General features: G+C 46.6%; 59 protein-coding genes and 12 tRNA genes (1 of these 71 only partly in view). 56 read left to right on the forward strand and 15 right to left on the reverse strand.

All coding sequences use genetic code 11. From position 1 onward, the window contains the following. The first annotated feature begins 5 nt into the window (after window positions 1–5). From BP97_RS0109330 to BP97_RS0109385, 12 genes are all read left to right on the forward strand, one after another. Window positions 6–81, forward strand: a tRNA-Thr gene (locus BP97_RS0109330). A gap of 14 nt (window positions 82–95) precedes the next feature. Beyond that, window positions 96–172, forward strand: a tRNA-Asp gene (locus BP97_RS0109335). Window positions 173–218: 46 nt separating this feature from the next. Beyond that, window positions 219–294, forward strand: a tRNA-Phe gene (locus tag BP97_RS0109340). 35 nt (window positions 295–329) lie between these two features. Beyond that, window positions 330–414 (forward strand) — tRNA-Tyr (locus BP97_RS0109345). A 5-nt stretch (window positions 415–419) separates the two neighbouring features. Then, window positions 420–493, forward strand: a tRNA-Trp gene (locus BP97_RS0109350). Window positions 494–506: 13 nt separating this feature from the next. Continuing rightward, window positions 507–582, forward strand: a tRNA-His gene (locus BP97_RS0109355). A gap of 16 nt (window positions 583–598) precedes the next feature. Beyond that, window positions 599–670 (forward strand) — tRNA-Gln (locus BP97_RS0109360). Window positions 671–680: 10 nt separating this feature from the next. Then, window positions 681–755, forward strand: a tRNA-Gly gene (locus BP97_RS0109365). A 9-nt stretch (window positions 756–764) separates the two neighbouring features. Beyond that, window positions 765–838 (forward strand) — tRNA-Cys (locus BP97_RS0109370). Window positions 839–845: 7 nt separating this feature from the next. Further along, window positions 846–934, forward strand: a tRNA-Leu gene (locus tag BP97_RS0109375). 21 nt (window positions 935–955) lie between these two features. Then, window positions 956–1,032, forward strand: a tRNA-Arg gene (locus BP97_RS0109380). A gap of 5 nt (window positions 1,033–1,037) precedes the next feature. Next, window positions 1,038–1,117 (forward strand) — tRNA-Leu (locus BP97_RS0109385). A gap of 106 nt (window positions 1,118–1,223) precedes the next feature. Here the strand turns inward: BP97_RS0109385 and BP97_RS35755 are convergent. Continuing rightward, window positions 1,224–1,451, reverse strand: a complete 228-nt coding sequence (locus tag BP97_RS35755; RefSeq protein ID WP_036745678.1) for a hypothetical protein — start codon at window positions 1,449–1,451, stop codon at window positions 1,224–1,226. Window positions 1,452–1,587: 136 nt separating this feature from the next. On the opposite strand from BP97_RS35755, the gene BP97_RS0109395 reads away from it, so the two are divergent. Next, window positions 1,588–1,875, forward strand: a complete 288-nt coding sequence (locus tag BP97_RS0109395) for an alpha/beta-type small acid-soluble spore protein (RefSeq protein ID WP_028548864.1) — start codon at window positions 1,588–1,590, stop codon at window positions 1,873–1,875. Between the two features lie 100 nt (window positions 1,876–1,975). Here the strand turns inward: BP97_RS0109395 and BP97_RS39615 are convergent, their stop codons facing one another. The 3 genes from BP97_RS39615 to glpX form a co-directional block, all read right to left on the reverse strand. Then, window positions 1,976–3,028 carry a polysaccharide deacetylase family protein gene (locus tag BP97_RS39615; RefSeq protein WP_081823998.1) on the reverse strand — a complete coding sequence of 351 codons (1,053 nt, stop codon included), beginning with the start codon at window positions 3,026–3,028 and terminating at the stop codon, window positions 1,976–1,978. 78 nt (window positions 3,029–3,106) lie between these two features. Next, window positions 3,107–3,925 (reverse strand): sulfite exporter TauE/SafE family protein, encoded by an 819-nt coding sequence (locus BP97_RS0109405; RefSeq protein ID WP_028548866.1) that lies wholly within the window; start codon window positions 3,923–3,925, stop codon window positions 3,107–3,109. Window positions 3,926–4,001: 76 nt separating this feature from the next. Next, window positions 4,002–4,973, reverse strand: a complete 972-nt coding sequence (glpX, locus tag BP97_RS0109410; RefSeq protein WP_028548867.1) for a class II fructose-bisphosphatase — start codon at window positions 4,971–4,973, stop codon at window positions 4,002–4,004. A 241-nt stretch (window positions 4,974–5,214) separates the two neighbouring features. Here glpX and BP97_RS0109415 point away from each other — a divergent pair, with 241 nt between their 5' ends. The 3 genes from BP97_RS0109415 (at window position 5,215) to BP97_RS0109425 (ending at window position 8,258) form a co-directional block, all read left to right on the forward strand. Next, window positions 5,215–5,868 carry a transcriptional regulator CcpN gene (locus tag BP97_RS0109415; protein ID WP_028548868.1) on the forward strand — a complete coding sequence of 218 codons (654 nt, stop codon included), beginning with the start codon at window positions 5,215–5,217 and terminating at the stop codon, window positions 5,866–5,868. Between the two features lie 53 nt (window positions 5,869–5,921). After that, the gene (locus BP97_RS0109420) at window positions 5,922–6,728 is read left to right on the forward strand and encodes a pyruvate, water dikinase regulatory protein (protein ID WP_028548869.1); all 807 of its coding nucleotides are present in this window, start codon (window positions 5,922–5,924) and stop codon (window positions 6,726–6,728) included. A 222-nt stretch (window positions 6,729–6,950) separates the two neighbouring features. After that, window positions 6,951–8,258, forward strand: coding sequence for a molybdopterin-dependent oxidoreductase (locus BP97_RS0109425; RefSeq protein ID WP_028548870.1), 1,308 nt, complete (start codon window positions 6,951–6,953; stop codon window positions 8,256–8,258). A 6-nt stretch (window positions 8,259–8,264) separates the two neighbouring features. Here BP97_RS0109425 and BP97_RS35765 read toward each other — a convergent pair whose 3' ends face one another. Further along, on the reverse strand, window positions 8,265–9,407 hold the full coding sequence (locus BP97_RS35765; protein WP_197035440.1) for a GerAB/ArcD/ProY family transporter: 1,143 nt from the start codon (window positions 9,405–9,407) through the stop codon (window positions 8,265–8,267). A 169-nt stretch (window positions 9,408–9,576) separates the two neighbouring features. Here BP97_RS35765 and BP97_RS0109435 point away from each other — a divergent pair, with 169 nt between their 5' ends. The 4 genes from BP97_RS0109435 to BP97_RS0109450 all read left to right on the forward strand — a co-directional run bounded on the left by BP97_RS0109435 (window position 9,577) and on the right by BP97_RS0109450 (window position 13,255). Further along, window positions 9,577–10,221, forward strand: a complete 645-nt coding sequence (locus BP97_RS0109435) for an MOSC domain-containing protein (RefSeq protein ID WP_036745679.1) — start codon at window positions 9,577–9,579, stop codon at window positions 10,219–10,221. A gap of 36 nt (window positions 10,222–10,257) precedes the next feature. After that, window positions 10,258–10,887, forward strand: a complete 630-nt coding sequence (locus tag BP97_RS35770) for a molybdenum cofactor guanylyltransferase (RefSeq protein WP_051620478.1) — start codon at window positions 10,258–10,260, stop codon at window positions 10,885–10,887. Between the two features lie 117 nt (window positions 10,888–11,004). Beyond that, the gene (gene moaA, locus BP97_RS0109445; RefSeq protein ID WP_028548872.1) at window positions 11,005–12,009 is read left to right on the forward strand and encodes a GTP 3',8-cyclase MoaA; all 1,005 of its coding nucleotides are present in this window, start codon (window positions 11,005–11,007) and stop codon (window positions 12,007–12,009) included. Window positions 12,010–12,016: 7 nt separating this feature from the next. Then, on the forward strand, window positions 12,017–13,255 hold the full coding sequence (locus tag BP97_RS0109450; RefSeq protein WP_028548873.1) for a molybdopterin molybdotransferase MoeA: 1,239 nt from the start codon (window positions 12,017–12,019) through the stop codon (window positions 13,253–13,255). Window positions 13,256–13,378: 123 nt separating this feature from the next. Here BP97_RS0109450 and BP97_RS39620 read toward each other — a convergent pair whose 3' ends face one another. After that, entirely contained in the window at window positions 13,379–13,471 is a 93-nt protein-coding gene (locus tag BP97_RS39620) for a sporulation protein YjcZ (RefSeq protein WP_079915073.1), read from the reverse strand. Window positions 13,472–13,854: 383 nt separating this feature from the next. Between BP97_RS39620 and BP97_RS0109460 the strand changes: the two genes are divergently transcribed. Together BP97_RS0109460 and BP97_RS0109465 are read left to right on the forward strand one after the other, a co-directional pair. Further along, on the forward strand, window positions 13,855–15,132 hold the full coding sequence (locus BP97_RS0109460; RefSeq protein WP_028548874.1) for an ATP-binding protein: 1,278 nt from the start codon (window positions 13,855–13,857) through the stop codon (window positions 15,130–15,132). Continuing rightward, a complete protein-coding gene (locus BP97_RS0109465) occupies window positions 15,129–16,319 on the forward strand; it encodes a GNAT family N-acetyltransferase (protein ID WP_036745680.1) in 1,191 nt (396 codons plus the stop codon). The genes BP97_RS0109460 and BP97_RS0109465 overlap by 4 nt, the downstream gene beginning before the upstream one ends. Here the strand turns inward: BP97_RS0109465 and BP97_RS0109470 are convergent. Beyond that, window positions 16,285–16,779 (reverse strand): hypothetical protein, encoded by a 495-nt coding sequence (locus tag BP97_RS0109470; RefSeq protein ID WP_028548876.1) that lies wholly within the window; start codon window positions 16,777–16,779, stop codon window positions 16,285–16,287. The genes BP97_RS0109465 and BP97_RS0109470 overlap by 35 nt on opposite strands. Window positions 16,780–17,010: 231 nt before the next feature. Between BP97_RS0109470 and BP97_RS0109475 the strand changes: the two genes are divergently transcribed. The 7 genes from BP97_RS0109475 (at window position 17,011) to BP97_RS0109505 (ending at window position 21,924) form a co-directional block, all read left to right on the forward strand. Further along, window positions 17,011–17,313: a LiaF transmembrane domain-containing protein gene (locus tag BP97_RS0109475; RefSeq protein WP_028548877.1), complete on the forward strand. Its 303-nt coding sequence runs from the start codon at window positions 17,011–17,013 to the stop codon at window positions 17,311–17,313. A gap of 61 nt (window positions 17,314–17,374) precedes the next feature. Then, window positions 17,375–18,064 (forward strand): PspA/IM30 family protein, encoded by a 690-nt coding sequence (locus BP97_RS0109480; RefSeq protein ID WP_028548878.1) that lies wholly within the window; start codon window positions 17,375–17,377, stop codon window positions 18,062–18,064. Further along, window positions 18,061–18,594, forward strand: a complete 534-nt coding sequence (locus tag BP97_RS0109485; RefSeq protein ID WP_028548879.1) for a PspC domain-containing protein — start codon at window positions 18,061–18,063, stop codon at window positions 18,592–18,594. Before BP97_RS0109480 ends, BP97_RS0109485 begins: the two co-directional genes overlap by 4 nt. Before the next feature lie 2 nt (window positions 18,595–18,596). Next, window positions 18,597–19,307 carry a PspA/IM30 family protein gene (locus BP97_RS0109490; RefSeq protein WP_028548880.1) on the forward strand — a complete coding sequence of 237 codons (711 nt, stop codon included), beginning with the start codon at window positions 18,597–18,599 and terminating at the stop codon, window positions 19,305–19,307. Between the two features lie 159 nt (window positions 19,308–19,466). After that, window positions 19,467–20,132, forward strand: a complete 666-nt coding sequence (liaF, locus tag BP97_RS0109495; RefSeq protein WP_028548881.1) for a cell wall-active antibiotics response protein LiaF — start codon at window positions 19,467–19,469, stop codon at window positions 20,130–20,132. A gap of 69 nt (window positions 20,133–20,201) precedes the next feature. After that, window positions 20,202–21,296 (forward strand): sensor histidine kinase, encoded by a 1,095-nt coding sequence (locus BP97_RS0109500; RefSeq protein WP_028548882.1) that lies wholly within the window; start codon window positions 20,202–20,204, stop codon window positions 21,294–21,296. After that, the gene (locus tag BP97_RS0109505; protein ID WP_028548883.1) at window positions 21,274–21,924 is read left to right on the forward strand and encodes a response regulator; all 651 of its coding nucleotides are present in this window, start codon (window positions 21,274–21,276) and stop codon (window positions 21,922–21,924) included. Before BP97_RS0109500 ends, BP97_RS0109505 begins: the two co-directional genes overlap by 23 nt. Here BP97_RS0109505 and BP97_RS0109510 read toward each other — a convergent pair. Further along, complete coding sequence (locus BP97_RS0109510) at window positions 21,902–22,498, reverse strand: TetR/AcrR family transcriptional regulator (protein WP_028548884.1); 597 nt, start codon at window positions 22,496–22,498, stop codon at window positions 21,902–21,904. The two genes, BP97_RS0109505 and BP97_RS0109510, sit on opposite strands and share 23 nt — an antisense overlap. A gap of 771 nt (window positions 22,499–23,269) precedes the next feature. Between BP97_RS0109510 and BP97_RS0109515 the strand changes: the two genes are divergently transcribed. After that, the gene (locus tag BP97_RS0109515) at window positions 23,270–23,539 is read left to right on the forward strand and encodes a hypothetical protein (RefSeq protein WP_028548885.1); all 270 of its coding nucleotides are present in this window, start codon (window positions 23,270–23,272) and stop codon (window positions 23,537–23,539) included. Window positions 23,540–23,548: 9 nt separating this feature from the next. Here the strand turns inward: BP97_RS0109515 and BP97_RS0109520 are convergent, their stop codons facing one another. Further along, complete coding sequence (locus tag BP97_RS0109520; RefSeq protein WP_028548886.1) at window positions 23,549–24,271, reverse strand: hypothetical protein; 723 nt, start codon at window positions 24,269–24,271, stop codon at window positions 23,549–23,551. A gap of 292 nt (window positions 24,272–24,563) precedes the next feature. Between BP97_RS0109520 and BP97_RS0109530 the strand changes: the two genes are divergently transcribed. Continuing rightward, window positions 24,564–25,019, forward strand: coding sequence for a GNAT family N-acetyltransferase (locus BP97_RS0109530; protein ID WP_028548887.1), 456 nt, complete (start codon window positions 24,564–24,566; stop codon window positions 25,017–25,019). A 260-nt stretch (window positions 25,020–25,279) separates the two neighbouring features. Here BP97_RS0109530 and BP97_RS0109535 read toward each other — a convergent pair whose 3' ends face one another. After that, window positions 25,280–25,618 (reverse strand): hypothetical protein, encoded by a 339-nt coding sequence (locus tag BP97_RS0109535; protein WP_028548888.1) that lies wholly within the window; start codon window positions 25,616–25,618, stop codon window positions 25,280–25,282. A 201-nt stretch (window positions 25,619–25,819) separates the two neighbouring features. Here BP97_RS0109535 and zwf point away from each other — a divergent pair, with 201 nt between their 5' ends. From zwf to BP97_RS0109560, 5 genes are all read left to right on the forward strand, one after another. Next, complete coding sequence (gene zwf / locus BP97_RS0109540; RefSeq protein WP_028548889.1) at window positions 25,820–27,340, forward strand: glucose-6-phosphate dehydrogenase; 1,521 nt, start codon at window positions 25,820–25,822, stop codon at window positions 27,338–27,340. Between the two features lie 240 nt (window positions 27,341–27,580). Next, window positions 27,581–28,645, forward strand: a complete 1,065-nt coding sequence (locus BP97_RS0109545) for a metallophosphoesterase family protein (RefSeq protein ID WP_028548890.1) — start codon at window positions 27,581–27,583, stop codon at window positions 28,643–28,645. A 31-nt stretch (window positions 28,646–28,676) separates the two neighbouring features. Continuing rightward, window positions 28,677–30,254, forward strand: coding sequence for a peptide chain release factor 3 (locus BP97_RS0109550; RefSeq protein ID WP_442952360.1), 1,578 nt, complete (start codon window positions 28,677–28,679; stop codon window positions 30,252–30,254). A gap of 53 nt (window positions 30,255–30,307) precedes the next feature. Then, entirely contained in the window at window positions 30,308–30,805 is a 498-nt protein-coding gene (locus BP97_RS0109555) for a CcdC protein domain-containing protein (RefSeq protein WP_028548892.1), read from the forward strand. 276 nt (window positions 30,806–31,081) lie between these two features. Continuing rightward, window positions 31,082–31,846 carry a YheC/YheD family protein gene (locus tag BP97_RS0109560; RefSeq protein WP_028548893.1) on the forward strand — a complete coding sequence of 255 codons (765 nt, stop codon included), beginning with the start codon at window positions 31,082–31,084 and terminating at the stop codon, window positions 31,844–31,846. Window positions 31,847–31,949: 103 nt separating this feature from the next. Here the strand turns inward: BP97_RS0109560 and BP97_RS0109565 are convergent, their stop codons facing one another. Beyond that, a complete protein-coding gene (locus BP97_RS0109565) occupies window positions 31,950–33,428 on the reverse strand; it encodes a sensor histidine kinase (RefSeq protein WP_028548894.1) in 1,479 nt (492 codons plus the stop codon). Window positions 33,429–33,430: 2 nt separating this feature from the next. Next, window positions 33,431–34,144: a response regulator transcription factor gene (locus BP97_RS0109570; protein WP_028548895.1), complete on the reverse strand. Its 714-nt coding sequence runs from the start codon at window positions 34,142–34,144 to the stop codon at window positions 33,431–33,433. 254 nt (window positions 34,145–34,398) lie between these two features. Here BP97_RS0109570 and BP97_RS0109575 point away from each other — a divergent pair, with 254 nt between their 5' ends. The 4 genes from BP97_RS0109575 to BP97_RS0109590 all read left to right on the forward strand — a co-directional run bounded on the left by BP97_RS0109575 (window position 34,399) and on the right by BP97_RS0109590 (window position 38,605). After that, complete coding sequence (locus BP97_RS0109575; protein ID WP_028548896.1) at window positions 34,399–35,421, forward strand: LacI family DNA-binding transcriptional regulator; 1,023 nt, start codon at window positions 34,399–34,401, stop codon at window positions 35,419–35,421. A gap of 122 nt (window positions 35,422–35,543) precedes the next feature. Then, window positions 35,544–36,704 carry a Gfo/Idh/MocA family protein gene (locus BP97_RS0109580; protein WP_028548897.1) on the forward strand — a complete coding sequence of 387 codons (1,161 nt, stop codon included), beginning with the start codon at window positions 35,544–35,546 and terminating at the stop codon, window positions 36,702–36,704. Between the two features lie 18 nt (window positions 36,705–36,722). Next, window positions 36,723–37,448, forward strand: coding sequence for a ThuA domain-containing protein (locus tag BP97_RS0109585; RefSeq protein ID WP_028548898.1), 726 nt, complete (start codon window positions 36,723–36,725; stop codon window positions 37,446–37,448). A 53-nt stretch (window positions 37,449–37,501) separates the two neighbouring features. Next, on the forward strand, window positions 37,502–38,605 hold the full coding sequence (locus BP97_RS0109590) for a Gfo/Idh/MocA family protein (RefSeq protein ID WP_028548899.1): 1,104 nt from the start codon (window positions 37,502–37,504) through the stop codon (window positions 38,603–38,605). Between the two features lie 149 nt (window positions 38,606–38,754). Here BP97_RS0109590 and sspI read toward each other — a convergent pair whose 3' ends face one another. Then, entirely contained in the window at window positions 38,755–38,958 is a 204-nt protein-coding gene (gene sspI, locus BP97_RS0109595; protein WP_028548900.1) for a small acid-soluble spore protein SspI, read from the reverse strand. Window positions 38,959–39,113: 155 nt separating this feature from the next. Between sspI and BP97_RS0109600 the strand changes: the two genes are divergently transcribed. From BP97_RS0109600 to BP97_RS0109635, 8 genes are all read left to right on the forward strand, one after another. Further along, complete coding sequence (locus BP97_RS0109600) at window positions 39,114–39,773, forward strand: potassium channel family protein (RefSeq protein WP_028548901.1); 660 nt, start codon at window positions 39,114–39,116, stop codon at window positions 39,771–39,773. 9 nt (window positions 39,774–39,782) lie between these two features. After that, entirely contained in the window at window positions 39,783–40,601 is an 819-nt protein-coding gene (locus BP97_RS0109605; protein ID WP_028548902.1) for a TrmH family RNA methyltransferase, read from the forward strand. Between the two features lie 437 nt (window positions 40,602–41,038). Continuing rightward, window positions 41,039–41,335, forward strand: a complete 297-nt coding sequence (locus tag BP97_RS0109610) for a hypothetical protein (protein ID WP_028548903.1) — start codon at window positions 41,039–41,041, stop codon at window positions 41,333–41,335. A gap of 230 nt (window positions 41,336–41,565) precedes the next feature. Continuing rightward, a complete protein-coding gene (locus BP97_RS35775) occupies window positions 41,566–42,168 on the forward strand; it encodes a serine O-acetyltransferase (RefSeq protein ID WP_036745681.1) in 603 nt (200 codons plus the stop codon). A gap of 416 nt (window positions 42,169–42,584) precedes the next feature. Next, window positions 42,585–43,559: an ABC transporter permease gene (locus tag BP97_RS0109620; RefSeq protein ID WP_197035441.1), complete on the forward strand. Its 975-nt coding sequence runs from the start codon at window positions 42,585–42,587 to the stop codon at window positions 43,557–43,559. Window positions 43,560–43,574: 15 nt separating this feature from the next. Continuing rightward, window positions 43,575–44,441: a carbohydrate ABC transporter permease gene (locus BP97_RS0109625; protein ID WP_028548905.1), complete on the forward strand. Its 867-nt coding sequence runs from the start codon at window positions 43,575–43,577 to the stop codon at window positions 44,439–44,441. Window positions 44,442–44,495: 54 nt separating this feature from the next. Then, window positions 44,496–46,046 carry an extracellular solute-binding protein gene (locus BP97_RS0109630; protein ID WP_036745682.1) on the forward strand — a complete coding sequence of 517 codons (1,551 nt, stop codon included), beginning with the start codon at window positions 44,496–44,498 and terminating at the stop codon, window positions 46,044–46,046. 36 nt (window positions 46,047–46,082) lie between these two features. Next, a complete protein-coding gene (locus tag BP97_RS0109635; protein WP_028548907.1) occupies window positions 46,083–47,009 on the forward strand; it encodes a TauD/TfdA dioxygenase family protein in 927 nt (308 codons plus the stop codon). Window positions 47,010–47,050: 41 nt separating this feature from the next. On the opposite strand, the gene BP97_RS0109640 is transcribed toward BP97_RS0109635, so the two are convergent. Further along, on the reverse strand, window positions 47,051–47,497 hold the full coding sequence (locus BP97_RS0109640) for a hypothetical protein (RefSeq protein ID WP_028548908.1): 447 nt from the start codon (window positions 47,495–47,497) through the stop codon (window positions 47,051–47,053). Between the two features lie 319 nt (window positions 47,498–47,816). On the opposite strand from BP97_RS0109640, the gene BP97_RS0109645 reads away from it, so the two are divergent. The 5 genes from BP97_RS0109645 (at window position 47,817) to BP97_RS0109665 (ending at window position 54,309) form a co-directional block, all read left to right on the forward strand. After that, complete coding sequence (locus BP97_RS0109645; protein ID WP_028548909.1) at window positions 47,817–48,839, forward strand: response regulator transcription factor; 1,023 nt, start codon at window positions 47,817–47,819, stop codon at window positions 48,837–48,839. Beyond that, the gene (locus BP97_RS35780; protein ID WP_036745683.1) at window positions 48,839–50,650 is read left to right on the forward strand and encodes a cache domain-containing sensor histidine kinase; all 1,812 of its coding nucleotides are present in this window, start codon (window positions 48,839–48,841) and stop codon (window positions 50,648–50,650) included. Before BP97_RS0109645 ends, BP97_RS35780 begins: the two co-directional genes overlap by 1 nt. 100 nt (window positions 50,651–50,750) lie before the next feature. Next, the gene (locus tag BP97_RS0109655) at window positions 50,751–51,725 is read left to right on the forward strand and encodes an ABC transporter permease (RefSeq protein WP_081823999.1); all 975 of its coding nucleotides are present in this window, start codon (window positions 50,751–50,753) and stop codon (window positions 51,723–51,725) included. A gap of 15 nt (window positions 51,726–51,740) precedes the next feature. Continuing rightward, window positions 51,741–52,634, forward strand: coding sequence for a carbohydrate ABC transporter permease (locus tag BP97_RS0109660; protein WP_028548911.1), 894 nt, complete (start codon window positions 51,741–51,743; stop codon window positions 52,632–52,634). 19 nt (window positions 52,635–52,653) lie between these two features. After that, window positions 52,654–54,309, forward strand: a complete 1,656-nt coding sequence (locus BP97_RS0109665) for an ABC transporter substrate-binding protein (RefSeq protein ID WP_028548912.1) — start codon at window positions 52,654–52,656, stop codon at window positions 54,307–54,309. A gap of 53 nt (window positions 54,310–54,362) precedes the next feature. Here the strand turns inward: BP97_RS0109665 and BP97_RS0109670 are convergent, their stop codons facing one another. Then, entirely contained in the window at window positions 54,363–55,100 is a 738-nt protein-coding gene (locus tag BP97_RS0109670; protein ID WP_028548913.1) for a hypothetical protein, read from the reverse strand. A 552-nt stretch (window positions 55,101–55,652) separates the two neighbouring features. Between BP97_RS0109670 and BP97_RS35785 the strand changes: the two genes are divergently transcribed. The 3 genes from BP97_RS35785 to BP97_RS0109690 all read left to right on the forward strand — a co-directional run. Further along, window positions 55,653–55,844 (forward strand): hypothetical protein, encoded by a 192-nt coding sequence (locus BP97_RS35785; protein WP_036745684.1) that lies wholly within the window; start codon window positions 55,653–55,655, stop codon window positions 55,842–55,844. 50 nt (window positions 55,845–55,894) lie between these two features. Beyond that, window positions 55,895–56,146, forward strand: a complete 252-nt coding sequence (locus BP97_RS0109685; RefSeq protein WP_028548915.1) for a YolD-like family protein — start codon at window positions 55,895–55,897, stop codon at window positions 56,144–56,146. Between the two features lie 167 nt (window positions 56,147–56,313). Further along, window positions 56,314–56,370: the beginning of a hypothetical protein gene (locus BP97_RS0109690; protein ID WP_028548916.1), read on the forward strand. Its footprint extends 237 nt past the window's final position; 57 of the gene's 294 nt are visible here — the first part of the coding sequence; its start codon is at window positions 56,314–56,316; the stop codon falls past the right edge of the window.

The raw sequence follows: 56,370 nt of genomic DNA on the forward strand, positions 1-56,370 counted from the left end.
AATATGCCGTTGTAGCTCAATTGGTAGAGCAACTGACTTGTAATCAGTAGGTTGGGGGTTCAAGTCCTCTCGACGGCACCATGTTTGTCTAATGCGGAGCCGTGGTGTAGAGGCCTAACATGCCTGCCTGTCACGCAGGAGACCGCGGGTTCGAATCCCGTCGGCTCCGCCATTTCTTTAATAGAAATGAACGGAATTGGACAAGATATAGCTTATAAGGCTCGGTAGCTCAGTCGGTAGAGCAGAGGACTGAAAATCCTCGTGTCGGCGGTTCGATTCCGTCCCGAGCCACCATAGGCGTACTGCTAATGCAGAGGGGCCAAACATATGGAGGCTTAGTGAAGTGGCTAAACACGGCAGACTGTAAATCTGCTCTCATCGAGTTCGGTGGTTCGAATCCATCAGCCTCCACCATTTATAGGGGCATAGTTTAAAGGTAGAACAAAGGTCTCCAAAACCTTTGGTGTGGGTTCGATTCCTGCTGCCCCTGCCAATTAAATACTGTGGCGGTCGTGGCGAAGGGGTTAACGCACTGGTCTGTGGCTCCAGCATTCGTGGGTTCAAGTCCCATCGATCGCCCCATTATTTTTTCAATTATTGGGGATTAGCCAAGCGGTAAGGCAACGGACTTTGACTCCGTCATGCCTAGGTTCGAATCCTAGATCCCCAGTTTATTATATGCGGAAGTGGCTCAGCGGTAGAGCATCGCCTTGCCAAGGCGAGGGTCGCGGGTTCGATTCCCGTCTTCCGCTCCAAATTAATTAGGCGCCATAGCCAAGTGGTAAGGCAGAGCTCTGCAAAAGCTTTACCCCCAGTTCGAGTCTGGGTGGCGCCTCCATCTTTACGCCGGAGTGGCGGAATCGGCAGACGCACAGGACTTAAAATCCTGCGGTAGGTGACTACCGTACCAGTTCAAGTCTGGTCTTCGGCACCAGTTAATTACAAATCAATATTTGCGCCCTTAGCTCAGCTGGATAGAGCGTTTGACTACGAATCAAAAGGTCGGGAGTTCGAATCTCTCAGGGCGCGCCATACTAGCCGGTGTGGCGGAATTGGCAGACGCGCGCGACTCAAAATCGTGAGGGAAACCGTGGGGGTTCGAGTCCCTTCACCGGCATATAAAAAAACCATTAGATAACATATCTAATGGTTTTTTTATATGTTCTATTCAAAGTAAGATGCAGAGCAGAAAGCAGCTTAAAAGACGAAACTCTGTATGCTAATCACAGCCGTGCAAAATATTGATTTAGAGAATCCAATATTTCTGCACAGTATGCTGTTTCCTCTTCCGTATCCGATTTTGATTCGGAATGCTCATCCTTTTGAATTTGTTCAAACCGTTGAACGAGCGCATCGGTTACGAATTCCGCGCTCACGCCATAATGCTTAATAATGGCAAAGAGACCATCCAGGTTGGTGTGATTATCAATAATTTCAGATAAATGACTCATGATTCTGGTACCTCCTCAAAGCTTTGGATTCAGCTTAATTATTGTTGACGGTAAATCAATGTTTTATGTAAGTATAGGACCGGTTGTTTAGGCTTATTCTATACTTATACTTCCATGAAGAGAAAGGAGCACTGTCATGGCAAGAAGAAGGAGCAGCAGCAGGCTGCTAGTCCCTAGTGCCTCTCAGGGGATGGAGCAGTTTAAAGGGGAAGTCATGAAGTCGCAAGGTTTTGCCGTCAATATGAACAAGCCGGATGATGTTAAATACGAGGTGGCCAAGACGCTAGGCATTCCGCTCACGTCCAATGGAAACGGACATTTATCAACGGAGCAGGCAGGGAAGATTGGTGGTAGAATAGGCGGATCCATGGTCAAAGAGATGATAAGGATGGCACAGCAAAAGCTGTTGGAAGATCGAAAGTAGCCGCTTTGATGGACCACTAAGTACCGCTATATAGTAAGCGGATTAAAGAGAAGCCTTCGTTACCCCTTCTGGGCTAATGAAGGCTTTTTTCTTCATATGTCTATAGCTGCTTGGATACTTTAAGAAGCTCAGGTAAAGTGACTAATCGATATCCCTTGGACTGCAATGACTCGATAATGGTTGGTAGTGCGGCTACAGTCCCGGTCAAATTCTGGTTTGGTCCTCCGCCGGAATGCTGTAAAATAATCGAGCCTGCCCCTGCGTGGTTCAGAATATTTGCTGTGACTTCTGCTTGACTAAGCTGCTTCCAATCCCGCGAATCAACGTTCCAATTAACAATTGTATAGTGGTGCTTGGACGCCCATAGCAATTGGCTTTCCGTTATTTCTCCGTAAGGCGGGCGAATCAGCCTGGGGGTATAACCGATGGTGCCATTTATTACTTTTTGTGTTTTAGCAATTTGTGACTGGAACTGTTCATCTGATAGTTTGGTTAGTAAGGCATGGTTATAAGTATGATTCCCGATAACATGTCCTTCCCTATGCATCCGTTTGACAACAGATGGATGCGCTTCAGCAAGGCGACCTACAACAAAAAAGGTTGCTTTAACATTATATTTTTTCAAAATATCTAATACTTGCAGTGTGTACTGTGTATCAGGGGCATCGTCAAAAGTCAGCGCAATTTGTTTGGAGCTGGTGGACCCTTTTAGCAGCAGCAGGTCAGGGTATTTTTTTACAAGCTGGCTTAAGGTGAGACGTTTGGCTGCCGTTGATTTTTTGGAAGCGGTTGAAGCAGGCGTGCCCTCTGTCGGCTTGGAAAGCTTTTTTTCCGCCTTACGAACGGATGTTGAAGGTGCTTGCACATTTAAATGCTGGTTGCTTGGTTGTTGAATTTGTGGAGAAGGCTGTGCCTCCGGTGTAGGAGAAGGCGTGATAGCTGCAGTGGTCGGTGGCCTAGTCGCTTGGGATGGCGCAGTAACTACTGGAGATTTTGGAGTACTGAGCTTATCCGACTGCTTAGACTCGTTCTGCAGCTCCGTGGTATGTACGAACGGGGTTGGAGCAGAGCGTTCCGGCTGATGCGTGCATCCGGCTAAGCTCAAGGAAGCAATAGAAATGCATAAGGTTATTTTGACAACATCTGGTCTCATACGATCTCCCCCTTGCACAAAGATGCTTTTAGTGTTGGCGAAAGGGGGAGGGATTATCCTACATTAAGAAATGACATACTACCCGGCCGCAACACCTTCCCAAATCATTTTGATTGCAACGATGAAGAAGGTAATACGAAGGATCCAGAGCAGCTTTTTGCTGCTAAGCTTGCTTGCAATTTTGGCGCCAAGCCAGCCTCCCACCAGGGCACTAGGGGCAAGTCCAAGCACCATCCATCCGTCAATTTCCCCCAAGCTGAGGTGGGTAAAGGAACCCATAATGGATGATAAGAAAATAACAAACATGGAGGTGGCTGTAGCAATATGAGGAGGATACCGGAAAATGATCACCATAGCTGGCACAAACAGAGAACCTCCGCCGATGCCAAACAAACCTGATATGAAACCGACAGCCAGTCCAATGATCAGTGCAGGAATGATTCCGTAGCCGTATTCGTGAGTTTTCCCTTGTGCATCGATAAACGATCTTTGAATGGCCCACTGGATGTTCAAAGGCTTCATATAGTCGCGCAGCACAAGCAGTATCGCCATAATAAACATAAAGATGCCGAAGCTGAGCTGGAATGATTTTGCGTTAACGAATTGGGTCGTATAAGATCCAAGCATTGCTCCAGGTCCACAAGTGATGAAATAAATCCAGCCGCTTTTGAAATCAACCCGTTTTTGTTTGAAAAAGGTGAGTGTAGAGGATAAAGCAGTGAAGATGAGAACAGCCAATGAGGTACCGACAGCGGTAGCGACGGAGATTTCTTGGCCAACAAAAATAGGACCCAAGTAGACAAGGGCAGGTACGATGATGACGCCCCCACCCAAGCCTACAAGACTCCCAAATGTCGCCGCAAGCAAGCCTACAGCTGTGTAAAATAAAATTGACATCCTAAAAACCTTCTCCCGTGATGTGTTGTGTACGACCATTGTATCACAGGAGAGAAAAGGATCTATATATTGCTGGTTATAACGAAGTTAAAATCTGAGGTTTATTAGGTAAATAATGAATGGAGCGAATGAATCGTACGGTTTTGGTCTGTGCCCGCATAACAATAGAATGGGTCTCTGCGCGCTGATTGGCCAAATACTGCACACCACCTAAAAATTCCCCTGGGGTAATGCCAGTTGCGGCAAAAATAACATCCTCTGTTCCAATCATATCCTTCATGCTTAATAGCTTTAAAGGATCATCCATCCCCATATTCAGGCAGCGGTTGAACTCTTCATCGTTGGAAGGCATGAGTCGTCCTTGCAGTTCGCCGCCGAGGCAGGAAAGTGCAGCGGCAGCTAATACTCCTTCTGGAGCTCCGCCAGAGCCGACGTAGAGATCAATACCCGATTCGGACAGTGCAGGAGCCATCGCGCCGGCAACATCCCCGTCACTTAATAATTTGATACGCACACCGACACGGCGCAGCGTTTGAATCATTTCTTGATGGCGTTCGCGGTCTAGAATCATGACGGTCAAATTGCTTAGAGGCTTATCCAGGATCTGTGCAGCTTTTTGCAGAGTTACTTCAAGAGGATCATTTAGATGTAGTTTTCCTGCTAATGCAGGGCCTACAGCCAGTTTTTCCATATACATATCAGGAGCATGCAATAAGCACCCTTTGTTAGCAATAGCAATGACGGCAAGTGCGTTGTTCAGTCCTTTTGCGACCAGCTCTGTGCCTTCCAAGGGATCGACAGCAACGTCTACTTCTGGACCTTGTCCGTTACCAACCTGCTCGCCGATATACAGCATAGGGGCTTCATCCATTTCCCCTTCTCCTATAACCACTGTACCTTGAACGGAAACGGAATCAAACATGGTCCTCATAGCAGAAGTGGCTGCGCCGTCCGCTTGAATCTTGTCTCCCCGGCCCATCCATTGAGCTGCTGACAATGCGGCAAGCTCCGTTACGCGAACAATTTCCAGTGCTAGTTCTCTTTCCATGTACATAGCCCCCATATCCGATTTTTTCTGTGTAGTGTTATCAATTGATTAAATAAGATACAACGTTTAATAAATATAGTATAATAATTAGTGATAAAACGTGCAATATATTTTATTTCACACCTACTTATTATTTATTTAAAGCTCATTATGAGTCATGAATGGATTCATTATATAAGTTTGAATCATTATTTGGTACAATGCAGGTAACATTGTATGCTCGATATAAAGACAGGAGGTTATGACCATCGAACTGACAGCCCGCCAATTACAAATAGTAGAATTGGTCAAACAGCATGCGCCGATTACGGGTGAGCAGATTGCGGAAATGCTCGGATTAAGTCGCCCTACACTTCGTTCTGATTTGGCTTTGCTCGTAATGCTCGGTTATGTCGATGCGAAGCCCAAGGTAGGTTATTCACCTGGCTCTGCTATGTCCTCAGGAAGTCAGGCTTCCCGTAGATTGCAGTCGCTTAAAGTTAAAGATGTACAGTCCATGCCGGTCATCGTAAGAGAAAACGCTTCGGTTCATGATGCGGTCGTGTCGCTTTTTATGGAAAATGTGGGGAGCTTGATCGTTGTAGATGAAGAGAGCTGCCTAACAGGGGTCATTTCCCGTAAAGATTTATTGAAATTTACATTGGGCAACACGGCGGCTGCGTCTATGCCGGTTAGTATGGTCATGACAAGGGAGCCGAACGTAGTCCATGTGAATCCTGAGGATACAGTTATCGATGCGGCACGCAAAATGATTCATCATCAGGTTGATAGCCTTCCCGTGGTGATCCGCTCAAAGGCTGATACCGCACAAGGTCGTACCCGATGGGACGTTGTAGGTCGTGTTACTAAGACGATAATGACTCAAATTCTGCTGGAGCTTGCAACTGAGCCTTGAGTGATACGGAATGTGAATTAAAAAGTGTGTAAATAAAGGAGAAGAACCGGATGATGAAAGACGACCAACATTACGAAATCACGATTTGCTCTGACTCGGTAGGGGAGACCGCTGAAGCGGTTGTGAAAGCAACAATGCGCCAATTCGATGCACAGCAGGTCAGGACGAAACGTATCGGTCATATCAAGCATGAGGATGAAATCCGCGCGATTATGGAGGAAGCTGCGAAGCGCGGGGGCTTCGTAGCTTATACACTGGTGCAGCCGGAGCTTCGTGAAATGATGAGGGAAGAAGCGGTCCGCTTGGGGGTACGCGCGGTCGATATTATGGGCCCCATGATGCAGGCTTTTATCGATACTTTCAACGATTCGCCCAAGCGTAAGCCGGGCTTGCTGCATGAATTGGATGATGATTATTTCAAAAGGGTAGAGGCCATTGAGTTCGCTGTAAAATGTGATGATGGCAGAGATACGAGCTCGTTGTTGAAGGCGGACATCGTGCTGATCGGTGTTTCTAGAACGTCGAAGACTCCGTTAAGCATCTTTTTGGCACACAAGGGCATAAAGGTTTCGAATCTGCCGCTTGTGCCTGAAGTAAAGCCTCCTAAGGAGTTGTTTCTATTACCGGGCAACCGGATCGTCGGTCTTATTATGGATGCGGACAAGCTGTTGAAAATACGTACGGAGCGCTTGAAAGCGGTTGGGTTACCTTTTGGAGCGAAATATGCGGCTATGGAGAGAATCATGGAAGAGCTGGATTACGCGAAAAATTTGATGAAACAGGTTGGGTGTCCGATCATTAACGTGACGGATAAGGCCATTGAGGAGACAGCAGGCATTATTATGGGTTATAAGCAGTAAGGCTCTGAATACTTAAGCATGAGATGTACGCTTTGCGGGCGTAGGTTTCATGCTTCTTTTTGATGGTTGGCTTGGTCGGTTCGAGAATACATACTAGGGTAGCATGGGCTGGACGATAAGTGGTATGTTACAATAAAAGAAAAGAGTACCAGAGACCATTAAAGGATTAAAAGAGTTGGGTTGAATGAACAGGATGCTCGTCCTAATGAGGAGGGTGCTAAGGTGGATGCTTGGAGAAGCTGGTTAAAGGAGTCTTTCGGTAAAAAGCTGAAACGGCTGCATGCTTGGAACGCGTGGTTGGTAGCTCTGCTGGCTTTAACGGGTGTTGTACTGTATATCCCTACGATACGTGGGGATCTAGGAGCTTTTCGAGTATTTTTAAAGCAGGCACACAGTGTACTAGGCATCGTTTCCATCCTGATTATCTTATACTATATCCGTTATATCCCGAAGCATTGGAGGCAAATCCGGCAAAAAATAAATCAGCGCTGGAATTTAGTGATTGTTCTTATGCTGCTGGCGGGCTGGAGTGTGACAGGACTCATCTTGTGGCAGTTCCGAAGCTTCCCCCCAATATGGAGCAATGCGGCGCTTGTGCTGCATGACTTGTTCACATGGGTAGGTATTCCCTATGCGGTGTATCATTCTGTTTCGAGAAGCCGATGGTTGAAGGCAATGAGACGGAGGGAGCGTGAAGCCTCATCTCAGAGCGAGAAGCATGAGGGAGTCTCCGCTAAAGCGGTGGCATCAGAAGATAGTGAAATTTTACCTCAAGCACAAATCGATTATTGGAAGAAGGCTCCGATTTCGCGGGCTGCCTTTATTCGCTGGGTTATAGGGCTGGCTATCGTGTTCGGAGTAGGTCCGGCGTTTTATCGCTGGTTGAAGACGGTAACAGATACCGGAGGGGCCGAGCTGGATCAATTGGCAGGAGAGGACGCGAATCGGATGCTCCCTGCGCCAGAGGCGCTTCCTGAATCGAATCCGCCTGTCGGAGGTGGAGGACAAGGGCAATTTAGGATTTACACGGTCACGGACATCCCGGCTTTTTCGAGTGAAAACTGGAAATTTACGGTTGGAGGACTGGTAGAGAAGCCTCTCTCCTGGAGTTGGGAGGAATTTCTTAAGCTAAAACGCAAAGTACAGGTCAGTGATTTTCACTGTGTTACAGGTTGGTCTGTTTATAAAGTAACCTGGGAGGGCATTCCATTATCCGAGCTGCTGGCTATGGCAGATGTGAAGAACACAGGCCGCTTTGTCAAAATGTATTCGGGAGACAAGGTATATACGGATTGTTTATCGTTGGAGCAGGCGCAGATGGAGGATATTATGGTAGCCGTTCTCATGGATGGCAAGCCAATCCCTCAACAGCTGGGAGGTCCGGTCCGATTGGTCGTGCCCCAGATGTATGCCTATAAATCAGTCAAATGGCTTCAAGCTATTGAGCTGATCGATAAAGAGCATATCGGTTATTGGGAAGTGCGCGGTTATGACAATGACGCTTGGGTAAGCAAAAACAGATTGTCATAACCGTCTTCAGCTTTCCTCAGAAGATGGAGCCTTCAAGGGGAACTGGCTGGCCGGTTCCTTTTGTTTGCTCCATTTTTTTCGAGCGAGGGCTATCAATAGAAGCAAAATAGGTATTACAAGCTGAATGGTAATATAAAAAAACACGAGAGACGTGGATAGAAGATGGTTCAGCACTTCCCGGCTTGAAGCAATCCATCTGCTATAAACGAGAGACATATAGCCTACAGCAAAAACGATCGATCGATATCTTGGAAGGTTGAGCCACTGGGCGACTATCAGTACCAGGACATAATAAACGACGGATATTTTGATGAACATCCCAAGCACCCATATGGCCATAGCAATAGCTTCTAAATGCTCCAGAAAGTCGGCAAGACTGATGTAACGCGCTGCTAGCATGACCGGATAGCTGTAGCTGTCGACAAGGTCTCCAAGCAACAGCAAGCTGATGATGCCGCATAGCACCATGGATACCATAACCGCCAATACGGAAATAAACGCCCATTTCAGCTCTTTCTTATGATTGGCTATAAAAGGGAGCAGAAAGCTGATATCGAAGAATTCCGTGAACCAGGTTTGGGTTGGAATAGCTGCTTTGAGAGATGGTGCTACACCGTGCTCAAATACAGGCAGCATATTGTCCGGGTCAAGATCTGGTATCGCTAAAGCAAAAATCAGCAACAGAAGAACGACAACAATGGGGACGAAAAACTGAGAGACCCGTCCCAACACTTCTAAACCACTACGAACAGCAAAAGCGCAAACGAGAATCATGCTGCTCATGACAATAATGATTGGAGTTTGGTGTAAAAATGCATCCATAATAAATTCACCGTATTCTCTAATCATAATTCCGAGGTTGATAAAGTAAGAGATGACATAGATGAATCCTATTGTCTTCCCAAGTGTCAATCCAAGAATGTCGGTGCTGTACTCAATCATGCTTTGTCCAGGATAAAGTTTGTGCAGCCAATACATCACACAAACGATCAAAAAACCAGCCAGCGAGGCCCAGATGGGGGCAATCCATAAGTCTTTGTCCGCAAGCTTTGCGGTGATAGAGGGAACGGAGAGAATCGATGTGGATATGATAGTCGGGAACATCAGCACTCCCATCTGGAATGAAGAGATTCGCCCCTTTTCAATCATGCTGCAAGTCCCCCCATGTTTCATACTACTTCTTATTTTATCCTTTCCAGTAGAGCGTTAAACGGTAAAAACCAATGATTCATATAGCGATCAGAACGATTTTCTTTTATAGTAGTAAGACATTACTTTTCGCAGGCGTGGAAGTCTGTTTATAGAGGAGATTGACGAGATGCAGCTGTTGTCGTTAAATGTAGGGAAGCCTATCGTAATCGAGTATAAAGGGAAACCATTAGAGACCGGAATTTACAAGCAGCCTGTTGAAGGCAACGTATATCTGTCGTCCATTCAGCTGGACGGGGATGGTCAAGCGGATCTGATTAACCATGGAGGAAAAGATAAAGCCGTTTGCGTCTATTGTTCGGAGCATTTCGGATTTTGGCAGGAGCAGCTTGGTCGTGAGCTGTCCTACGGAGCTTTTGGAGAAAATTTCACCGTTTCAGGAATGATGGAATCAGGGGTACATATCGGCGATATATTCGAGATCGGAGAAGCCATTGTGCAAATCACCCAACCCAGACAGCCATGCTTCAAGCTTGGCAAGAGGTATGATATGCCTCAGCTGCCGATACAGGTGCAAAACACAGGCTTTACAGGGTATTACTTTCGTGTTCTGAAGGAAGGGAATGTGGCTAAAGGTCAGCATTTCAACCTCGTGGAGCGTCATCCTGGAGCTATAACTATACTTGAGGCAAACCGATTGAAGTATCATGATAAAAGTGATTGGGACGGGATTCGGGCATTGCTTGAAGTCGAGGCGCTCTCAGAGAGCTGGAGGGCATCTTTTCAAAAACGATGGGATGGAGCAGAAGGCTAGCAGCTAATATCCTATCCGATATGGAGGAATGGGCCGATGAACGGGAGGCAAGAATCACTTTCAGGGGTTGTGCTGGCCGGAGGACAGAACCGTCGAATGGGCGGCCGTCTGAAGGCAATGCTGCAGTTGCAAGGTCAGCTATTTATCGAGAGGCAGCTGGAGGAGCTTGGCAAGCTGTGCGGAGAAATTCTGATCATAGCAAACGATCCGGCTCCTTTTGAAAAGCTGCTGCTTGCACACAGCGATAAGAACTTGCGGGTAATCCCCGATTTAATGCCTGGGAAAGGCCCGCTTGCAGGTATGCAGGCAGCAATGGAAGCGGCACAAGGGGAAACCTTGTGGGTTGTCGCTTGTGATATGCCTAATATATCGGAAGAGTCGGCTAAAGCAATGCTGGAGCTGATAAACGATGATTATGACGCCGTGGTACCGATACTTGACGGCAGAACGCAGCCGCTTCATGCTATTTATCAGGTGAAGCAATGTAAGGACATCTTAGATGAATTGCTCGCGGCCAATCAGTATAGGGTTATGGAATTTATGCATAAGCTGAATTACAAGCAAGTGGATGAACAATTCTTTGTTGAGAAAGGCATCTCGGTCGAATTTGCAGTAAATGTTAATGATCCAGAACAATATGAGAAGCTTCAGTATGAAAATAAGTAAATGTTAGAAAACATGACATTGAACTATTTTTTTACATTGAAGTATGCCATAATAGAATTAATTATTGAAGCAGGAAAGTGACGGAACAATAAAAGTGGATAACGGAGGTGAGCTGTGATGTCAGTCATTTTAACGGATCGTTTCGGTCGGGTTCACGATTATTTACGCATTTCGGTTACGGATCGTTGTAACCTTCGCTGTGTTTACTGCATGCCTGAGGAAGGGATGCAGTTCGAGCCCGACGAACGACTGCTGACCTTTGATGAAATTGTCGAGGTGGTTCGGGTGCTGGCAGCTCTTGGACTGCGCAAGCTGCGCATCACCGGAGGAGAACCGTTGGTAAGAAAAAACATCGAGCAGCTCATAGCCCGTCTCTCTGCCATTAACGGTATTGAGGATATCGCCTTGACGACGAATGGAATATTCTTTGCCTCAAAAGCGGAACAGCTTCGTGCTGCTGGTTTGACGCGGATTAATATCAGCTTGGATTCGTTACGTGCTGACCGCTTCTCCTTGATTACCCGCGGTGGGGACATTAACCGGGTGCTGAATGCCATCGATGCGGCTTATCGTGTAGGCTTGAATCCTATCAAGCTGAATGTGGTGCTGATGAAGGGCTTGAATGATGATGAAATCGATGATTTTCTGCAAATGACTATTGACCGTAAAATACAGGTTCGATTTATTGAATATATGCCTATCGGTCATGACGATGCCGGCTGGAAGAGCAAGTATGTCCCGTTAAGCAAAGTCACGGATCGATGTGCGGAGCGTGGTTGGCAGGTCACTCCGTATGGGGAAATCTATGGCAACGGCCCTTCTCAAAACTTTCAGATCGAAGGAGCTCTCGGCACCTTCGGTTTGATTCATCCGGTGAGCGATCATTTTTGTGAAACATGCAATCGTCTTCGCCTTACGGCTGACGGAAACATTAAACCTTGCTTGTACTGGTCGGATGAGTTCAATGTTAGAACCTATATTGGCAACGATCAAGCTTTGGCGGACTTATTCCTCAAAGCGCTGGAAGTGAAGCCGGAAAGCCATGAAATGGCTAAAGCGCTGCTAAACGAGCAGCAAAGTCACATTCCTACGCTGCGGAGAATGTCGCAGATAGGGGGATAAAGCCAACGTGTCCGGAATAAGGTTTCAAAGAAAAGCGGTCTCCGTCCTCGAAGCCCAGCAGGCAGTGCTTGGAAGGGTCAGGCACCAGGAGATAGAAGAAGTGCCTCTGACAGAAAGCTTCGGACGTCGTCTGGCAGCAGCGGTGTCGGCGGATCAGCCGATGCCGCATTTTCGCCGTTCTGGAGTAGATGGCTATGCGATATGCGCTTCGGACAGCGAACCAGCCTCTCCAGAAAGCTCTGTCACACTGGAGGTAGTAGAGCACATTTATGGTGGAGATGTGCCGCAACGCAGTATCCAGTCGGGCCAGGCTTCCCGTATTATGACAGGAGCGGTAGTACCCGATGGTGCTGATGCTGTGATTATGCTTGAGATGACGGAGACTCGGGAACGGCATGTGTATATTCGCAAGAGGATGGCTGTAGGAGACAATATCACCCCGATTGGTCAAGAGGTAGCCGCAGGTGAGATGCTCTTACAAGAGGGACAAACGATCGGAGCGGGAGAGACGGCTATTCTGGCTGCTTTCGGGTATTCAAGTGTCCCCGTATACCGTAAGCCGCGCGTTGCGATTATCTCGACGGGATCGGAGCTGCTGGACGTAGGCAAGTCGCTAGAGCCTGGAAAAATACGCAACAGCAACAGCTATATGCTGGCTTGTCAGGTACGGGAAGCAGGCGGAGAGGCCATCATTATGCCGAAGGTGCCGGATGATCCGGCGAAGCTTGAAGAAGAGCTGTTGAATGTAATGAAAGAGGCGGATTTGGTTCTAACAACAGGGGGCGTATCGGTAGGGGACAAGGATGTGCTTGTCGATGTGTTCGAGCGCTGGGAGGGGGAGCTGCTCTTCAATAAAGTAGCAATGCGGCCTGGAAGCCCGACTTCTGTCGGTGTGTGGAAGGATAAGCTGCTGTTTGCCCTCTCTGGCAACCCGGGTGCCTGCTTTGTAGGCTTCGAGCTTTTTGTACGGCCTTATTTGTGTGGTTTAATGGGTTGCAGCGCGCGGATGCATAAGGAGGTAGAGGCTCGCTTGCTTACCGATTATTCCAAGGGGTCTGCTTATCCCCGCTATGTACGTGGAACGCTTGTTATGGAGCATGGAATGCTCGGAGCAAAGCCGGCAGGGATGGACAAATCAAGCATTATGGTATCCATAAAGGATGCCGATTGCTTAATTCACATTCCAGCAGGCGGCAGAGGTGCTTCGGCGGGCGAGATGGTAAAAGTATTGCTTCTGAATCATTAAAAGATAAATAGTATGAAAAACAACCCCCGAGAAGGCGTATGAACGCCATTTCGGGGGTTGTTCTTTTGATGCTAGAGAGGCGTTTCGCTAAAATGCTCTAGCAATCCGCGCATCTCGTAAGAATTAATACAATACTCCGCGAGTAACAATAACCAGCAGGATGAACAATACAAGGATTACACCTGTGCTTGTGAAAACTCCGCCAACACCGCTCATTCGACATCCCCCTTTCAGAAGACATGATATACCATATGTAAGGGAGATGGCTGCTGATTGGACTAGAGCCCGATCGCGGTGAGGAAAAAAGCCCGTATTCGACTAAGTAATCGGAAATAATTCCCTTCATTAATAGAAATTTTAGCCTCATAATGGTAATATGTCCATATACTGTACTCTGAATACATTGATATTTGGGGGTTATTCTTATCTGCCTGACAGGTTGTCAGCAGTAACAAGATTGGGAATCCTGAGCAACAAGACGAGGAACGTAGAGGAGGATGAGCCGCTGTATAAAGTATGATTGACGTTCATGTTTCTAGAATGTGGTAATCGGACAATAAAAAATAGGTTACTGTGATGAAAGGGGGCGTGCTTAAGATTTGAGTCATCTGCTGTTAAACGTGCTGATCATTTGGGCATGCATCTTTTTGTATCAGGTGCTGTGGCTGGATAGGCTAAATCATAATATTAAGCTGGATAAGCCTGTACTGACGGGTGTGCTCGCGATAGGTTTGACAGGGTGCATGTCGTTTCAAATTTGTTCTTTCCAGGAATACTTATTCGATTTACGCGGTGTATTGTTAATCATCGGAAGCCTGTATGGAGGCATATTCGTCGGGCTGATCCTATCTGTATTTACCATCCTTGTACGTGTACTTCAGGGAGGGGCCGAGCTATGGTCTATGGTAATCATTGTTATGTTGGGATGGATGTTCATATCCTATTTTGGCCGCAAATATCGTCTCCTTCCGATGAAAAAGAAGCTGCTTGCCGGGACACTTCTGGCAGGTTGCGTCGGAGAGCTTATCATAGTTTTAATCTATCTGTTGAGGCCTGAATATAGTCATTGGAGCTTCCGGATGGTATGCCATATGCTGATATTTGGTCTGCTGCATGCCGTTTGCGCTTATATGAGTATTTATTTTATTGAAAAGATGAATGAAAATTCGATCATGAAAGCCGAGATTCAACAGAAGGAAAAAATGCAGATGCTAGGTGAGCTTGCCGCCTCGGTCGCGCATGAAATTCGTAATCCGATGACGGTAGTTCGTGGATTCATGCAGCTGATGAATACGCACAGTACGGCATTAAAACGTTTTAATGATTATGCTCCTTTAATTATAGAGGAATTGGACCGCGTAGAGTCCATCTTAAGCGATTATTTGTCATTCGCCAAGCCGCATGACTCCGCATGGGAGAAGCTTAATTTAAGCGAGCAGATGTCTCAGGCGGTGGAGTTGGTTAAGCCTTATGCTAATATGCACCATGTGGAGATTCAGACCTGCTGGCAGACAGCGCTAACCATTTATTTTGACCGTAAAAAATTAAGGCAGCTGATTGTAAATCTGATTAAAAATGGAATTGAGGCAATGCCAGACGGAGGAAAGTTGCATTTGGAGCTGTACCGAGAGGACGATCATGCCATTATTCGTATTTTGGATGAAGGAATCGGGATGTCTGAGGAAGAATTGAAACGATTGGGATCCCTCTTTTATTCCACCAAAACAAAAGGAACGGGCATAGGGATTATGATCTGTTATAAAATAATAGAGACGGCTAATGGAACTCTTCAGCTGCAAAGCGAGAAGGGCAAAGGGACCACGGTAACCATCAGGCTGCCTTTATCAGTCCAAGAGAGGATGGGGAAAAAGACTTGAAATCGTTTGTTATTCGCCATATTCCAAAAGAGCATTTTCAAGATAGTTTGTCATTATCGGAGTTCGCTTTTCAATACGAGGTACCTAAGGAGGAGAGGGAGAAGAAAATCTCGCTTCTGAAGGAAAAAGAATGCTGGGGAGCTTATGTGGATGGAAAGCTGGCAGCCCGCATGACAGTAATGGATTTACATACATGGCTTTATGGTAAGCGATTCGCCATGGGAGGTATTGCTTCGGTAGCGACTTGGCCAGAATATCGAAGAGGTGGCTTGGTATCCGGATTGTTAAGCAATGCGCTGCAGGTTATGCGGGAGCAGGGACAAACCCTCTCGTACTTGCATCCGTTTCAATTCGCATTCTATAGGAAATTCGGCTGGGAGACTTATACGGAAACAAAACAATACGAGATACCTACCTCGCTCCTTCCGAAACTGCCTCACCAGCCCGGCCGCATAGTCAGAGTCGGCAGAGATATAGAGCTGCTTAACTCCATATATCAACAATATGCTACGGGATATAACGGAACGTTGGATCGTGACGACGCATGGTGGAACAATCGGATTTTTAACGCGAAAAAAGGGACTGCGGCCGTTTATTATGATGCATCCGGTTCTCCATCAGGTTATGTTCACTATGAAGTGAAAAATCAAGTATGCCGAATCCATGAGTTGGTGTATCTTCATCAGGAAGCATGGAAAGGGTTATGGCGGTTTATCGCCGATCATGATTCAATGATTGAGAAGGTAACGATAAGCGTTCCCGCAGATGACCGTATGTCATACTTACTGGATAATCCTCGTATAAAGCAGGAAACGATTCCTTACTTTATGGCCAGAATTGTAGACGTCAAACCTTTTTTGGAGCAATTTCCGTTTGCGGCTACACGAGAAGGTTTAGAAGGAAGTTTGAGGCTGAGGGTTACGGACGCTCATGCCGAATGGAACGACGGTGAATTTTTATTGGAGATTTCTCCGGATGGACATGTTCATGTTGAGAAGATGACAGAAGGTGAAAGCTCTGCACCGGTCATAGCCTGTGGTATCGGAACGCTAACCGCGATGTTGATGGGATATCAGCGGCCAACGTTCCTGCATGAAATCGAACGCTTGCAGGGAGATCAAGAGTCTGTTCGTCTGCTTGAATCCATTATTCCTAAGGCCCAGACGTATTTGCCTGACTTTTTCTAGCCAGCTCCAGCAGACCGTGCTGCTGCAAAAATGACTCCGGATCGCTCGGACAATCGAATACGTATGGCTTGCCCTCACTGCTGAATACAAGCAGATGAGGGCTTTCTTTTTCCTTTGAGTCAATAAATAGGTACAATTCAGCCGCGTTCATGGTGAGCCAATTATGTTGAACGGGAAGAGGGGGCTGAAGAGGTATATGTACGACGATCCCTGATTCGGCTTCAACGCGAGCTCTTAAAGAGAGACTGTGCACAGCCTTCAACCAGCTTGCCGCTTGCTCACGAAAATCGGGAGTATTAGGTAGTGTTGCTACAACTTGCTCTTGCTGCACATCAAATACCTGTACGGGAGGTTGCGGCTCGGCATGAACGGAAGACATGGAGGTTAGGCATATCAAAGCGGCAATCCATGCAGAACGTAAAAGCATGCTGCCATAACGTGAAGTACGGGGGCGATTCAAGGGGCATCTCTCCGATTCATTGGATTTTATAGCTAGTATGACTCATTAAATAAGAGTTCATCCCTTGAAGCGATCCCTTGTCTTTTGAACGACTTTGACTAAGGTCTGTCCTTCTCCCCGACTTTGGTCTAGGTGCAAAAACCGACGCAGGTCCGTTTTGGAAAAAACCTAAAGAGCCTAAAATAAAGACATGAACGAACGACATGACAACGAAAGGCGGTGAATACATAAATGAGACTAAATCGACACAGTGGTCTGGCGCTGCTGCTTATCTTCTTCGGAGCCATCATCCTGTTGAATAAGATTGGATTTCACACAGGACATATTATGAGCTACGTATTTCCATTAGCTCTAGTCGGGTTAGGTTGGCTTGGTATTAAGAACGGACGCTCTGCAATCGGTTGGATCTTGCTCGTATTCGGAGGTTTGATTCTTCTCGGCAAACTATCCGGGTTAATTGCTATCGCGGTTGCTATCGGATTTATCTGCTACGGTGTATCCATCTTGAGGAAGAAATCACACGACGCTTATTAATTCAGATAACATAACGATCTTGTCAAAGGATGAATGATTACGAAGAAAAGGTGGTAAGAGCATGAGTTTAGGCAAAAGATTCAGGGACATTACGGTAGCGACGTTCAACGAAATGCTGGAACAATCGGAAGATCCGGTACGCTTGATTGATAAATATTTGAATTCGCAAGCTGAGCAAATCCGCGAATCAGAAAAGCTCTTGCAGCAATGCTTATCCCACGCTGCATCGCTTAGACAGCAATATATGAATGCAGCTCAGTTGAAAGAACGCCGTGAGCAGCAGGCAGTTATCGCTTTAAAAGCAGGCGAGGAAGAAGTTGCCCGCATTGCGCTGCAGGAGAAATTGCAGCAGGAGGAGCGCAGCACGCAGTACAAAGCGCTGTATGAGCAAAGCAAGCTCGGTATCGTCGAGTTGGAGGAACAGGTTCAGCAGCTTAAGTCGGACTTCGAGGAAGTGGCTGCTAAGCGCAGCTACTACATTGCAAGGCTCGAAAGCGTACGCCTCCAGCAGCGCATGAATGAACGTCTGCGCGGTATGGGCGGCGGGTTTGGCGCAGCGCAGCCTAGAATGTTTGACAGGCTGGAGGATCGCGTATCCGATATGGAGATGACGGCGCGCACGCTCCGGGAAGTCCGCTCGCAAAGCCGGGACGCTTTCATGGCGGCAGGCACAGCAGCATCTCAAGTGCTGGAGAGTGAGTTAGCTAAGCTTAAATCGAAACTACAGCAGGAGGGCTGGATGCGATCATGACCAGAATATACCGTTCACGAATCGACCGTAAAGTGACCGGCCTCTGCGGAGGATTATCCGATACATTAAGAATTGATTCGAATTTACTTAGATTGATTGTTGTCGTAACAGCGTTCTTTTCCGCTGGAGTGGTTATCCCGCTGTACTTCCTGGCTGCTTTGGTCATACCAAGCGAGCCATACCCAGAAGGTCCTTACTCCTCCGGCGGTTACGGCTATGGAGGACCTGGTCAAGGCCAATGGAATCAGGCAGGCGCAGGATCCCAATGGGGCTCCGGTTTCGGAAGAAAGCGTCACTGCGGCTCGCATAGACGCGATGATAGAGATCCACGCGGTCAACAGTTTGAAGGACAATATAACCAAGCAGGATATGGATACGAGGGTCAGCAGCAATCTAAGGATCAAGCTGGCTCCAATCTGGACGATATGATGAAAGATATCGAGAAAAAAGCAATGTGGAAAGAAATTGAGGAGCTTCGCAGCAAAGTGGCTCAATACGAAAAACAACAACAATCTAAGGGAGATGTTTAATAATGGGAGTATTTTCTAGAATTAAAGATATGACGAAAGCGTCGATGCATGAACTGTTGGATAAAGTGGAAGATCCTATTGTTATGCTGAATCAATACCTTCGCGATATGGAAGAGGAGATTGCTCAAGCCGAAGTGACGGTTGCTCGTCAAATCGCAACGGAGCGCAAGGTGAAAGAGCGTTGGGATGAAGCCATTCGTTTGACGGCACAGCGTGAAGAACAGGCTAAGGAAGCTTTGAAAAATGGCCAGGAAGCAGCTGCTCGTCAAGCTTTGGAACAAAAGCTCTACTACGAGGGCAAAATTACGGAGTATGCCGAGATGCATGCTGGGTCCAAAGCGCAAGCTGAAGAACTGGTCCAACAGCTTCATGAGATGAAGGATGCGTTCTATCAAATGCGCAACAAGCGCAGCGAGCTTGTATCCCGTGCTCAATTGGCGAAAGCTAAGAAGCAAATGGCTGAAGTAACTACGAATAATGTGATTGATGGCGGCAATGCAGTAAAAGGGTTCCGTCGCATGGAAGATAAAATTCTTTCCTTGGAAGTGGAAGCTGAAATTGCTCGCAAACCTTATGTGAATACTTATACATCCGGAACCGGATTCGCCGGAACGGCAGGAGGATATGGCGCGGTCGACACAGAAAAGCAGCAAAAAGTCGACGATCAGCTTCAGCTCTTAAAAGAAAAGCTCAATGCGGAAAAATCCCAATAAGGAAAAGCTGTGAATCGCAACTTAAAATCCTCTTTGAGGCTATAACAAATTATGATATGCTAGGAAAGGCAAAAAGCCATAGGGCAATTCAAGGCCGCTATGGCTTTTGCGCCTATCAAAGGGCGAACCAGAATCGACATAAGAAGGGAGGCAGCACGGATGAAGAAGAATTGGCGAAGTCGGAACAATAACCGAAACGTGGCTCTAATTTTGATCGGTGTCGGTATCTACCTGCTACTCGATAACCACTTCGGCTTTTTCACCGTGTTGGCTCTTTTATTTATACTTTTCGGCATTAATAAAATAAGAACAGCGTCAGTACGAAAAGGATATATATTTATCGGAATCGGATTGGTCATTCTGATTGGGGGGAATCTCTCCCTGCTGCTAGCGGTTGTGCTGATCTCTCTCGGTTTCTTCTATATACGCTCCAAACAGCTTCAACGAGGGGATGACTATGTCAGGAAGCAAAGCTTGATTGAAAGCATTCGCTGGGGAAGAGAGCCATGGGTACTGCGCAGCAGCTCCATATGGAATGTACTGGGTGAACTGCAGATCGATCTGACCTATGCCATTCCTGAGCAGCAGGAAACGACGATAGTACTGCAGGGCGTCATTGCCGATGTGGATATCATCGTACCTGAAGATATGGGAGTGTCGGTAACCTCCTCGGTCTTGTTCGGACAATCCGATATCGGACCATTGAAGGAAGCCGGAGCCTTGAATAAAACGGTATGGCAGTCCCAAAACTATGAGACGGCAGATACTAGAGTGAAGCTGCTGATCTCTTATGTTGTAGCTGATGTGGATATCAAGATCGTATAGTGCAACAAAATGCCGCATAGTTATCGTCTATGATTTAATGCGGATTAGATAAAATTGGAGGCCGAATGGATGGAAGGGCATGATAAGCGACTGACCAACATGATATGGCGAAGCATGGGCGAGTCGATAATCCTCAGCCTTCTTTTGTTTGGGGTCATCGTGTACTTTCTTAGTTCCAACGGCTACATAAAGGAATTCACCACTTGGCAGGAAGGTGTGCAGCTCAGTCTGACGGTCATTGGAATCGTAACCGTGATTGGCGGTGCCTACGGACTGTGGAACAGCAGCAAGACGAAGCGTCGTCTGGAGCTGCTCCGTGAAGTGATGATATCTCTGGAAAAAGGAAACTTAAGCCGTAAGGTGCCTCCTTTGGGGGAAGATGAGATAGGTCGGCTTGGAGAGCAGCTGAACCAAATTACGAAAAAATGGGAGGAGCAGGTGACCTCACTCCAGCGATTGTCGAGCAATAATGCACAGCTGGCTCAAAAAGCGAAATATTCGGCCATAGTGGAGGAGCGGCAGCGACTGGCACGAGAGCTCCATGATGCTGTCAGTCAGCAATTGTTCGCGATCTCGATGACTGCAACTGCCGTAGGAAGGACACTCGATAAGGATTTCGACAAAACGTTGTTCGAGAAGGCAAAACGGCAAATTCATCTGATTGAAGAAATGGCATCTGTAGCCCAATCGGAAATGCGCGCGCTTCTCTTACATCTGCGCCCTGTGCATCTTGAAGGAAAACGGCTTGCTGAAGGTCTGCTAGAGCTTCTGCAGGAGCTTATGGCCAAGGTGCCTATGGAAATAGCATGGGAGCTGGAAGACGATGTGAAGCTGCCAAAAGGCATAGAGGACCATCTATTCCGGATTGTACAAGAAGCGATGTCGAATGCGCTGCGGCATTCCAAGGCAACCAAGATGGAGGTTCGACTTACGCAGCCATCGAGCGATGCGATTCGCTTACTTATCCGGGATAATGGGGTTGGCTTCGATCTCGACGCGAAAAAGCACGCTTCCTACGGGATTGTCACGATGAAAGAGCGTGTAAATGAAATTGGTGGCTCATTGAATTTAATTACGGCGCCAGGCAAAGGAACTAGGATTGATATACGGGTACCGATTTTGGCGGAAGGGGGAGACCTGGATGGAGAACGAGATGGCGATTAAAGTGCTGCTGGTCGACGACCATGAAATGGTGCGGATCGGCTTGGCCGCTGTGCTGAGCACGGAGGAAGATATTGAGGTAGTAGGTGAGGCCAGCAATGGTGCTGAGGGCATACGTTTGGCTCAGGAATACAGGCCTGATGTGGTTCTTATGGACTTGGTCATGGAAGGAATGGACGGGATCGAAACGACCCGACGGCTTCTTCAGCTGTATCCCGAATGTAAGGTCATCGTGCTGACGAGCTTTTTGGATGATGAGAAAATGTACCCGGTAATTGAAGCGGGAGCCTTCAGTTACTTGTTGAAAACATCCCGTGCTGCCGAAATTGCGCAAGCGATCCGGGCTGCGGTGAAAGGTCAATCCATCCTGGAATCTCAGGTTGCTTCCAAAATCATGAATCGCTTCCGCCAGCCAAAGGCTGCGGCTCCTGCTCACGAGGAATTAACGGAGAGGGAAATGGAAGTGCTTCGCTTAATTGCTTCCGGCAAATCCAATCAGGATGTGGCTGATGAGCTGTTTATCGGCATTAAAACGGTTAAGTTTCATGTCACGAATATTCTTGCGAAGCTGGGTGTGGAGGATCGAACACAAGCGGCGATCTACGCCTTTAAGAACGGTCTGGTGGAGTAGCGGCAATGCCGTCCCAATAGATGCGCCATACACCGTCCAATCGCTGTTCAAATTGCGGTCGGCCATAATAAAATAACTGGAGAAAGCAGCCGTCCATCAAACATAGATAGGAGGCTAGCAGCTCCTCGACGGGCTCATCGCGGATGAGTCCTTTTTGTATACCTGTCGAAAAAATGTCGTGAAGCGGAGCGGTAAACATATGTTCGATTTCGATGAATTTTTGCTGGAGCTGTTCTTGGAGGAAGGTGGGAGGGAACAGCATGGCCCTTCGCAGGAAGGTGATTTTTTCTTCACTTATCAAATAATTGTCGCAAGAGTCCTGCAAAATGGCAAAGAGCTTTTCTTTAATGGAGTAATCGATGATAGACGTCAATAATTGTCTGACACGGGCTGCATGTTCTTGGAGCAAATCCTCGAACAGCCGTAGGAATAAGTCTTCTTTGCTGCGAAAATGAGCGTATAGCGACGGCGTTTTAATACCGACTTCCTTGGCAATGTCCGATAAAGGGGTACCCTCATACCCGTTACGTGCAAAGTGGCGTAAAGCAGCGGCTTTAATCGTGCTAGAAGTCATTTATCAGAGCTCCATTTCCTAATGAATGATCGTTTATTATATGTTATATATAATAACATAAATTATGCTTATTACAATAATATTCATAAGTTTGTCTATTGAATGTGTTATCATACATAACACTCGGAACAAGGGCGGAATGGTATGAATAACAGTGTGAAAGTGAGAAGTAACATGAATTTAAAATCGATGAGTTGTTTTTATAAGTGTAGACGTAGAAAGCGATTGGAGATAATAAAGCATAAACATTTATCTAGGATTATCGAGGTTTCGAATCCAACTTGTTGTTCAAATTCAAAATATTAGGTAGAGAAGTTCACATATTCGGGTAGAGATTAAACACTAAAATGCTGTCGTCAGAAAACGAAGGTTTGACGAGAAATTGAAGGATTCGACTCAGACATTCAATCCAATATGTAAAGCAAGATCTTTGTCGGGAGGCAGCTAACAAAAAGTGATTATTTCCGGGGAAATTGACAAAAGGCAAAATCGCGTCAAATCGACTCGATTTTGCGCCAGCCGATCTGCAAATCATACTAAATAGGTCGTTTAAGATGCCGCTTCTTCTTTAAAAAAGAGAAACCGGCATCTTATTGAGGAAATATTCGTAATGGGCGAAAGAAAATCATACTTTGTTTCGTCTATATATGTAGGGAAATGAATTGTAAAAAACGTTCTGAGAATAATTCGAGAGTTCTTTAAACGAAATAAATTGACTGGGAACAAGCTGCTTGAGCAGTCAGGCAATCTGTCAATAAAGGAGAGTGGAAGATGTCTGTTCATGTAGTTGAAGACAGAAGGGTGTCTGTGCCACTGAATAACATAGAAAAAACGGTGGTACTACGGCGTTATGAAGAGTACTGCTATCAGATAGCCTTCTTTATGCTGAGAAATGAAGGGTTAGCGATGGAGGCGACCAAGCAAACGCTGACAGCATTGTATAAATGCAGAGAGTGGTTTGAAATGACGGAGGATGGACGTTTGGCTAAGGCGAAGCAGGCTGCTTTAATGCATTCTCTCGAAGCTAAAAAGCGCGGCTAAAGCCGCGCGTTATAAGTATTGGTTCAGAAGAATTCCGGTAAGAGGGATGGGAAGATAAGTGTTTACCTGGCTGCGCTCCCATTGTCGAAAGGAATAATTCGTAATCGACTTAAAAGGCGGTTGTCCTTTGTCGATAAACTGCTCAGGCGGCAAGGCAAGAAGGCGGCTGGCTGCTGAGGACAGGATGGTTGCGAAATCACCTGTCTTGGTTAGGTCGAGTTGGTCCTGATCCGACAGGTCGTTCATCTGCAGTATTCCATCGTTCATTTGTCGAATGCCCAGCTGTTCCAGCGGTACAGAAGATAGATCGCCCAGCGCCTTCTGTATGGTCTTGCTGCTTATGGATCGCGAGGTGGAGGCAATAGCATTATGAAGATTGTTATAGCTTTGGACCAATTCCACAACCTGTTGTTGTTGGAAGGTGGTCTTTTTTTCATTTGTAGCTAAAGAGGAATCGGCATCGGCTTCCAGATCTGGTTCAGCTTTGGACTCATGAGTTAGTGATTGGGCCGAATCCTTGACTTGACCTGCAGCGGACAATACACGGGATAACTCTTGCGCAGCAAATAGCGCAAAAGGATCGAAATCATTTCGAACCACAGGAGACGCATTCGAGGGTGCAGAGGAAAAGGTAGACAAGAGTCGTGAGCGGCGCTTCCAAAGTTCCTCACCGGAATGCCACAGGGCATTGGTACGATAAGTTCGAGCCACTTGAGAGAGCTTGTTCAGCATGCTTCAATACCTCCGCATTCATTAAGAAATCAGATGGTTCTATTATACATAAAGTTTCGGATTCCGTAAATTGGAACTTGACATAATCGTAAATACTACTGTATGATATAGAATTAACTTGGAAAAAGGGGCATTTCGTCATGGATTGGGTACAAACGGCCGTTATTGTGGTTGTCGTTATCGTTTGCGTGCTGTTTCTTGCCTTCGTCGGTAAAAAATATTTGAAGTAATAGCAGAGCTTCCTGTCGCTTCATAGAATAAAGTAATTTCTTTATTCCGGGAGGCGACGCCAGTGATCCGAAGACGAAATCCGCGTCAGGATGATAAAGTGATATTGGAGCTGGTAGAGCTGCTGTTGCTGCCATACGCCCGATTGACTCAGCCGGAATTGCGTGTCACGCTTCCATTGATAAGAGAGCGCTTGAAGGGAAGCAGCACCTATGTTTCTTCCGGGGGAGGCGGCCGTACACCAAGCGGATTTATTACACTTCGCAACGACAGGGAGTCGGTTAATATCGACATGCTCGCCGTTCACCCGAGGGCACAAGGCAAAGGAATCGGTTCGAAGCTTATGGAGCATGCGGAGCGCTTCTCCAAGCTGGCCGGCAAAGATGAAATTCGGCTGTGGGTAGACGATACGAATGCCCAGGCACAGCGTTTCTATGCTTCTAAGAACTATGTACCGATTCAATATAACAGCTTGATTCGCTGCTATCAATTATCAAAACGTCTCCATTTGAAGGAATAATAACTCCATAAGCAAGGTCTTCGCTGTGATTGGGCGGGACCTTTTTTACCATATAGGAATGGATACGTTTGGCAAAGTGCACGACCGCGACAAACTTTGGAGCCCAAGGGACAGGCAGTTTACATAGTTTCTTCAATTTACCCGATTGACGGGAATACGAATCATGAAATTCCAGCGCTCGGTTCTTATAGAACCTCGGCGGAGGAGAGAAGAGCTCTCTCATCCGCCGGATGTTGAGAATACATTGCAGCAGCAGAGGCTTATACTAACAAGAACAGCAGTGCTATGAAAGAAAGATCAAGCGCTAATTCGCCGCCAAAAGGGGAAAATCCAGTTTCAGGGCCTGGGGGTAACGCGGAAACCGTTGCTTTCGTTTTTGCTCTGATCTTAGGTTTCTTTGATTTGGTATCGGATCTTCTGGAGCTAATTGATTCGGTCGTTGCTGCAGCCGGGGTTCCCTGGCTGTTCAAAATGAGCTTACCGTTATCGTATCTGCTAAGAACGCCCACCAATTCACTGCCGTCTCTTAAAATAATCAGCACAGGCTTGCCGTAATGTTCCCGGCACGTATCCTCGTTAATGGGATGAATATGTTTCATTGTTTTCAACACCTCCGTCATCATGTACACTCTAGTCTATGCGCAACGTCTGCGTGCGTTTGGATAATGGCCTAGAGGTTATGCGCCTATTTTGCATGACGAAAGCATTGAATCCTGAGCCGGATTTCGTTATGCTTATAGAGTTCGTAACTTGGATTAGTAAATGCTAGAAAAAAATACATATGAAAGAATGATGAGAAGATGACCAATACGGTGTTTTTCCTTTTCGGAGCAACGGGCGATTTGGCCCGCCGCAAGCTGTACCCTGCGATTTATAGCTTGTATCGCGAGCGTAAATTGGGAGATCGCTTTGCCGTGATCGGTTTAGCGAGACGTTCGAGAACAAATGAGCAATTTCGTGAGGATATTCTGGATTCAATTAAAGAATTCGCCCGTTATAACGTAACGAAGGACGAGCAGTGGGAGTCCTTTGCAGAGCATTTCGAATATATGTCTCTGGACATTAACAATCCTCAAGCGTTCAGTGATCTGCGTCATGTAGCGGATCGACTTGACGATAAGTTCGACGTAGGCGGCAATCGCTTGTTTTATTTGGCGCTAGCTCCTGAATTGTTCGGCAGCGTTTCTCATAACCTGCAGGCGGGCGGATTGCTCGAAACACCGGGTTGGGCACGCCTTGTTATTGAGAAGCCTTTCGGCTACGACTTGCCGTCCGCTGAGAAGCTGAATGCGGAAATCCGACAAGTGTTTGAAGAAAAGGATATTTACCGCATCGACCATTATCTTGGCAAGGAAATGGTTCAAAACATTAGTGTCGTACGTTTTGCCAATGCCTTTTTCGAGCCATTATGGAACAATAAATACATTTCGAACATTCAAATCACTTTGAGCGAAACCGTTGGCGTAGAGGAACGTGGTGGTTATTACGATCATTCCGGGGCGCTGCGTGATATGGGACAAAACCATATGCTGCAGATGCTGGCCATGATGGCTATGGAGCCGCCTAGCCGTCTTTCGCCGGAAGATATCCGCGATGAGAAAGTGAAAGTATTCCGCTCTCTGCGCGGCTTCCAGACGGCAGCTGAAGCTCGGGCAAATACGGTCCGCGGCCAATATGTAGCGGGTACCAGCAAGGGGAATCAGGTACCGGGGTACCGTGAGGAGGATTCCGTCAATCCGGAGTCGACAACGGAAACTTATTTTGCCGCTCGCGTATTCGTAGACAATTTCCGCTGGGCAGGAGTTCCTTTCTACATCCGGACAGGCAAGAGATTGCCGGTAAAAACAACAGAAGTCGTAGTCGAATTCAAAAATGTACCTAATAATGTATACCTGTCTAAAAAACATAAGCTGGAGCCGAACCTACTGGTGTTCCGAGTGAACCCGATGGAAGGGATCTATTTTAAAATGAACGCGATGCAACCGGGATCCGAAGGGACGATCGTACCTGTAGCTATGGATTTCTGCCAAAGCTGCCAAGTCGGTCTGAACACGCCGGAAGCTTACGAGCGTTTGCTGCATGATGCGGCTCGTGGAGATTCAACCTACTTTACTCGTTGGGATGAAGTCGCATTGGCTTGGAAATACGTGGATAAAATTGCTGCGGCATGGGGAGAGCGCACGGACAACCTGCACTTGTATCCTGCAGGAACATGGGGACCGGATCAAGCACAGAAGCTATTGTCTGAGGACGGCTTCAAATGGTGGCCGGTTAACGGGCAGGACGAGGGAGAAGTGGCGTGGGAGTTCACGCAGCGCTAATCCATAGTCTCATGGAATTCACGCTTTAAATCGCGACGAAAAGAAAAGTGAAAAATTCGCAGGGCCGTACTTAACGGGTACGAGCCCTGCTTCTTTGTTGTTTAATCCTTTAGCGTAGATTGGCAATGAAAAAGTGTGCAACCAAACGGATAAACAGATATAATAAAGAAACGCATTTCATGGTAAAATGAACGTGGAATAACAAAGATAGAATGATCTTACTCAGGGGGAATTCACAACATGTCCCGTCGGGCTTTTATCCGCTGGATGCTTGGATTGATTGTTCTTATTGGTGCAGCAATTACAGGTTTATTCAAACTGCTGCATCGACCGGAAGACGCAGCGCAAGCAGCTCAAACGAGCACTGATGCAGAACCAAGGTTGGCTGAGCAAGAGCCGCCGGCTTCCAAACCGGAGCCTGCCAATGATAAGGATCCGCTATTTTCTTTTATGATTCTAAGCGATCTTCATGTTTCGGTATATGATCCTAACACGGTCAAGCATATGAAGGAAGCACTGGAGGATATGAAGCAGTTCGAGTCTCCGATAGAAGCACTGATGCTTACCGGTGACTTGACTGATTTTGGGGGAGCAGACGGATACAAGGAGCTGCAAAAGCTGCTGTCTGCCTACAAGCTGCCGCCGATGTATGCGAACATGGGCAACCACGATTATTACGATATTTGGGTAGACAAGAAAGGTGCATTTAATAAAGAAACGATGCCCAACGGGAAGACCGATTGGCAAGCACGTGAGCGTTTTCAGAAGTTTTTTAATCTGAAAAGCATTTATAATGCCGCCCAAATTAACGGTTTTCCTGTCATCCTGCTATCCCAGGAGGCCTACATGCAGGAAAAGCCGGAGGTTGGAGAAGGAGCATGGTACTCTGACGAACAATTGGATTGGTTCAAAAATCAGCTGGCACAGCATAAGGATGGTAAGCCGATCTTTGTAATGACCCACCAACCGCTGCCTCCGATCGGTTCCGATGGAGGTACGCATCAGCTGATCCCCGCCAAGAAGTTCCGGGAAATTTTGAAGCCTTATAAAAATGTATTCGTATTTTGCGGACATAGACATCAAGATTTCCAGAATGGGGCAGAGCATTATGTAAAGGAAACATTCCATTACTTCCACAACTCTTCGGTCGGCAGGGTGTTGAACCGCAATTTCGATAATGCGGGCAAGGACAAATCACAAGGCTTATATGTTCAAGTATATAAGGATAGAGTCACTGTGCGCGGCCGTGAATTCAGCAAACGGACATGGTTGAAGGAAGCGGATTGGAGCTTGAAGTTAACTTAACGATAAGGAAGGAATTACAGATCTTATGAGCATGGAAACAAAGCAAAAAATGATAGAAGAGGTACAAAAACGCCGTACCTTCGCGATTATTTCTCACCCCGATGCAGGGAAAACGACGCTGACTGAGAAGCTGCTGTTGTTCGGGGGAGCCATCCGCCTGGCGGGTACTGTAAAAGGCCGTAAAGCCAGCAAGCACGCAACCTCCGACTGGATGGAAATCGAGAAGCAAAGAGGGATTTCGGTAACCTCGAGCGTTATGCAGTTCGATTACGAGGGACATCGCGTTAACATTCTCGATACGCCGGGTCACCAAGACTTTTCTGAAGATACGTACCGTACTTTAACAGCGGCGGATAGCGCCGTCATGCTGATCGACTCGGCCAAAGGGGTCGAGGCTCAGACGAAGAAGCTGTTCCAAGTATGCCGCAGACGGGGCATTCCGATTTTTACGTTTATTAATAAGATGGACCGTGAAGGTCAAAACCCTTTTGATCTTCTGGAGGAGCTAGAGCAGGTGCTTGGCATCCGTTCCTATCCGATGAACTGGCCGATCGGCTCCGGTAAGCAATTCCGTGGAGTATACGATCGTAAAATGACGCAAGTGGAGCTGTTCCAGGGCGACGATCACAAGGAGATTCAAGTACGCAAGGTGAGCGGATACGATGATCAAGTGGTTAAGGAAATAGCCGGAGAATTTTTCTATGATCAGCTCGTGCAAGACCTGGAGCTGCTGGACGTAGCGGGCGATGAGTTCGATTATGAGAAGGTGCGTTCAGGTGAACTGACTCCTGTCTTTTTTGGCAGTGCGATCAATAACTTTGGAGTGCAAACGTTCCTCGAAAACTTCCTGCAATTGGCGCCAAAGCCAACGCCACGCAGCAGCAGCGAGGGCGAAATCGATCCGATGAACGAGAAGTTCACCGGATACATCTTCAAAATTCAAGCGAATATGAACCCGGCTCACCGTGACCGGATTGCCTTCCTGCGTATTTGCTCAGGCAAATTCGAGCGTGGGATGTCCGTTAAGCATGTACGTGCCGGCAAAGATATTAAGCTGTCTCAGCCGCAGCAATTCCTTGCACAGGACCGCGATATCGTGGAAGAAGCATACCCCGGGGATATTATCGGGTTGTTCGATCCGGGTATTTTCCGGTTGGGAGACTCCCTCAGCCAAGCAGGTAATATCGAATTCAGCGAGCTGCCGACCTTCTCACCGGAGCTTTTCTCCAAAGTAACCGTGAAGAATGCGCTCAAGCATAAGCAATTTCAAAAGGGCGTCGATCAATTGACCGAGGAAGGAACGATTCAGGTATTCCGTACTATCGGATTCGATGATCTGATTCTCGGTGTTGTAGGCCAGCTTCAATTCGAAGTATTCGAGTACAGGATGAAGGCGGAGTATGGCGTCGATGTTCAGCTGCAGCGCACGAACTTCCAGTTTGCAAGATGGCTTATCGATGAGCAGGTCGATCCGGGCAAGTTCCGTATTAATTCCCAACTGGTTCGGGATAAGAACGACAACTATGTCGTCTTGTTCGAGAGTGAGTATGCCATGCGCTCGGCTATGGAAAAAAATCCTACAGCGAAATTTTTGGAAAATGCGCCTTAAACGTTTGGCATGAAGAATCAAGAGGGTAATGAATCCGTTAGGAGGGTGATCACTTGCAGCATTTAGGACCGACGCTAGGGATAGCTCTGCTTGTAGGATTCATGATCTACCGAAGGACGAAGCGGACCATTGGCTTACAGAAGATCGTACGATCCCGGCTTATTTTTCGGATCATTGTGTTCGGATTATTGGGGTGTATGTTTCTGTACCTGGGAGTGCTACACCCTATTAACCTTCTTGCCGATGGTGTTGGCTTGATATGCGGCTTGGTGTTGGGGCATTATGCGATCAAGCATACACAATTCGAACGACAAAGCGATGGTATATACTATCGTACGCATCTATGGGTCAATATAGCGGTTCTTGCTCTATTGGTAGGCAGAATCGCCTACAGACTGTTAGTGATGTCGTCGCAGGGAGCTGTGGATTATAATCCTTCAGCAAATCCGATGGAGATGTACGGGAAAGACCCATGGACAATCGGTATATTTTTCGTGCTTGTTTCGTATTACATCCGATTTTTTACCTTTTTGCTGTCAAAGGGAAAATAAATGGTTTCTAAGCTTTGGCCCAATCCTTATGGATTGGGTTTTTTGTTGTTCTTAAGTGTCAGCGCCCAAACCGGAACGATAGGCGAAGCATACAATATCCTGTTTGATCGACTTGTTGGGCAGGCGATATATTGGATGCGGATACGAAAAATGTGCGTATATCCCTCGGGCTCAGGGCGAGCGATTACATGAATGCGTTCGACAGGAACGCTATGACGCAATACTTCATATAGATGGATGAAACCGCGGCATTGGAGGAAAAGAAAGGTGGATGACATGAGTAAAAAGTATAAGCGGTATGTCGTCAGTAAATGGACGAAAACATGTGTGTTGAGTGAAAATTCCAAAATCCGTTCACACATTCCCCCTACGGAGAAAATGACACATTCCTCTCTGAAAAGTATGCTGGATAAGTACCGTATGGTGTACATTAAACCGGACAAGGGAACATTCGGTATCGGAGTAATGAGAGTAGATGTAGAATCTGACCATGCAAAACCTATATATCGTTATCAAAGTGGGGCGGATATTCGAAGATTTTCTTCTTATGACGATATGTACGAATCGATCAGGAGGCTGACAAATGATCGGTTGTACCTGGTTCAAATGGGCATTCACCTGACCAAATACCGCAATCGTCGCTTCGACATTCGTGTTCAAGTACAGCAATCGCCTCAAAATAAATGGGAAACAACCGGTGTTATAGGACGTGTCGCCCATCCTCAAAAAGTCGTTACGAACATTCATAACGGTGGCCAAATCAAAGCGATTGAGACATTAATGAAAGCTTACATGCCGGGAGATAAGCAAAAGCTGTTCATTCGAAGCTTGAAAAAGCTAGGGAGACTAACAGCGGAGGAAATGTTTAAGACATATAAAGGAATTAAAGAGATCGGCTTGGATGTGGCATTGGATAAAGATCTGCATCCTTGGATCTTGGAAGTCAATACGAATCCCGACCCGTACATTTTCAATCGATTGAAGGATAAAAAGATGTATAGAAAAGTATATCGTTACGCGAAAGCGTATGGAAGAGTGTAACAAGGCTATTGTGGCTTAATGAAAAAATCCCGTATCCTTAATGTTGTTAAGGAGCGGGATTTTGTATTTGCTGAAATGAAACCCAAATGCAGTTTGTTCTGAATCAATTTGCGCTTTCCTCATCTTCTGCTGGTGGCGGTGGTGAATCACTCTTGGGCAGCGTAATGAGAAATTCGCTTCCGATGCCTGGGGTGCTTTGGACCTCGATAGTTCCTTGGTGAGCTTCGACCAGCCTTTTAACAATGGACAGCCCTAAGCCGGTTTCACTGTTACTTTTACTTCGGGAAGGATCCGCTTTATAGAATCGCTCCCAAATGTACGACAGCTCTTCGGGTGTCATGCCCTGACCTGTATCCGAGATTTGAATCCGTGTTTCTGCTGCGGTTTCCAGCCCTCTTAGGCGAATAGAGCCGTAATCTGTAAATTGAATGCTGTTCTTAACGAGGTTAATAAGTATTTGCATCAGCCTGTCATAATCGCCGTAAACAAACACCTCCGGCTCGCATTCGATAATTATAGGAAGATGCTTTGCCTCGAGCACGATTTCCAATGATTCGGATACCACTTCCATCAATTCTCTGAGCGGTATCCGTTTTTTGTGCAGCGTGATCATTCCGTTCTCAATCTTTTCCATATCGAGCAGCTCATTAATAAGCCGGATGAGACGAAACGTTTCTTTCTCTATGATGCCATAATACTTTTGTTTGTCCTCAGGCTGGGTGACGAGATCGTTCTTTAACCCTTCAATAATCCCGCGTATGGAAGTTAAGGGGGTGCGCAGCTCATGGGTGACATCCAGAATCAACTGCCGTCGCAGTGTTTCGTACTGGTTCAATTTCTTGGAGGAAGCTTCTAATTGAGCGGCCATGGAGTTGAAATCAAACGCTAAATCCCCTAGCTCATCGGTCCGAGTGACGGGCAGCCTGGTTTCGTAATGTCCTGCAGCAATCTGACGGGTTGCACGTCGAAGAGGCTGAATGCTCTTGCTCATATTACGTGAAATCAACAGGCTTACGATGACGGCCAGCACGAAGACGATAGCGATCATGTACAGCAAAGCTTTGTTGAAAGACTGAACCGTTTCCTGATAACCGTGGAGGGGGGAGAAGACGAACAGGTACATATCCCCCTTCTGGCTTTTAGGACGGATAGGTTTGCCTAGAACGACTAAAGGCTCCTCGGTATTCCGGTTCACAATAAAGCTTTCGTTATCCTTAAGATTGAAAATTTTGGCTTTAAGTCCGTCTAGAAAAGGTTTAGAGCGGTAGGTGCTTGGCATCTTGGGATCGCGGAACACCATTTCACCTGTTTTATCGAACAGGATGAAGGAAATTTTGCGCTCGACGAGTAGAGTACGGTAGGCTTGAATGGCCGGAACAGGTTCATCCTCTTCACGACTCAGCATTCTAGAAATAACCTTGGCTGTAATGGTCAGTTCCTCAGTCTCCGCATGGTAAATCTGCTGCTTCGTATAGTAGGCGAATCCGAAGCTCATCAAGCCTAGGATAAGAAGAGAAACGATAAGATAGCTTAAAAAATGGCGTTGAAAAAAAGTGAAACGGTAGCGCTTCTTGCTCTTCATCCTTACTCCTCCAGCTTATATCCGACTCCCCAGACCGTAACAATTAACGCGCAATCCGGTGTCGATACTTTGTTGCGCAGCCGTTTGATATGTACATCCACTGTACGCTCTTCTCCGATGTAGTCGTAGCCCCATATGCTTTCGAGCAATTGCTCGCGGGTAAATACTTTCTTCGGATAGCGAACGAATAGGCAGAGCAGATCGAATTCCTTAGGTGTCAAGTTAGTAATCTCATGGCCTTGTATAATGGCCGTTCGGGATTCGAGCTGAATGGTGATGAACTTGTGCTTAAGAGTACTGAAGCCGGAAGGAGAGTCTTCTTGAACGGAAGCTAGCTCTCGCTGCTCAGCTGCGCCGATATGGTAGCGCCTTAGCACCGCCTTCATCCTGGCAATCAGCTCCATTGGACTGAATGGCTTGGTCACATAATCGTCTGCTCCAAGCTCCAAGCCTTTGATTCTATCCCGCTCTTGGTCACGCGCGGTAAGTAATATAACTGGCGTCTGATGATTCTGCCTCAGATCCCGGCACAAGCTGATGCCGTCTTTTCCCGGGAGCATCCAGTCCAAAATAACGAAGTCCCAGGATTCCTCGTCGATACATCGCTGTGCCGTAATTCCGTCGTTCACAAAAGTAGTATGGTATTGTTCCTTTTGAAAAAAGAGTTGCAGCATTTCACATACGGACAGGTCGTCCTCGGCTACCAGCAGCTTCACGGAAAACACTCCTTGAATTCGTTGTTATCATTACTTCAAGAATAGACGCTTGCGTGACGAATATCAACATTAGTATCGGTTCTTGAGATTCGATAAATTAGACGATAAACAATTGACAACTTCTGGGATGCATGAGAAAATGAACGCGTGTACATAATGAAATTCAAAAATAGGTTTCTATTCGTAGGATGGGACGGAATTGTTCTGCAAGGAGAAATGATTTCGCCAAATTTTAAGAAAAGGAGAGAACGCATATTGTAACGAGGAAGGAAGTCGCTGAGCTAGCGCGCGTATCTGAAGCTACCGTTTCCCGAGTATTTAACGGCTTAGGGCCGATGAAGGAGGAAACGAAGCAGAGGGTTCTGGAAGCAGCGAAGACACTTAACTATCATCCCAACGCGATTGCTCAGAGCTTCGCCCGCCGCAGAAGCGGCAATTTGGGCGTTGTTCTTCCCTATGTGCCAAAAGTCCATTTGTTTTCAACGTATTTTTTCTCTGAGATATTAAGCGGTATAGGCTCAAAGGTACGAGAGAAAGGCTATGATTTGTTGTTGATGTTCCGATCTCCAGAGGATGAGAGCGAATATACGGATATTTTCCGTTCGCAGAAGGTGGATGCCTGTATCATTCTGGGTGCCGGTGATACGCCTCGGGAGAGGGAGCAGTTGAAAAAGCTGGAATCGGCAGGAAACCCTTTCTTCCTAGTGAATCAGCATTTTGCCGGGGAGCAGTTCAACGAAGTGGATGCGGATCACACGGGGGGAAGCTACCGTGCTGTTAAATATTTGTTGGACGAAGGCTACAGCAGAATTGCGTTCCTGAATGGTTCTCCGCAATTCTCAAGCAGCGGCGATCGCTGGCATGGCTACAAGCTGGCTATGGAGGAAGCGGGGATCGATTCGATGCAGTATCAGAAATGGTACTATGAGGGCAATTACAGCCGAACAAGCGGTTACCGCGCAGCCAATCAAATGGCTGAGCAAATCTCCGAGCTCGATGCTGTATTCTCCGCTAATGATCGAATGGCTATCGGCTTGATGCAGGGGCTTCGCGAACGGGGCCTCGAGGCAGGGCGAGACTTTGCCGTCATCGGCTGCGATAATTCCGATGCAGCTAGAGTAACCGATCCGCCGCTTACGAGCGTAGCGGTACCGTTCTACGAGATGGGCAGTCTTGCGGCCGAGCGATTGCTGGAACAGCTTGGCGGAGAGGGCGGAGGATTTCAGCTTAAGCTGGATACGGAGCTCATCGTTCGACAATCAAGTTCGAAGCGGTAGCTAGAAGAAGCACGGTAGCTGCGATGGCAGCGCGTTCTTAAAGCTCCATATGGGGAATGAGCTAGTTGATTCTCAGTGCTATGGTGCTTAATTAACGGTAACCTTTAACTGGAGGATGAAGGATGAAGCAGTTCAATATCGGGATGGTTGGCTACAAATTTATGGGTAAGGCACATAGTCATGCTTATCGTGATTTACATATGTTTTTTCCAAAAGTGGCGAGACCAGGGATGAAGCTGATTTGCGGCCGCGATGAGCAGGGCGTGGCTCAGGCTGCAGAGCAGTTCGGCTGGGAAGGCTACGTGACTGATTGGCGCGAGCTGCTTAAGCGGGATGACATCGATCTCATCGATATTAATGCTCCTAGCGATGCCCACAAGGAAATCGCGTTGGCAGCCGCCAAAGCGGGCAAGCATCTGTTCTGCGAGAAGCCGCTTGCGCTGACGCTTGAGGATTCCCGTGAGATGCTGCAAGCTGCAGAAGAAGCCGGCGTAAAGCATATGGTTGGCTTCAATTACCGCTTCGCTCCTGCCGTGCAGCTGGCCAAGAAGCTGATAGATGAAGGCCGGCTCGGAGAAATCTATCATTTCCGTGCCTGGTTTCTTCAGGACTGGATTGTTGATCCGGAATTTCCGCTTGTTTGGAGGCTGCAAAAGGAAGTAGCCGGCTCCGGCTCCCATGGCGACTTAGGTGCGCATCTTATCGATTTGGCGCATTATTTGGTTGGAGGGATGACAGAAGTCATCGGTATGAGCGAAACGTTCATTAAAGAGCGTCCCCTTCCTACCTCGATGACGGGCTTAAGCGCCAAAGGAAGTAAGGATGCGCCAAGGGGCCCTGTTACCGTTGATGATGCGACGCTGTTTATGAGCCGTTTTGAAAACGGGGCTCTTGGCAGCTTCGAAGCAACCCGGTTTGCTCCTGGACACCGCTGCACGAATTCTTTCGAAATCAACGGCAGCAAGGGCAGCGTGAAGTTCGACTTCGAGAGAATGAATGAGCTGCAGGTGTATTTTACCGACGATGCGGCTGACGTACAGGGCTTCCGTCGTGTTCTTGCAACCGATGCTGCACACGCTTACATGGATGCGTGGTGGCCCGCGGGTCATACGATTGGCTATGAGCATACATTTGTGCATGAGGTTGTGGAGCTGATGCAAGCTCTGGAGGAGGATCGCCAGCCTGTTCCTAATTTTGTGGATGGCGTGAAATGCCAGGAAGTATTGGAAGCCGTGGACCGTTCGATAGCCGAGCGGCGTTGGGTAAAAATCGAGGAAGTGTAGAGAGGAGCGTGAAGTGGCATGAAAAAAGCGTTAATCGTGCAAGGCGGTTGGAAAGGTCACGAGCCGAAGGAAGTGTCCGACATCTTCCGCAGTGTGCTGGAGGAGGCTGGATTCGAGGTTGAGGTATCCGATACATTAGAAGCATTCGCCGATGCGGATAAGCTACTCTCGCTCGACCTTATCGTTCCGGTATGGACGATGGGTGAGATTACGAAGGAGCTGGTCAAGAACGTTTCTGAAGCGGTGCAAAAGGGTGTTGGCATCGCTGGGTGCCATGGCGGCATGTGCGATTCATTCCGCAGTAACGTCGATTGGCAGTTTATGACCGGTGGGCAGTGGGTAGCTCATCCGGGCAATGATGGTGTCGAATATGTCGTTAATGTGAAGCATAGCTCCAGTCCTCTGGTAGAGGGTATCGCTGATTTTACGGTTAAAAGTGAGCAATATTATTTGCATGTCGATCCGGCGGTAGAAGTGTTGGCAACGACTAGGTTCCCGGTTGTTGAAGGACCGCACTCGTTAAATAAAGCGGTGGATATGCCGGTTGTATGGACCAAGCGCTGGGGAGTAGGCAGAGTGTATTACTGCTCGCTCGGGCATCATGCAGATATTGTGGATATGCCGTCGGTTAAAGAATTAATGCGCCGCGGCTTCTTATGGGCAGCTGAAGGCAAGCAAGCAGAAGCTCGAGAGGGATTTGCATCAGGGGGAAGCAAGTATACGGGCATGGGTGATAGTAACTAGCGGTCAGCTTCATCATGTTGACCATTCGTACTTATGGGGAGGCCATTAATCGTATGGAAAAGGTAAGAATCGGTATCATAGGATGCGGCAAAATCAGCAGCATCTATTTTAAGAACTGCAAGTCATTTGACGTATTAGAAGTAAGGGCCTGCGCGGATTTAAATGTAGCCAGGGCTCAAGCGAGTGCTGCCGAATTCGAGATTCCAAAGGCCTGCTCGGTCCAAGAGCTGTTGGCTGATCCAGAAATTGATTTGATCATTAATCTTACGATTCCTGCGGCACATGCCGATGTGTGTATTCAAGCGTTGGAAGCCGGGAAGCATGTGTACGTAGAGAAGCCCCTTGCTGTAACTCGTGAAGAAGGTCAGCGCATTTTGGCAGCCGCCAAAAACAAAGGCCTGCTGGTCGGAAGCGCGCCCGATACGTTCCTCGGCGGTGGCATCCAAACCTGCATCAAGCTTATCCAGGATGGGTGGATCGGAATTCCTGTTGCAGCTACAGCTTTCATGATTGGACGCGGGCATGAGCATTGGCATCCCGATCCCGAGTTTTATTATGCTCCAGGGGGCGGACCCATGTTCGATATGGGACCTTATTATTTGACCGCGCTGGTGGCTATGCTAGGACCTATTCAAAGAGTGACGGGCTCGGCCAAAATTTCCTACCCAGAACGTACGATTACAAGCCAGCCGAAGTTCGGTCAAACGATCCAGGTACAGACTCCAACCCATGTTGCTGGCGTTATGGATTTTCACAGCGGAGCTATCGGGACGATCATCACCAGCTTCGATGCATTTGGCGGGGCGCAAGTGCCGCGCATTGAAATTTACGGTAGCGAGGGCACTCTGAGTGTGCCTGACCCTAACACGTTTGGAGGACCGGTTTATGTCCGCCGTAAGGACGCCAAAGAGTTCAGTGAAATTCCATTAATGTACGGCTATTCGGATAACAGCAGAGGGCTCGGAGTGCTCGATATGGCCTATGCGATTAAGAATGGACGAATCAACCGTGCTAACGGCGAGCTCGCATATCATGTATTGGAAGCAATGCACGGATTCCACGATGCGTCGAACGATGGCAAGCATTACATTATGCAAAGCAGCTGCGAGAAGCCTCAACCGATGCCATCGGGATTAGTGAAGGGGTTATTGGACTAATCACATAGCTTACTTATGAAAAAAACCGCGAGATGAAGGCACAACAACGCGCGCAAGCTAAGATCGAAAAGCTTGTGTGTACGTGTACCCTATCATTATCGCGGTTTTATTTCGTTGTTCCTCCATACACAGAACGCAAGGAGCGGGACTTATGTCAGATGCTGCTTTAAGGTACTCACCAGCTGAGCTTGTGTGTCCGGATTGCTGTGCTGCCAAATAATTTCGAACAACACGCCGAGGCCTGGCAGCACTTGCTCCTGCCCGCCGATTGAATCTTCAATAACCCCAAAGAGCTCCTCATTGTCTTTGTCGGTAACGCGTTGAATGACAGCCTGTCTCAGGTTTAAGTTCATGGAAGTATCCTCGCTTTTCATCACATGGTTTACCCGATTACTATGCTCCAAAAGAGCTCCGTTCATGCTCCGTTATGCTGCGCACTTTTTATGGTATAATAAAAAGAAACAGTACTGAAAATGCGTTTACAGCGAAAACTTAAGGGGTGAGTTCCATGAAAAAGCAATTCGCCGTGATCGGAATGGGGCGCTTCGGTTCCAGTGTAGCGAAGACGCTGTCTGACCTTGGCTATGAGGTGTTGGCCATTGACAGCAGTGAGCAAAGAACACAAGAGATTTCGAATATAGTGACGCATGTTGTGCAGGCGGATTCTACGGATGAAGAGGCGCTTCGTTCCTTGGGACTCCGCAATTTTGACGTTGTCATTGTGGCAATTGGACAGGATATTCAGTCAAGTATATTGACGACCATTATATTAAAAGAAATCGGTGTGCCTAAAGTTGTCGTTAAAGCTCAAAATGAGCTTCATGGTAAAGTGGTGAAAAAAATCGGTGCGGATAAAGTCATTTATCCTGAACGGGACATGGGACAACGGGTTGCGCATCATTTGATCTCATCCAATATATTAGATTATATCGAGCTGTCCGATGCCTACAGCATTATCGAAGTTCAGGCTTCTCGTACCCTCGTAGGGAAAAATCTGCGGCAGCTGGATATTAGAGCCAAATACGGCTGTAACGTTATGGCAATTAGAACCGGTTCCCACATGAATATCGCACCAAGTGCGGAGGATTTGATCCGGGAGCAAGACGTGCTTGTTATTGTAGGAAAAAATGAAGATTTAAATCATTTCGAAAAAACATTTGCGGAGTAGGCTGTAGTTATGACATTGTTGGAATCATCGATCACATCTGTCCAGAATGCCCGTGTCAAAGCATGGGCGCAGCTGCTGGACAAGAAAGGCCGTGACAAGCAAGGCCAGTTCATTATAGAAGGCGTGCATTTGGTGCAGGAGGCCTTGGAATCAGGTGCAGCAATCGATTCCTTAGTCGTCGCTGAAGACCGGCAGCACGAGCTTCCCGCCGGGATGCTGGAGCAGGCCATTGAAGCGGGGATAGAGTGCATTGCAGTAAGCGAGCAGGTGCTCGCCAAGTGTACGGACACTTTGACACCTCAAGCGGCATTCGGCGTGCTGCCCAAGCTCAGTTGGGCACAGGAGGATTTGCTCGGCGCAGAGGCGCCAGGTCTCGTTGTTGTTATTGACGGAATCCAGGACCCCGGCAATCTTGGAACTATCATCCGCAGCGCAGATGCGGTAGGAGCAACAGGAATATTACTTGGGCGCGGCACCGTGGATTTGTATAATCCCAAAACGGTCCGTTCCACGATGGGATCATTATTCCATCTTCCGATTGTGCAGGGAGGAGACTTGCGGGAGGCACTTCCCCAAGTGTCCTCGCAGGGCGCAGCCATTGTGACGACAAGTCTGCAAGGCCAGCGGAGCTGCTATGAATACGACTTCCGCCAACCCGTCTGGTTCGTAGTCGGTAATGAAGGGCAGGGTGTCTCGGCGGAAGTGTCTGCCTTGGCGACGGAGCATATCATTATCCCGATGCAAGGTCGCGCGGAGTCACTGAATGCCGCGATGGCCGCGACGGTAGTGCTTTTCGAGGCGATGAGGCAGCGGGGGCTAAGCAGCTAATCGTTTCTGTTCAACCTATCTTGATAGCTATCTTCTGCTCAAATAACTTTCTCAAACTCACCGAAGACTGGAAACTGGTCGATTCTTTCCTCGATCAATGTCCAGTCTTTTTCTAATCCACATATGTACTGATGATTGAAATCAGGCTCATCATCTCTGGAGCGAACATCTCGTAATAACCTGCGTAAGTTTTAGATTCTCTTGTCATCAGATGTCCTTAGTCTTTATCAACTGGACCTACTACTCTACTTTTACATATACTCAGCTATCTTCCAAACATAATTAATTTCATCGTTCAGAGCTTGCATATTAGGTTGCTTGCTCATTATTAGCGAATAGTTGTGGTTTAGTATAGAACTATAAGGGTAATAAATGGACAACTTCATTAGTTCCTCATGAAAGAATGAAGTTTAAAAAAAGGTGAAAGGATGATTAGTATGTTGACCACTAAAGATTTGCATAAGACAAATGAGAGTGTTGAAGAAACAGGGAAATATGTATGTGCAGCAGGAGAGACCAGGACTCTTGAGAAAGGGCAACAATTCCCTGATTGTCCTGTAACAAATACTGCGACTACTTGGAGACATGCTGATCATCAGCATAAAACAGGAGATAAAGTCACTGAATCCGGTAGCTATACGGATAAAGACGGGCAGAGGATAGAATTGAAACAAGGAGATGTATTCCCAAGCTGTCCTAGATCCCATCAACCAACATCTTGGAAGCATGCTTAAGAACATATTATCTGAAATACTCAATTAGAATATAGAGGACGCTGCCTACACCAAGTGCGGGTAGCGTTCTTTTTTTATTGTAATTGCAGAGAGAAAATCTAGAAATGTTCCAGGAATTTAATAGATCAATACTAAAAATATGTATTGTTCTTTATAAAGAACGGTGATATTCTTAATAAAGGAAATATTCGGAATGAAAGTTATAATTTTAAATAAAAGGGGTATACAAAATGCAATTGAAAGAGCTCAAAGAGTTGTGGTTATCTGATCTTCATCGTTACGAAGAATCCATGCAAGTGAATATGAAGAAAGTATTTTATCGCCAATTCCAGTTTGCAGGGTTCCATTACATGTTTTGGCTTCGACTATGCAAATATTTAAGCACGAAAGGTAAAATCTGCTTTCCTTTTTATGCATTTTCCATGCTGGTGCTTCAACATTATAAGTACAAATACGGAATATCTATTTCTCCTAAGACCGGAATTGAAAAAGGACTTTATATTGGTCATTATGGCGGTATTGTAGTCAACAGTGGGGCCAAAATAGGCAATAATTGCGTTATCATGCAAGGCGTAACCATTGGTGCAAGCAATAGGGGGAAGAAAAAAGGAGTACCCACGATTGGCGATAATGTATATATGGGCACAGGATGTGTGATCATTGGCAGCGTAAAGATTGGCAATAACGTCGCAATCGGAGCGAATTCAGTTGTGACCACCGATGTTCCTGATAATGCCGTTGTAGCTGGAATGCCTGCCGAAATAAAGTCATTTAATGGGTCTGACGGTTACATTGGCTTTCCTTACCCTATCAAATCATTAAAAAGTTCATAAACCTATGAATCACGAAGTACAAGTAAGCTGATCAAGCTTAAAGCGAACCAACTTTACTGTTTCCGGTAGCACGGTGTCGTTATCTGCATTGCCGATTTCGGAGCACCAGACAAGAGCATATTGAATTAACGGCAGCCATTTGGGGGAAATGTTTCACTGCCCATAAGGCTGCTTGTTTTTTTGTATTCAAGCTACCATGCGGCTAGAGAGCCAAATGGAAGCCGGAAAATGTTATGATGAAAAAGTGGTTTACAAAACATAAAATCAATGATAAGATCCATTTATCAAATATCCAAGTATATTTATTGGAATTAAATGAATTAAAACCACATAGTCCTTGTCGACTAGTTAACTGGAGACACAACGAAGCTTGCCTTTGTTGTGTCTCTTTATGTTTATAAAAGGGGGGATCATGAGTGTCTTATGCCGATGGGGAATACAGGGTTGGAGCCAAGAGACTCATCCCGAGCAACACGTTAAAAAAGAAACCGAAGCTATGGAGCTATATATGGCTTCACCGTTATTTATACTTTATGCTGGCTCCGGCGATTATTTATTACATCACTTTTCATTATGTTCCGATGTATGGAGCTGTTGTCGCTTTTAAAGATTTCAGCATAACGAAGGGGATACTGGGCAGCGATTGGGCGGGCTTGAAGCATTTTAACTATTTATTCTCACAGGATAAGTTTTGGCAGGTAATTACTAACACCATCATTATTAGCCTGTACCGGCTCACCTTTGGCTTTCCGGCACCTATTATCGTTGCTTTACTATTAAATGAAGTAAGGCTGAAGCTGTTCAAACAGACGGTCCAGACGGTAATTTACTTGCCGCATTTTATATCGTGGGTCATCCTTGGCGGACTTATGATCAATCTGCTGTCAACGGATAACGGTGTCCTCAATAACATCATCAAAGCATTGGGAGGGGCACCTGTCGGCTTCATGAGCGAAGAATCGTATTTCCGCGGTACCCTCGTTTTTTCAATGATATGGAAGGAATTCGGTTGGAATACGATCATTTACATGGCGGCGCTGGCTGGTATCAATCCTCAGCTGTATGAAGCAGCTGTAATGGACGGTGCTAATCGATGGCAGCGCTTGGCACATGTTACCCTTCCTTTAATCCGGGGGACGATAATCCTGCTGTTGATTCTCAGGCTGGGCGGAATCATGGAGGCCGGCTTCGAGCAAATCTACGTTCTATATCATCCGGGAGTGTACAATGTGGCGGATATCATCGATACCTATGTGTACCGTATCGGCTTAACGGAAGGGCGGTTCAGTCTGGCTGCGGCAGTAGGGCTGTTCAAGTCTTTGATTAATTTTGTGTTGCTGGTCATTGCCAACAAGCTGGCAAGAATGATGGGAGAACAGGGGGTTTACTAATGAGGAGGAAACGGTATGAACCGCATCGGAACGGCCGGCAAGCTGTTTAACACCTTTAACTATGCGCTTCTAAGCTTTTTAGCGCTCATCACGATCTATCCTTTTTGGGACACTTTGATCGTATCGGTCATTCCGCTGGATGAATACTTGCATTCTGCCATCCATCTCTGGCCCCGAAGCTGGACGTTCGAAGCTTATACTTATCTTTTCTCCATGAAAGAGCTGTGGACGTCTTACGGAGTGACATTATTTATAACTAGCGTCGGTACGGCTATCAATATGATATTAACCGTCATGGCTGCCTACGCGCTGTCCAAACCGCAGTTAAAGGGCCACCGAGTCATTATGTTCCTTATTGTATTTACGATGATGTTCAGTGGAGGGATGATTCCCACCTATATGATCGTTAAAAATTTGGGCTTAATGAACAGCCTATGGGCGTTGATTATCCCAAGTGCCATAAATACTTACAATTTGATCATTATGAAAAATTTCTTTGCGACGCTGCCGGAAGGCCTTGTAGATGCCGCTCGGATCGATGGCTGCAATGATATGGGGGTGCTTTTTAAAATTGTCATTCCGCTTTCCATGCCTGCGATCTCGACCATTACCTTGTTTTATGCCGTGTCGCGATGGAACGAGTTCTTCAACGCTATTTTTTTCATAAGTGATAAAGATCTTTGGCCTTTACAGCTCTTCCTCAGAAGCATGCTGTTCGAGAATGAATCGTCATACTCGGGCGGCGGAGACAGCGTGTTCCTGCTGGGCCCATCCATTAAGATGGCGACGGTGATGGCGGCAACAATCCCGGTTATGCTGGTATATCCATTTTTTCAAAAATATTTCGTAAACGGCGTTATGATCGGCGGAGTCAAGGAATGATTCGGAAGATTACTGTCAGCATAGTACAGAAAAAGATTAATGGAGGGTCAAGAGATGAAAAGGAAAAAACGCAATATGAACAAGCTGTTCATTGGAACTATCGCATTCGCCTTAATGGCTGCAGTCGGCTGCTCGAATACACCGGCAAGTAAGTCATCTAACGACGGCGCTAATGGCGCCTCAAGCTCAAACGAGCCTTACGAGCTGACATACCTGACAACCGGAGACCAGGGGGCGAAGCCCCTGCAGCCCAATGACCGCATTATCGCGGAAATCAATAAACGGCTGAACATTAAGCTGAATGTCAAAATAGTACCCGAAAACGCTTTTGACAAAATCAATGTTGCCTTCGCCAGCGGGGATCTGCCTGATGTTGTGACGACTCAGTATCCCTCGGAGACCGTATCCCAGTGGATTAAGGAAGGGATCATTGTTCCTCTGAATGATTATCTAAAAGACACTCCGGCACTTAAAGCGAAGCTGGACGGTCTGAAATGGACGGCAATGGATGGGAAATATTACGGATATCCGTTCATCAGCCAGCAGGAGAAGTCCAATTATACGATTCAGTTCCGGCAGGATTGGCTCGAAAAGCTTAGTTTACAAGCTCCCAAAACATTGGATGAATTGTACAGCACGCTTAAAGCGGTTGTAGAGAAGGATCCGGATGGCAACGGCAAGGCGGATACATACGGTTTTATAACGAATAAGCCTATTGCAGGTGATGCGTTGACGGCCTTCGATTTTGTGTTTTACGCGTATGGCTTGCCTTATGGGGATTGGGCTCAGGATGAGAAGGGCAATGTGATTCCCCGATTCGAGCATCCTGCCTTCAAGAAGGGGCTTGTGGACTTGAGAAAATGGTACTCTGAGAAGCTGATCGATCCTGAGTTTATCGTATACGATCGTCCGTTGAAGGAGCAGAAGTTTTTCCAAGGCAAAGCCGGCTTTATGGATGGCCCATTGTTCCGGCATGTAAGCCGTATTGAGGGCAGCTTGCAGCAGGTTAATCCTGCAGGCAAATTAGGCTACGCTCCACCGCCAGCCGGTCCAGATGGAAAGCAAGGCATGGCTGTCAAAGGTAAAAATGCCTTTCTTACTTCCGTAACTAAAAAAGCTAAAAATCCGCAAAAGGCGGCGCAATTTATCGATTTCTTACTGTCCAAGGAGGGACGCGACCTGCTTCAATTAGGAATTGAGGGCGTTCATTACACTAAGCAGGGCGATAAAATCAACTATAACGAAGAAGAGCGGGCCAAGGACGGATTCGCCGCTAACGGTTGGTCCCACCCTCTAGCCTGGGGAAATGTCACATGGCCGATAGACGAGAACTACTTGCCGCAGACAGAGCCTAGAATTGACCGAGCGCTTGATTCCGTCAAAGTCGCTTCCCAATATATCATGCCTAATCTGATTAATAAGAAGACAGATGCGGATATCGAATTCGGCAAAGCGGTCAATGAAGTCTACAACCAATACCTGGTTAATCTGATTAACGGGAAGCTTGACGTGGATAAAGGCATTGCCGAGCTGGGACAAAAGTGGCGCCAAGCCGGCGGAGACAAATTGCTCAAAGATGCCAACGAAGAGCTGAAGAAAAAGTAGTCCTTTAAATTCACATAAATGAGAGGAGAATGTCCCATGTCCGAAATCTTAACGAATCAAGAACGTCCTTTAAAGCTGCCTGATCGAGGTATCAAGACGGGCGCACGTGTGCTTAACCGTTTACCTGAAGGGGCTGCAGAAAAGCCGTATACTCTGTTTGGCGTTACGCCTCTCGGCCCGCTTATCGGCGCTGAAATCACCGGTGTTGATTTGCGCAATCCAGTTTCCCCGGAGCTTAAGCAGGAGCTGAACCGAGCCTTATTGGAGTGGAAGGTTATTTTCTTCCGGGACCAACAGATAACAAGTGAGCAGCAACGAGCATTTGCCTCCCTATGGGGAGAGCTGGAAACTCATCCCTTCCTGCCCCAGGGGGATTCGGACGAAGTCGTCCGTTTTGCCAAAAATAATAAAACGGAAGGGAAAGAGAACAGCTGGCATTCCGACGTGTCCTGGAGACTGGAGCCTGCGCTTGGAGCTGTGCTTCGCCTTGTAGAAGTACCGCCGGCAGGAGGGGATACCCTATGGGCTGACATGGGGGCCGCTTATGACAACCTGCCGGACGAAGTCAAGGAACGAATCGATGGACTGACGGCGATTCACGACTTCACCCATGCATTCGGCGTCAGATTGCCGGCAGATGAATTGGCTGTTAAGCAAGCTGAATTCCCGGCAGCAGAGCATCCGATCGTTCGTACCCATCCGGAAACCGGACGTAAAACGCTATTTGTGAATCCTAATTTCACCTCGCGTATTGTCGGACTGGAGCCGGAAGAAGGCGAGCGGCTTCTGCAGTATTTGTTCCGGCAGGCGCATATTCCGGAATACCAGGTCCGTTTTCATTGGGAGAATCATTCGATAGCATTCTGGGATAACCGGGCGACTCAGCATTATGCCGTGAATGATTATTACCCGAATCGCCGTATTGCTGAACGTGTGGCTATAGCTGGCGACCGGCCTTATTAGAGCGGCTGTAGAAAGTCTTGATTTGCAAACTTAACATACCATTAACTAAAAACATTCCATACGATAATTTGTATAACTATCATAACTAAACCAAAGATTAATAATCCTTTACCGACACTACTCTTGTCCGGATCATCATTTAGAGCAAAGATTCCCCCAACGATCAAGCCTACGATTGGAATAATAAAGGTCACAATAAATAGCAGGATTACTGCACAGCCGTTGTCTGAAGAGGGTGCTGAATAATAACGATAGGATGTTTGAGCCGGTGAGGTGACGGTCATATGACCACAGAACCTGCACTTATAGGAGCCTTCTTCAAGCTTTTCTGAGCAATGGGAACAAAATTTCGTCTGTGCGGTTTTTGTCTTCTCGCTATTACGGGTTCCAAGAACCTTTGATCCTAGAAGCGGGTGACTGCAATTTCCACAAACCGCAGCGGTTTCCGGGTTTTCCTCGTTACAATTAGAACAAACGATATAGGCCATTTGTCGTCTCCAATGCATGTTTTGTAATAGGTTACCACTATATAAGAACAGTGTACCAAAGAATAACCGATTTGTTCTAACCATTTCCAATTATTTTACATTAATCTTTGTGTGAAGCTTATGCTGTTCGTTAAATCAAGGAAGCGCCGCTTTGTTTACGCGATGCTTCTTTGTTTTTTATTTTTTTGCGAATTTTCCAAACTATTGCGTTTTTGCAGATCATTTAAGGTTTTAACGATATTCAATCCTCAGGCGTTCCTACATAATGACGGTGTAACCATGATTATTGCATGTTCACTAACTACAGGGGGATAACTGAATGGCAACTATTTTTGTTGTTGACGACGAGCCTATCATCGGAATCGGGTTGAAGGCGTTAATAGAGGAAAGCAACCGGTTTAGCAAGATTCAAACATTCACTGACAGCGAGGCTGCTTTGTCTATGATCATCATCGATCCCCCGGATGTAGTCCTTACCGATATTTCTATGCCCTGCATGGATGGATTGGAGCTGTGCCGGCATATTCATGAGCGCAGGCTTCCTACACAAGTCGTAGTCCTATCGGGATACGGCGATTTTGCTTATGCGCAAAAATGTATGTCCTACGGAGTCAAAGAGTATTTGCTGAAGCCTGTCACGGAAATCGAACTATTCCCTGTGTTGGACAAAGTGCTTGCAGAACGTGATTCTTCCATATTCTCCTATGCTTTGTTGGAGCAGTGGATAGACCAATTGGAAGAGGCTGTATGGATGATGGATCACAGCCGAATCGAGGCCCTACTGCTTCAGGGAAAATCTGAGCTGTTCAACGGTGAAGCAAGCGCCCAACAGCGTCAAAGAATATTCGACGGCATTCTGTTGATTACCAGAAAGCTGAACGCCAGAGGGGTGTACAAATTCAAAACCGAGTCACTGCTAGAGGAATATGCAGCTCATGCACTTACGTACGAGGGGTTCGGCTTTAAAATTACAGCATGGGTCAAAGAGCTGGGGGAGTATCGTAACCATGAAACGCTCAATGTGCTGGAGACCGCTCTACAATATATTGATGCGAATTTGTTCGAGGAGGAGCTTACTCTGGATATGGTTGCCGGTAAGCTCGGCATAACACCTACGTACTTCAGCCACTATTTTAAGAAAAAGATGAATGAGACATTCGTCCAGTATCGTCTGCGTAAAAGGATCGAGAAGGCGAAGCAGCTCTTATCTATACCGCATTACAAAATTATCGATATTGTGACCGAGGTCGGCTATGATAGCTATCCGCATTTTTCACGGCTATTCAAAAAAGCTACCGGCTATTCTCCGACCGAATATCGCAGCCTGTTGGGGATTAAATGATGAAAAGAAGTTTGGGACGCAAGGTGTATGTGTATTTTGTCATTATTATCGTACTGACCTTGATGACGGTAGGGATAACCGGTTACTGGCGGTCCGCTATGGAGCTAGAGGATCAATACGGAGGCTTGCTCACGCAAATCGTCGATAATGTCGTTCACGAAACCGATCTTTATTTGAAAAACTATGAAAGGGCAACGGTATCTATCCTCACTTCTCCGATAGTGAAAGAAGCGTTAGATCTTCCGCGAGGAGTAAGCTACTATACATCCGAAACGGCGATCAAAACGAGCGTGTTCCAGCCGGTGCTTATTAATAATCCGGAAATATCGATGGCCTATATCGTAGGCTACAACGGGTTTACGGCAACAGACTTCAACGTCCATATCGTGACGTTTAATTACAAAGGATTTGAGGAGTATATCGAGCAGCTTAGGGATGACGATCAGTTGGACGGTAAGCTTAAAATTCAGGATTCCGGGTTTCTCGATGGACACCTGACACTCGTACGCAAATTGGCGGACCGTACCTCAGCCAAAGAGTTTAAGGGGATTATGGGCTTCGAGCTTCGTATAGGAGAGCTGAACACGTTGTGGAAAGGCATCAAGCTTGGCAATTCGGGTTATTTCTTCATCGTCAACGACCGCGGGAAAATTTTGTATCATCCTGATCCTCAGCAAATCGGCAAACAGCTGGATGGGGAACAGTACTTAACGGTCCAGGCCAACAAGAATCGGATATTTGAGCTGTCGGGAGAACCGGGGCGGATGTTCTTTGCACGCAAATCGGATTACTCGGGTTGGACGCTTGTCGCCAGCATGTCGCTCAGCGAGCAGCGAAAGCCAATTTCGGACTTAAGGCAGACAACGATCGTAGTAGGTGTCCTTACTCTCCTTCTTGCATCGTTCCTGGCTTACAGATTCGGTCAGTCGATCATTCGTCCGGTGCGTTTGCTAGAAAGCGGCATGCGGCAAACAGAAAAAGGCCAATGGACGAGGGTGCCTCTAACGGGAAGCCGTGATGAGATGGACCAGCTTATTTCCAGCTACAATACGATGGTGGCTCGACTAGAGGAACTGGTCGAACGGGTATATGAAACCGAGCTTCACAATCAGGAAAATCTGCTGAAGCGTCACCTAGCCGAATTTCAATCACTGCAGCTGCAGATTAATCCTCATTTTTTGTACAACACGCTGGAAATTATTATTTGTTATGCCGTAATCCAAAAGTCCGGTGAGATTAAAGAGATCGTCCGCTCCTTGTCCTACATGCTCCGTTACTCGATACGCACGGATCTGGAGGAAATTACAGTCGCTAACGAGTTGAAGCATGTCCTGTACTTTATGGATATCATGAAGTACAGGATTCAGCGCGATTTTGAAATCGATGTCCAAGTTCCTCCGAATTTATTGCTGAATAGTATGGTTCGCCTTACGCTGCAGCCGTTGGTTGAGAATGTGTTCAAGCACGCATTCCGCCTAGGTATTAAAGATTCGCATGCCATTGTAATGGAGGCTTGGCAGGATGACACGGACTTCTACCTCTCGGTTCGGGATAACGGCTGTGGTATGGAGCCCGAGACACTGAGCAAATGGAACGAGCGTTTACAACGAAGCAGAGAAGAGAAACCAGGAACACAGCCGGCTTCCGAAGGCAGTATCGGCTTACTTAACGTGCATAGCCGAATCCAAATGGTATTTGGCGAGCAGTACGGGCTTTCCTTGCAAAGTACGGCTGGTTTGGGCACTACCGTGACCATTCGTATGCCTGCACCGGGAGCTATGACTGACTCTAGTGCAAAAAAAGTCATATGAGTGTAAAACACAATAATGTTCGTGGATCTGCAATCGCATACACTTAAGGCAACAAAAGAAAATTCATGTCGAAGCTTCCGTTTCGAAAAAGGAGGGGTCTATGGAAGCATCTACGAATCAAGCCAACACGATGCCGGTTGCTGTCGGAAAACGAAGAAGCCTGCTGACGAGATTGAAAAAGAATATGTCGAGCCGCTGGCAGTTGTACCTGCTGATGCTGCTTCCGATACTGTATTTGGTTGTTTTCAAGTATGTTCCGATGTATGGGGCGGTTATTGCCTTTCAGAACTTCATACCGACCAAAGGTATAGCTGGCAGCGAGTGGGTAGGATTGAAGCATTTTGACCGGTTTTTCCATTCCTACGAGTTTGTACGGATTATTAAAAATACGATCGTGCTTAGCTTTTATAGCTTGCTCGCCGGCTTTCCGTTCCCCATCATTCTCGCGCTTTGCTTGAACTATGTTAACTCCAGATTTTTCAAAAAATCGGTTCAGATGATCACCTATGCGCCGCATTTTGTATCCATCGTCGTTATGGTCGGTATCATCCTGCAAATGCTGGACCCTCGAGTCGGCTTGGTGAACACCATTTTTAAATTTTTCGGCTTGCCGACGATCAACTTCATGGGCCAGCCTGAGTGGTTTTCACACATTTTTGTCTGGTCCGGCATTTGGCAGAATGTAGGCTTCTCATGTATCGTGTATCTGGCTGCGCTCGCAGCTATCGATCCTTCACTGCATGAAGCGTCTGTCGTGGATGGTGCCAACAAAATCCAGAGGATGTGGCATATTGATTTACCGGGCATTATGCCGGTCGCGATCATTCTTCTGATCATGAATACCGGACATGTGCTGGACGTAGGGTTCGAGAAAATATTGCTGATGCAAAATCCGCTCAATATGAGCTCTTCTGAGGTTATTGACACGTTCGTGTACAAGGTCGGTTTGGCATCTACGGCGATTAACTATTCTTACTCATCCGCGATCGGGTTGTTTAAATCAGTGATCAACCTGGCGCTGCTGCTTCTCGTCAACCGAATAGCGCGAAAAGCGGGACAGACCAGTCTTTGGTAGAAAGGAGGCTCCACTTTGACAGGAAAAATAAGAGAAAGCGCCGACGATAGAATATTTACCATCGTGAACTACGTTATTCTGTTCATCCTTACAATCACAATTTTATATCCGTTGATCTATATTGTAAGCGCTTCATTCAGTTCTTCTACAGCAGTGATTTCAGGCAGAGTATGGTTGTTTCCTGTAGAACCTACATTGGCAGGCTACGAGGCGGTGTTTAAGCACCGATTGATCGTTTCGAGTTTCTTGAATTCCGTATTTTACACCGTTGTCGGTACGACCATTAATGTATTCTTTACGCTAATCGCAGCGTATCCGCTCTCCAGAAAAGATTTTATGCCCCGCAATGTCATTATGGCGTTATTCGTGTTCACTATGATGTTTTCCGGTGGATTGATTCCTTCTTATCTTGTTGTGAAGGAGCTCGGCATGATCGATTCGAGGTGGTCATTGATCATTCCCGGAGCGCTTGCGGTGTGGAATATGATCATTACCCGTACGTACTTCCAGACCACACTGCCGGAGGAAATGCTCGAAGCCGCCCAGATGGACGGATGCAGCGACTTAATGTTCGTACGTAAAATGGTTATTCCGTTGTCCGGCCCCATTATTGCGGTAATTGCCTTGTTCTACGCCGTTGGGCATTGGAACCAATATTTTAATGCTCTGCTGTATTTAAAGCATCAGGAGCTGTATCCAATTCAGTTGGTGCTTAGGGATATTCTGGTGCAGAACGAAGTGGATGCCTCGATGATTACCGATGTAGCAGATCAAGCGGCTAGGGAGGGCTTACGAGAATTGCTGAAATTTTCGCTTATCGTGGTTTCCACACTGCCCGTTCTGATTATCTACCCTTTCATTCAAAGATACTTTGTTAAAGGGATGATGATAGGTTCACTAAAAGGTTAAATAAAGGGGAGGTCAGTCTATGAAAAAAGGTTTGACGGCTTTACTGTCCGTTGCGACTTCATTAGCTTTGCTCGTCACGGCTTGTTCGAGTCCGAATAAGACCGATAACGGCGGAGCGACGAATAAGGAAGCTGCGGGCGGCGATCAGGTTACGGAAGCAGGCGTATTCCCGATTACTAAAGAGAAAACAACGCTCAAGGTGATGGTCAAAGGTTCCAGTATCGTTGAAAATTTCGCTACCAATGAGTTTACAAAATGGCTTGAGGAAAAAACGAACATCCACATTGATTGGGAGATCGCTCCCGAAAAAACATTCCAGGAAAAGCTCAACGTCTCCCTTGCCAGCGGCGATTATCCGGATGTGCTGCTCAATATGAGCGTATCTCCAATCCAGCAGTCGATTTACGGTAAGGATGGCGTGTTTGTCGCCCTGAACCCTTATATCGATAAATATGGCGTGGAAATGAAGAAAATGTTCCAGCAGGTCGATTATGTCAAGGATTTAATAACACTTCCTGACGGTAAAATTTATTCTGTACCTCAAGTTAATGACTGCTATCATTGTTCACTTGGACAAAAAATGTGGATTTACAAGCCATGGTTGGATAAACTCGGTTTGAAAATGCCGACCACGACAGATGAATTCTATCAGGTACTCAAAGCGTTTAAAGAAAAGGATCCGAATGGAAATGGGAAAGCTGATGAAATTCCGCTTGTAGGAGCCATTAACGGCCCATCCTCGACATTGGACCTGTTCTTGACGGGATCTTTCATCGAGAAGGACTTCAACTTACGCTTCGTGAAGGATGGCAAAGTGCAGGTGGCTTATAATCAGCCGGAGTGGAAGGAAGCTTTAAAATATATGAACAAGCTGTATGCGGATGGACTCATCTCTCCGCAAACCTTTACTCAAGACCGCAACCAATTGAAACAAATGGGGATGAACCCGGAGATTCCTATCACGGGAGCAGTCGTGTCGCAAAATCAGACGGTATTCGTCGATGTGGATAATGCAAGATTCAAGGACTACGTTTCCGTGCCGCCGCTTAAAGGGCCTGCCGGTGTACGGTCTACGGCATATAACCCGTACGCAGTGTCGAACGGCCAGTTCGTTATCACCAATAAGGCGAAGAATCCCGCCGCTGCGTTCCGTTTGGCTGACCTTCTGCTATCAGAAGAAGCGACGCTTCGCAGCACGATAGGTCGTCCTGACCAAGAGTGGGTACGCCCGGCTCAAGGTGAGCTCGGAGTTAACGGCAAGCAGGCGGCCTGGAAGCAAATTGCCACATTCGGCAAGCTGCAGAACGTCCACTGGGCGCAATCGGGTCCATCGCTCAGAACCAATGATTGGAGATTAAGCGTTGCTGTAGATGAGAAAAACCCGCTTGAGTTGCTGCTGTACAATGAAACGAAAAACAACTATTTACCGTACAAAATCGATCCAAGCAAAATCGTGCCGCCGCTGTTCTTTACCAATGAGCAGGCAGAGGAGCTTGCGACATTGGAGAAAACGATCACCGATTATAGAACCGAGTTCTTCGCCAAGGCGGTTACAGGCGGCGTTGATATTGAGAAGGAATGGAACAATTATTTAGGTACGTTAGATAAAATGAACATAAAACGTTATTTGGAAATTTATCAGCAAGCGTATACGCAGTTCAAAACGAAAAAATAACCAATGAGAAAGAGGAGCAGGCAAATGCCATACTCCTCTTTTTTGACTTGAATTTATACTTTTTGCAGTTTGGCAGGATTGTTGATCTTGTAGGGAACGGGGTGCTTGGTGAGCTTCTTCGCAACAATTTTGCCCTCAAAAGTGAGCTTGTCCCCCACTTCTAGCTCCAGCTTCTTAAGCGTGGCGCTGTGGCTGGACCAGGCGTCGCCGACCTCCGTATCCTGATCTACAAGAGTGACCACTTCGTAAATAATCACTTCATCGTCATTGTCGGAGAAATGATTCGGAACCGTGGTGAATTCCTTAACGACGGCGGTCATTTTGACCTTTTCCTCTGGAAGCTGAAGCTTCTGCTTCTTCGCTTTTCCCTTCGCCAGCTCGGAGGCCTTGGGTGCTGCTTCTGCCTCAGGTTCCGCCGTGATAACTTCGGTATCGACAGCTGGCTGAGATGCTTCTTCCTGCTGCTTGACTGGCTCAGTATCGGCGGGTGCAGCCGCTTCCTCCGTAACTGCTGTAAGCCTTTGACTATAGCTAGCGGCTTGCATTTCCTTTAAATACGAGGGATGAATGCAGTGCAGCTGCTTGTTGTCGAATTCAATGATAGCGGTCATATTATCGACATAGCCGATAATGCTGCAAGCTAGATTCATGCCGTTTCCTTTGTAAAAAAACGCTTTGTTTTTGGACGCTTTTTCGGAAAGCAGTCCCCATTCCTTACATTTCTCAATCTGTGCCGCCTCGTCTTCAAAGGCGATATATGTCGTGGGCTCGATGGTAAATACATGTGCCATAGGGTTCTCCGCCTTTCTTAATTTCCATAACAGCATTTTATCATTTTTGGCGGGCTCTTTCATTATTTGAAGATGATTATGACAACAAAGGAGGGATATGCCATATTTTGGCGAATCCGTTTGTTTCACTGTATTGATATACTCAACCAATGAGATTAGGGAGTTAAATACAGCTGATTATTTTACAAAAACAAAAATTGAAGAGCTATTGGTAGGCAGCTCAGGGAATTTAACATATAGGGGGGAGCTATTGATCAAGTTCACTATCGATCAAGATCACAGTAGGCCACAATGCGACTGACATGCAAAGTACAACTGTCATCATAGATTTTCTTCAAATCGCCGCAATATTTTCCTTATTTAACCAAAAATATATTAAGTGTGATAATATTAGTTGATATGAAACGTAAATAAGGCATACAATTAGTAGGGTAGTTTTATATTGTTGGAGTACTTATTATCGTAATTGGAGTTCTAGCGGGCTATCAATTTTCACATTACATAGAGAGATAACTAGATACTAGTACAATAATTAATGAAGCGGGTGCTGTGTTGGAGAAAAAACAACGGTTAACTAACGCAATTCAACTTATGGCTGAACGGTATAAAGCGGCGGATACTTCTGAATTACAATTAGGTGCGGATTTATATGCGGTGAGAATAAAAAAACAATTGATCAAAGATGGATTCACGGAAGAAGAAGCTGAACAAGCCAGAGTTGAAGCAAAGTCTTCTAAAGAATAAAAGTAAAAGTGTGTTTGCTTTGAAAATAAAAGACACCAGGAGGATGACAGGTGGCAAAACCGAAAGTACCAAAGCGTCCGACAAGAGATGAATTTGTTTTAGAGGAAATAGGGAACCAAATTACGGAGGCTTTTTATGAAAAGTCAGAAATTCTGTTGACGGTTTGGGGACGGGAAGAGCCGGTTCGAGGTCAGATTGTATTATTGGATTCACGTACAGGAAAAGTACATGTACAACAAAGCAGTGAAACTTTAAAGGTACCTTTTATGGATATTATGAGAATTGATTACCCCAGGGACTGAAGATTTGAAAAAGGTTAGTTAGTTATAATGACTACCGTAATAGTGGTGGTTATTTTTTATATAATGAATAAGAGTATACAAAGATTTTTAATCAGACATGTGAAATGACTTTATTCCCATTGTCTCATAGGACCTATTGTTCTATAATATATTATGGAGGGGAACGTATGAGCGCATTTTTAACAGATAAAGAGAAGCATTTGCAGATGGTCTATAAAAATAAC

It is taken from the genome of Paenibacillus sp. UNC451MF, assembly GCF_000686845.1.
In the GTDB taxonomy this organism is placed as follows: domain Bacteria; phylum Bacillota; class Bacilli; order Paenibacillales; family NBRC-103111; genus Paenibacillus_S.

Excerpts from the sequence above, each read along its gene's own strand:
- BP97_RS0109420 (WP_028548869.1), top strand. The coding sequence starts at position 5,922 with ATGAAAGACGACCAACATTACGAAATCACGATTTGCTCTGACTCGGTA.
- BP97_RS0109655 (WP_081823999.1), top strand. The coding sequence starts at position 50,751 with ATGGAAGCATCTACGAATCAAGCCAACACGATGCCGGTTGCTGTCGGA.
- BP97_RS0109550 (WP_442952360.1), top strand. The coding sequence starts at position 28,677 with ATGGAAACAAAGCAAAAAATGATAGAAGAGGTACAAAAACGCCGTACC.
- BP97_RS0109630 (WP_036745682.1), top strand. The coding sequence starts at position 44,496 with ATGAAAAGGAAAAAACGCAATATGAACAAGCTGTTCATTGGAACTATC.
- BP97_RS0109625 (WP_028548905.1), top strand. The coding sequence starts at position 43,575 with ATGAACCGCATCGGAACGGCCGGCAAGCTGTTTAACACCTTTAACTAT.
- zwf (WP_028548889.1), top strand. The coding sequence starts at position 25,820 with ATGACCAATACGGTGTTTTTCCTTTTCGGAGCAACGGGCGATTTGGCC.
- BP97_RS0109485 (WP_028548879.1), top strand. The coding sequence starts at position 18,061 with ATGACCAGAATATACCGTTCACGAATCGACCGTAAAGTGACCGGCCTC.
- BP97_RS0109665 (WP_028548912.1), top strand. The coding sequence starts at position 52,654 with ATGAAAAAAGGTTTGACGGCTTTACTGTCCGTTGCGACTTCATTAGCT.
- BP97_RS0109670 (WP_028548913.1), bottom strand. The coding sequence starts at position 55,100 with ATGGCACATGTATTTACCATCGAGCCCACGACATATATCGCCTTTGAA.
- BP97_RS0109505 (WP_028548883.1), top strand. The coding sequence starts at position 21,274 with ATGGAGAACGAGATGGCGATTAAAGTGCTGCTGGTCGACGACCATGAA.
- BP97_RS35775 (WP_036745681.1), top strand. The coding sequence starts at position 41,566 with ATGCAATTGAAAGAGCTCAAAGAGTTGTGGTTATCTGATCTTCATCGT.
- BP97_RS0109435 (WP_036745679.1), top strand. The coding sequence starts at position 9,577 with ATGCAGCTGTTGTCGTTAAATGTAGGGAAGCCTATCGTAATCGAGTAT.
- BP97_RS0109580 (WP_028548897.1), top strand. The coding sequence starts at position 35,544 with ATGAAGCAGTTCAATATCGGGATGGTTGGCTACAAATTTATGGGTAAG.
- BP97_RS35765 (WP_197035440.1), bottom strand. The coding sequence starts at position 9,407 with ATGATTGAAAAGGGGCGAATCTCTTCATTCCAGATGGGAGTGCTGATG.
- BP97_RS0109590 (WP_028548899.1), top strand. The coding sequence starts at position 37,502 with ATGGAAAAGGTAAGAATCGGTATCATAGGATGCGGCAAAATCAGCAGC.
- BP97_RS0109585 (WP_028548898.1), top strand. The coding sequence starts at position 36,723 with ATGAAAAAAGCGTTAATCGTGCAAGGCGGTTGGAAAGGTCACGAGCCG.
- BP97_RS0109405 (WP_028548866.1), bottom strand. The coding sequence starts at position 3,925 with ATGTCAATTTTATTTTACACAGCTGTAGGCTTGCTTGCGGCGACATTT.
- moaA (WP_028548872.1), top strand. The coding sequence starts at position 11,005 with ATGTCAGTCATTTTAACGGATCGTTTCGGTCGGGTTCACGATTATTTA.
- BP97_RS0109395 (WP_028548864.1), top strand. The coding sequence starts at position 1,588 with ATGGCAAGAAGAAGGAGCAGCAGCAGGCTGCTAGTCCCTAGTGCCTCT.
- BP97_RS0109515 (WP_028548885.1), top strand. The coding sequence starts at position 23,270 with ATGTCTGTTCATGTAGTTGAAGACAGAAGGGTGTCTGTGCCACTGAAT.
- BP97_RS0109565 (WP_028548894.1), bottom strand. The coding sequence starts at position 33,428 with ATGAAGAGCAAGAAGCGCTACCGTTTCACTTTTTTTCAACGCCATTTT.
- BP97_RS0109415 (WP_028548868.1), top strand. The coding sequence starts at position 5,215 with ATGACCATCGAACTGACAGCCCGCCAATTACAAATAGTAGAATTGGTC.
- sspI (WP_028548900.1), bottom strand. The coding sequence starts at position 38,958 with ATGAACTTAAACCTGAGACAGGCTGTCATTCAACGCGTTACCGACAAA.
- BP97_RS35755 (WP_036745678.1), bottom strand. The coding sequence starts at position 1,451 with ATGAGTCATTTATCTGAAATTATTGATAATCACACCAACCTGGATGGT.
- BP97_RS0109610 (WP_028548903.1), top strand. The coding sequence starts at position 41,039 with ATGTTGACCACTAAAGATTTGCATAAGACAAATGAGAGTGTTGAAGAA.
- BP97_RS0109545 (WP_028548890.1), top strand. The coding sequence starts at position 27,581 with ATGTCCCGTCGGGCTTTTATCCGCTGGATGCTTGGATTGATTGTTCTT.
- BP97_RS0109490 (WP_028548880.1), top strand. The coding sequence starts at position 18,597 with ATGGGAGTATTTTCTAGAATTAAAGATATGACGAAAGCGTCGATGCAT.
- BP97_RS0109640 (WP_028548908.1), bottom strand. The coding sequence starts at position 47,497 with ATGGCCTATATCGTTTGTTCTAATTGTAACGAGGAAAACCCGGAAACC.
- BP97_RS0109510 (WP_028548884.1), bottom strand. The coding sequence starts at position 22,498 with ATGACTTCTAGCACGATTAAAGCCGCTGCTTTACGCCACTTTGCACGT.
- BP97_RS0109605 (WP_028548902.1), top strand. The coding sequence starts at position 39,783 with ATGACATTGTTGGAATCATCGATCACATCTGTCCAGAATGCCCGTGTC.
- glpX (WP_028548867.1), bottom strand. The coding sequence starts at position 4,973 with ATGGAAAGAGAACTAGCACTGGAAATTGTTCGCGTAACGGAGCTTGCC.
- BP97_RS35780 (WP_036745683.1), top strand. The coding sequence starts at position 48,839 with ATGAAAAGAAGTTTGGGACGCAAGGTGTATGTGTATTTTGTCATTATT.
- BP97_RS35770 (WP_051620478.1), top strand. The coding sequence starts at position 10,258 with ATGAACGGGAGGCAAGAATCACTTTCAGGGGTTGTGCTGGCCGGAGGA.
- BP97_RS0109475 (WP_028548877.1), top strand. The coding sequence starts at position 17,011 with ATGAGACTAAATCGACACAGTGGTCTGGCGCTGCTGCTTATCTTCTTC.
- BP97_RS39615 (WP_081823998.1), bottom strand. The coding sequence starts at position 3,028 with ATGAGACCAGATGTTGTCAAAATAACCTTATGCATTTCTATTGCTTCC.
- BP97_RS39620 (WP_079915073.1), bottom strand. The coding sequence starts at position 13,471 with ATGAGCGGTGTTGGCGGAGTTTTCACAAGCACAGGTGTAATCCTTGTA.
- BP97_RS0109500 (WP_028548882.1), top strand. The coding sequence starts at position 20,202 with ATGGAAGGGCATGATAAGCGACTGACCAACATGATATGGCGAAGCATG.
- BP97_RS0109635 (WP_028548907.1), top strand. The coding sequence starts at position 46,083 with ATGTCCGAAATCTTAACGAATCAAGAACGTCCTTTAAAGCTGCCTGAT.
- BP97_RS0109560 (WP_028548893.1), top strand. The coding sequence starts at position 31,082 with ATGAGTAAAAAGTATAAGCGGTATGTCGTCAGTAAATGGACGAAAACA.
- BP97_RS0109480 (WP_028548878.1), top strand. The coding sequence starts at position 17,375 with ATGAGTTTAGGCAAAAGATTCAGGGACATTACGGTAGCGACGTTCAAC.
- liaF (WP_028548881.1), top strand. The coding sequence starts at position 19,467 with ATGAAGAAGAATTGGCGAAGTCGGAACAATAACCGAAACGTGGCTCTA.
- BP97_RS0109645 (WP_028548909.1), top strand. The coding sequence starts at position 47,817 with ATGGCAACTATTTTTGTTGTTGACGACGAGCCTATCATCGGAATCGGG.
- BP97_RS0109535 (WP_028548888.1), bottom strand. The coding sequence starts at position 25,618 with ATGAAACATATTCATCCCATTAACGAGGATACGTGCCGGGAACATTAC.
- BP97_RS0109520 (WP_028548886.1), bottom strand. The coding sequence starts at position 24,271 with ATGCTGAACAAGCTCTCTCAAGTGGCTCGAACTTATCGTACCAATGCC.
- BP97_RS0109600 (WP_028548901.1), top strand. The coding sequence starts at position 39,114 with ATGAAAAAGCAATTCGCCGTGATCGGAATGGGGCGCTTCGGTTCCAGT.